This is a genomic window from Pseudomonas sp. MBLB4136 (assembly GCF_051904765.1).
Classification (GTDB): domain Bacteria; phylum Pseudomonadota; class Gammaproteobacteria; order Pseudomonadales; family Pseudomonadaceae; genus Aquipseudomonas.
In genome coordinates, this window is the sequence record NZ_CP196713.1 from 1,512,385 (window position 1) to 1,566,907 (window position 54,523).

General features: G+C 64.5%; 53 protein-coding genes and 1 tRNA gene (1 of these 54 cut by a window edge). 38 read left to right on the plus strand and 16 right to left on the minus strand.

The genetic code is table 11. The annotated features are described in order from the left end of the window. A protein-coding gene (locus ACSX1D_RS06890; RefSeq protein WP_439861549.1) for a glutaredoxin family protein crosses the window boundary here: on the plus strand, nucleotides 1–21 show its final stretch. It extends 216 nt beyond the left edge of the window; 21 of the gene's 237 nt are visible here — the last part of the coding sequence; the start codon falls outside the window, past its left edge; the stop codon is at nucleotides 19–21. Nucleotides 22–132: 111 nt separating this feature from the next. After that, entirely contained in the window at nucleotides 133–1,017 is an 885-nt protein-coding gene (locus ACSX1D_RS06895; RefSeq protein ID WP_439861550.1) for a chemotaxis protein CheV, read from the plus strand. A gap of 290 nt (nucleotides 1,018–1,307) precedes the next feature. Here the strand turns inward: ACSX1D_RS06895 and ACSX1D_RS06900 are convergent. The 3 genes from ACSX1D_RS06900 to mobA form a co-directional block, all read right to left on the minus strand. Further along, nucleotides 1,308–1,384 (minus strand) — tRNA-Pro (locus tag ACSX1D_RS06900). Between the two features lie 138 nt (nucleotides 1,385–1,522). Continuing rightward, complete coding sequence (locus ACSX1D_RS06905; RefSeq protein ID WP_439861551.1) at nucleotides 1,523–1,744, minus strand: YgdI/YgdR family lipoprotein; 222 nt, start codon at nucleotides 1,742–1,744, stop codon at nucleotides 1,523–1,525. A gap of 85 nt (nucleotides 1,745–1,829) precedes the next feature. Beyond that, nucleotides 1,830–2,414, minus strand: a complete 585-nt coding sequence (mobA, locus tag ACSX1D_RS06910) for a molybdenum cofactor guanylyltransferase MobA (protein ID WP_439861552.1) — start codon at nucleotides 2,412–2,414, stop codon at nucleotides 1,830–1,832. 68 nt (nucleotides 2,415–2,482) lie between these two features. Here mobA and moaB point away from each other — a divergent pair, with 68 nt between their 5' ends. Then, on the plus strand, nucleotides 2,483–3,022 hold the full coding sequence (moaB, locus tag ACSX1D_RS06915; RefSeq protein ID WP_439861553.1) for a molybdenum cofactor biosynthesis protein B: 540 nt from the start codon (nucleotides 2,483–2,485) through the stop codon (nucleotides 3,020–3,022). Further along, on the plus strand, nucleotides 3,019–4,233 hold the full coding sequence (locus ACSX1D_RS06920; protein WP_439861554.1) for a molybdopterin molybdotransferase MoeA: 1,215 nt from the start codon (nucleotides 3,019–3,021) through the stop codon (nucleotides 4,231–4,233). Before moaB ends, ACSX1D_RS06920 begins: the two co-directional genes overlap by 4 nt. Before the next feature lie 8 nt (nucleotides 4,234–4,241). On the opposite strand, the gene gliR is transcribed toward ACSX1D_RS06920, so the two are convergent. Next, the gene (gliR, locus tag ACSX1D_RS06925) at nucleotides 4,242–5,267 is read right to left on the minus strand and encodes an AraC family transcriptional regulator GliR (protein ID WP_439861555.1); all 1,026 of its coding nucleotides are present in this window, start codon (nucleotides 5,265–5,267) and stop codon (nucleotides 4,242–4,244) included. Nucleotides 5,268–5,393: 126 nt separating this feature from the next. On the opposite strand from gliR, the gene ACSX1D_RS06930 reads away from it, so the two are divergent. The 7 genes from ACSX1D_RS06930 to ACSX1D_RS06960 all read left to right on the plus strand — a co-directional run bounded on the left by ACSX1D_RS06930 (nucleotide 5,394) and on the right by ACSX1D_RS06960 (nucleotide 13,847). Then, nucleotides 5,394–6,989 (plus strand): FAD-binding oxidoreductase, encoded by a 1,596-nt coding sequence (locus ACSX1D_RS06930; RefSeq protein ID WP_439861556.1) that lies wholly within the window; start codon nucleotides 5,394–5,396, stop codon nucleotides 6,987–6,989. A 2-nt stretch (nucleotides 6,990–6,991) separates the two neighbouring features. Beyond that, the gene (locus ACSX1D_RS06935; protein WP_439861557.1) at nucleotides 6,992–8,602 is read left to right on the plus strand and encodes a glycerol-3-phosphate dehydrogenase/oxidase; all 1,611 of its coding nucleotides are present in this window, start codon (nucleotides 6,992–6,994) and stop codon (nucleotides 8,600–8,602) included. A gap of 15 nt (nucleotides 8,603–8,617) precedes the next feature. Continuing rightward, on the plus strand, nucleotides 8,618–10,177 hold the full coding sequence (locus ACSX1D_RS06940; RefSeq protein ID WP_439861558.1) for an FGGY-family carbohydrate kinase: 1,560 nt from the start codon (nucleotides 8,618–8,620) through the stop codon (nucleotides 10,175–10,177). Nucleotides 10,178–10,423: 246 nt separating this feature from the next. Then, on the plus strand, nucleotides 10,424–10,783 hold the full coding sequence (locus ACSX1D_RS06945; protein ID WP_439861559.1) for a response regulator: 360 nt from the start codon (nucleotides 10,424–10,426) through the stop codon (nucleotides 10,781–10,783). Further along, nucleotides 10,784–11,401 carry a hypothetical protein gene (locus ACSX1D_RS06950; protein WP_439861560.1) on the plus strand — a complete coding sequence of 206 codons (618 nt, stop codon included), beginning with the start codon at nucleotides 10,784–10,786 and terminating at the stop codon, nucleotides 11,399–11,401. A 23-nt stretch (nucleotides 11,402–11,424) separates the two neighbouring features. Continuing rightward, nucleotides 11,425–12,762: an ATP-binding protein gene (locus ACSX1D_RS06955; RefSeq protein ID WP_439861561.1), complete on the plus strand. Its 1,338-nt coding sequence runs from the start codon at nucleotides 11,425–11,427 to the stop codon at nucleotides 12,760–12,762. Between the two features lie 149 nt (nucleotides 12,763–12,911). Further along, entirely contained in the window at nucleotides 12,912–13,847 is a 936-nt protein-coding gene (locus tag ACSX1D_RS06960) for a chemotaxis protein CheV (RefSeq protein ID WP_439861562.1), read from the plus strand. Here the strand turns inward: ACSX1D_RS06960 and ACSX1D_RS06965 are convergent. Further along, nucleotides 13,844–14,329, minus strand: coding sequence for a DUF1499 domain-containing protein (locus ACSX1D_RS06965; RefSeq protein ID WP_439861563.1), 486 nt, complete (start codon nucleotides 14,327–14,329; stop codon nucleotides 13,844–13,846). The two genes, ACSX1D_RS06960 and ACSX1D_RS06965, sit on opposite strands and share 4 nt — an antisense overlap. Here ACSX1D_RS06965 and ACSX1D_RS06970 point away from each other — a divergent pair. Next, nucleotides 14,328–15,134 carry an MOSC domain-containing protein gene (locus ACSX1D_RS06970; protein WP_439861564.1) on the plus strand — a complete coding sequence of 269 codons (807 nt, stop codon included), beginning with the start codon at nucleotides 14,328–14,330 and terminating at the stop codon, nucleotides 15,132–15,134. The two genes, ACSX1D_RS06965 and ACSX1D_RS06970, sit on opposite strands and share 2 nt — an antisense overlap. Nucleotides 15,135–15,167: 33 nt before the next feature. Here ACSX1D_RS06970 and ACSX1D_RS06975 read toward each other — a convergent pair whose 3' ends face one another. Beyond that, nucleotides 15,168–17,096, minus strand: coding sequence for a transglycosylase SLT domain-containing protein (locus ACSX1D_RS06975; RefSeq protein ID WP_439861565.1), 1,929 nt, complete (start codon nucleotides 17,094–17,096; stop codon nucleotides 15,168–15,170). A gap of 314 nt (nucleotides 17,097–17,410) precedes the next feature. Between ACSX1D_RS06975 and ACSX1D_RS06980 the strand changes: the two genes are divergently transcribed. Both ACSX1D_RS06980 and ACSX1D_RS06985 read left to right on the plus strand, forming a co-directional pair. Further along, nucleotides 17,411–19,327 carry an ATP-binding cassette domain-containing protein gene (locus ACSX1D_RS06980; RefSeq protein WP_439861566.1) on the plus strand — a complete coding sequence of 639 codons (1,917 nt, stop codon included), beginning with the start codon at nucleotides 17,411–17,413 and terminating at the stop codon, nucleotides 19,325–19,327. A 63-nt stretch (nucleotides 19,328–19,390) separates the two neighbouring features. After that, the gene (locus ACSX1D_RS06985) at nucleotides 19,391–20,077 is read left to right on the plus strand and encodes a DUF6901 family protein (protein WP_439861567.1); all 687 of its coding nucleotides are present in this window, start codon (nucleotides 19,391–19,393) and stop codon (nucleotides 20,075–20,077) included. Nucleotides 20,078–20,119: 42 nt separating this feature from the next. Here ACSX1D_RS06985 and ACSX1D_RS06990 read toward each other — a convergent pair whose 3' ends face one another. Next, nucleotides 20,120–20,560 carry a universal stress protein gene (locus tag ACSX1D_RS06990; protein WP_439861568.1) on the minus strand — a complete coding sequence of 147 codons (441 nt, stop codon included), beginning with the start codon at nucleotides 20,558–20,560 and terminating at the stop codon, nucleotides 20,120–20,122. Nucleotides 20,561–20,647: 87 nt separating this feature from the next. On the opposite strand from ACSX1D_RS06990, the gene ACSX1D_RS06995 reads away from it, so the two are divergent. Then, nucleotides 20,648–21,085 (plus strand): hypothetical protein, encoded by a 438-nt coding sequence (locus ACSX1D_RS06995; RefSeq protein WP_439861569.1) that lies wholly within the window; start codon nucleotides 20,648–20,650, stop codon nucleotides 21,083–21,085. A gap of 92 nt (nucleotides 21,086–21,177) precedes the next feature. Here the strand turns inward: ACSX1D_RS06995 and ACSX1D_RS07000 are convergent, their stop codons facing one another. Next, nucleotides 21,178–21,996: a hypothetical protein gene (locus ACSX1D_RS07000; protein ID WP_439861570.1), complete on the minus strand. Its 819-nt coding sequence runs from the start codon at nucleotides 21,994–21,996 to the stop codon at nucleotides 21,178–21,180. A 482-nt stretch (nucleotides 21,997–22,478) separates the two neighbouring features. Between ACSX1D_RS07000 and fadB the strand changes: the two genes are divergently transcribed. From fadB to ACSX1D_RS07030, 6 genes are all read left to right on the plus strand, one after another. After that, the gene (gene fadB / locus ACSX1D_RS07005) at nucleotides 22,479–24,626 is read left to right on the plus strand and encodes a fatty acid oxidation complex subunit alpha FadB (RefSeq protein WP_439861571.1); all 2,148 of its coding nucleotides are present in this window, start codon (nucleotides 22,479–22,481) and stop codon (nucleotides 24,624–24,626) included. A 30-nt stretch (nucleotides 24,627–24,656) separates the two neighbouring features. After that, on the plus strand, nucleotides 24,657–25,832 hold the full coding sequence (fadA, locus tag ACSX1D_RS07010; RefSeq protein WP_208709226.1) for an acetyl-CoA C-acyltransferase FadA: 1,176 nt from the start codon (nucleotides 24,657–24,659) through the stop codon (nucleotides 25,830–25,832). Nucleotides 25,833–25,910: 78 nt separating this feature from the next. After that, nucleotides 25,911–26,147 (plus strand): DUF1653 domain-containing protein, encoded by a 237-nt coding sequence (locus ACSX1D_RS07015; protein ID WP_439861572.1) that lies wholly within the window; start codon nucleotides 25,911–25,913, stop codon nucleotides 26,145–26,147. A gap of 115 nt (nucleotides 26,148–26,262) precedes the next feature. Then, entirely contained in the window at nucleotides 26,263–28,872 is a 2,610-nt protein-coding gene (gene topA, locus ACSX1D_RS07020) for a type I DNA topoisomerase (RefSeq protein ID WP_439861573.1), read from the plus strand. A gap of 71 nt (nucleotides 28,873–28,943) precedes the next feature. Continuing rightward, on the plus strand, nucleotides 28,944–29,462 hold the full coding sequence (locus tag ACSX1D_RS07025) for a DUF6586 family protein (protein WP_439861574.1): 519 nt from the start codon (nucleotides 28,944–28,946) through the stop codon (nucleotides 29,460–29,462). 77 nt (nucleotides 29,463–29,539) lie between these two features. Next, on the plus strand, nucleotides 29,540–29,773 hold the full coding sequence (locus ACSX1D_RS07030) for a hypothetical protein (protein WP_208709235.1): 234 nt from the start codon (nucleotides 29,540–29,542) through the stop codon (nucleotides 29,771–29,773). 113 nt (nucleotides 29,774–29,886) lie between these two features. Here ACSX1D_RS07030 and sulA read toward each other — a convergent pair whose 3' ends face one another. Both sulA and lexA read right to left on the minus strand, forming a co-directional pair. Continuing rightward, on the minus strand, nucleotides 29,887–30,360 hold the full coding sequence (gene sulA / locus ACSX1D_RS07035; protein ID WP_439861575.1) for an SOS-induced cell division inhibitor SulA: 474 nt from the start codon (nucleotides 30,358–30,360) through the stop codon (nucleotides 29,887–29,889). Between the two features lie 10 nt (nucleotides 30,361–30,370). Then, a complete protein-coding gene (gene lexA / locus ACSX1D_RS07040; RefSeq protein WP_439861576.1) occupies nucleotides 30,371–30,979 on the minus strand; it encodes a transcriptional repressor LexA in 609 nt (202 codons plus the stop codon). A 271-nt stretch (nucleotides 30,980–31,250) separates the two neighbouring features. Here lexA and ACSX1D_RS07045 point away from each other — a divergent pair, with 271 nt between their 5' ends. From ACSX1D_RS07045 to ACSX1D_RS07060, 4 genes are read left to right on the plus strand one after another with little or no spacing between them, the layout of a single operon-like run. Beyond that, nucleotides 31,251–31,958, plus strand: coding sequence for a TetR family transcriptional regulator (locus ACSX1D_RS07045; RefSeq protein WP_439861577.1), 708 nt, complete (start codon nucleotides 31,251–31,253; stop codon nucleotides 31,956–31,958). Nucleotides 31,959–32,006: 48 nt separating this feature from the next. Beyond that, entirely contained in the window at nucleotides 32,007–32,531 is a 525-nt protein-coding gene (locus ACSX1D_RS07050) for a L,D-transpeptidase family protein (protein WP_439861578.1), read from the plus strand. 21 nt (nucleotides 32,532–32,552) lie between these two features. Beyond that, a complete protein-coding gene (nagZ, locus tag ACSX1D_RS07055; RefSeq protein ID WP_439861579.1) occupies nucleotides 32,553–33,551 on the plus strand; it encodes a beta-N-acetylhexosaminidase in 999 nt (332 codons plus the stop codon). Between the two features lie 10 nt (nucleotides 33,552–33,561). After that, entirely contained in the window at nucleotides 33,562–34,299 is a 738-nt protein-coding gene (locus ACSX1D_RS07060; protein ID WP_439861580.1) for an S-methyl-5'-thioinosine phosphorylase, read from the plus strand. Between the two features lie 57 nt (nucleotides 34,300–34,356). Here ACSX1D_RS07060 and ACSX1D_RS07065 read toward each other — a convergent pair whose 3' ends face one another. Continuing rightward, on the minus strand, nucleotides 34,357–34,893 hold the full coding sequence (locus ACSX1D_RS07065; protein WP_439861581.1) for a CsiV family protein: 537 nt from the start codon (nucleotides 34,891–34,893) through the stop codon (nucleotides 34,357–34,359). A gap of 10 nt (nucleotides 34,894–34,903) precedes the next feature. Further along, entirely contained in the window at nucleotides 34,904–38,341 is a 3,438-nt protein-coding gene (mfd, locus tag ACSX1D_RS07070; RefSeq protein ID WP_439862277.1) for a transcription-repair coupling factor, read from the minus strand. 146 nt (nucleotides 38,342–38,487) lie between these two features. Between mfd and ACSX1D_RS07075 the strand changes: the two genes are divergently transcribed. Further along, entirely contained in the window at nucleotides 38,488–39,954 is a 1,467-nt protein-coding gene (locus ACSX1D_RS07075; protein WP_439861582.1) for a glyceraldehyde-3-phosphate dehydrogenase, read from the plus strand. A 43-nt stretch (nucleotides 39,955–39,997) separates the two neighbouring features. On the opposite strand, the gene ACSX1D_RS07080 is transcribed toward ACSX1D_RS07075, so the two are convergent. Continuing rightward, nucleotides 39,998–40,567, minus strand: coding sequence for a chalcone isomerase family protein (locus tag ACSX1D_RS07080; protein WP_439861583.1), 570 nt, complete (start codon nucleotides 40,565–40,567; stop codon nucleotides 39,998–40,000). Between the two features lie 273 nt (nucleotides 40,568–40,840). On the opposite strand from ACSX1D_RS07080, the gene ACSX1D_RS07085 reads away from it, so the two are divergent. From ACSX1D_RS07085 to sthA, 9 genes are all read left to right on the plus strand, one after another. After that, on the plus strand, nucleotides 40,841–42,178 hold the full coding sequence (locus ACSX1D_RS07085; protein WP_208709256.1) for a Na(+)-translocating NADH-quinone reductase subunit A: 1,338 nt from the start codon (nucleotides 40,841–40,843) through the stop codon (nucleotides 42,176–42,178). 3 nt (nucleotides 42,179–42,181) lie between these two features. Beyond that, nucleotides 42,182–43,393 (plus strand): NADH:ubiquinone reductase (Na(+)-transporting) subunit B, encoded by a 1,212-nt coding sequence (locus ACSX1D_RS07090; protein ID WP_208709258.1) that lies wholly within the window; start codon nucleotides 42,182–42,184, stop codon nucleotides 43,391–43,393. Next, nucleotides 43,386–44,174 (plus strand): Na(+)-translocating NADH-quinone reductase subunit C, encoded by a 789-nt coding sequence (locus ACSX1D_RS07095; protein ID WP_439861584.1) that lies wholly within the window; start codon nucleotides 43,386–43,388, stop codon nucleotides 44,172–44,174. Before ACSX1D_RS07090 ends, ACSX1D_RS07095 begins: the two co-directional genes overlap by 8 nt. Then, nucleotides 44,171–44,845 carry an NADH:ubiquinone reductase (Na(+)-transporting) subunit D gene (locus ACSX1D_RS07100; RefSeq protein ID WP_208709262.1) on the plus strand — a complete coding sequence of 225 codons (675 nt, stop codon included), beginning with the start codon at nucleotides 44,171–44,173 and terminating at the stop codon, nucleotides 44,843–44,845. The genes ACSX1D_RS07095 and ACSX1D_RS07100 overlap by 4 nt, the downstream gene beginning before the upstream one ends. Further along, nucleotides 44,845–45,453, plus strand: a complete 609-nt coding sequence (nqrE, locus tag ACSX1D_RS07105) for an NADH:ubiquinone reductase (Na(+)-transporting) subunit E (RefSeq protein ID WP_025167392.1) — start codon at nucleotides 44,845–44,847, stop codon at nucleotides 45,451–45,453. Before ACSX1D_RS07100 ends, nqrE begins: the two co-directional genes overlap by 1 nt. A 15-nt stretch (nucleotides 45,454–45,468) precedes the next feature. Continuing rightward, nucleotides 45,469–46,695 (plus strand): NADH:ubiquinone reductase (Na(+)-transporting) subunit F, encoded by a 1,227-nt coding sequence (nqrF, locus tag ACSX1D_RS07110; protein ID WP_439861585.1) that lies wholly within the window; start codon nucleotides 45,469–45,471, stop codon nucleotides 46,693–46,695. Between the two features lie 2 nt (nucleotides 46,696–46,697). Next, entirely contained in the window at nucleotides 46,698–47,723 is a 1,026-nt protein-coding gene (locus ACSX1D_RS07115) for an FAD:protein FMN transferase (RefSeq protein ID WP_439861586.1), read from the plus strand. Beyond that, nucleotides 47,720–47,947, plus strand: coding sequence for a (Na+)-NQR maturation NqrM (gene nqrM, locus ACSX1D_RS07120; protein WP_208709268.1), 228 nt, complete (start codon nucleotides 47,720–47,722; stop codon nucleotides 47,945–47,947). Before ACSX1D_RS07115 ends, nqrM begins: the two co-directional genes overlap by 4 nt. 107 nt (nucleotides 47,948–48,054) lie before the next feature. Beyond that, a complete protein-coding gene (sthA, locus tag ACSX1D_RS07125; RefSeq protein ID WP_208709270.1) occupies nucleotides 48,055–49,449 on the plus strand; it encodes a Si-specific NAD(P)(+) transhydrogenase in 1,395 nt (464 codons plus the stop codon). Nucleotides 49,450–49,609: 160 nt separating this feature from the next. Here sthA and ACSX1D_RS07130 read toward each other — a convergent pair whose 3' ends face one another. The 3 genes from ACSX1D_RS07130 to ACSX1D_RS07140 are packed head-to-tail and all read right to left on the minus strand — an operon-like array spanning nucleotide 49,610 to nucleotide 51,217. Further along, entirely contained in the window at nucleotides 49,610–50,329 is a 720-nt protein-coding gene (locus tag ACSX1D_RS07130) for a glycerophosphodiester phosphodiesterase (RefSeq protein WP_208709272.1), read from the minus strand. 2 nt (nucleotides 50,330–50,331) lie between these two features. Continuing rightward, a complete protein-coding gene (locus tag ACSX1D_RS07135; RefSeq protein WP_439861587.1) occupies nucleotides 50,332–50,625 on the minus strand; it encodes a phosphodiesterase in 294 nt (97 codons plus the stop codon). 19 nt (nucleotides 50,626–50,644) lie between these two features. Continuing rightward, nucleotides 50,645–51,217: a PilZ domain-containing protein gene (locus ACSX1D_RS07140; protein ID WP_208709275.1), complete on the minus strand. Its 573-nt coding sequence runs from the start codon at nucleotides 51,215–51,217 to the stop codon at nucleotides 50,645–50,647. Nucleotides 51,218–51,313: 96 nt separating this feature from the next. Here ACSX1D_RS07140 and ACSX1D_RS07145 point away from each other — a divergent pair, with 96 nt between their 5' ends. From ACSX1D_RS07145 to ACSX1D_RS07155, 3 genes are read left to right on the plus strand one after another with little or no spacing between them, the layout of a single operon-like run. Further along, nucleotides 51,314–52,564 carry a lipoprotein-releasing ABC transporter permease subunit gene (locus ACSX1D_RS07145; protein ID WP_439861588.1) on the plus strand — a complete coding sequence of 417 codons (1,251 nt, stop codon included), beginning with the start codon at nucleotides 51,314–51,316 and terminating at the stop codon, nucleotides 52,562–52,564. 22 nt (nucleotides 52,565–52,586) lie between these two features. After that, nucleotides 52,587–53,270, plus strand: a complete 684-nt coding sequence (lolD, locus tag ACSX1D_RS07150) for a lipoprotein-releasing ABC transporter ATP-binding protein LolD (protein WP_208710202.1) — start codon at nucleotides 52,587–52,589, stop codon at nucleotides 53,268–53,270. Beyond that, nucleotides 53,270–54,514: a lipoprotein-releasing ABC transporter permease subunit gene (locus ACSX1D_RS07155; RefSeq protein WP_439861589.1), complete on the plus strand. Its 1,245-nt coding sequence runs from the start codon at nucleotides 53,270–53,272 to the stop codon at nucleotides 54,512–54,514. Before lolD ends, ACSX1D_RS07155 begins: the two co-directional genes overlap by 1 nt. Nucleotides 54,515–54,523: the final 9 nt, after the last annotated feature.

A 54,523-nucleotide genomic window follows, 5' to 3' on the forward strand; every position in this document is an offset into this window, starting at 1 on the left:
GTCGTGGCTTTTCTGCGCTGAAGGCCTGCCGCTAAGGGTCGCTCGTGAGCTCGGCGCAAGAGGTGAGTCAGGTGCCGGGCTGCTTACCCAGTCCGGCCTGAAGACAGCTATTGAAAGGGGGTAGATTCGCTAATGAGTGAGGTGATGGGGGACGCGTTTTCGTTGCTGTTGTTCCGCCTGCACAGCGGCCGGCTGCTGGGGATCAACCTGCTGAAGGTCAATGAGATCGTCGAGTGCCCGGCGCTGACCAAGCTGCCTAATCGTCATCCCCATGTGCTCGGGATTGCGACATTGCGTGGCGCGGCGCTGAACGTCATCGACCTGGCGCGAGCGATCGGCGAGGCGGGGCATGGCGACAGTCGGGACGGCTGCTTGATCGTCACCGAACTCAGTCGCTCCCGCCAGGGCCTGCATGTGCAGCGTGTCGAGAGCATCGTCCAGTGTTCGACTCGCGATGTGCGCCCGCCGCCGGCAGGTACCGGCGCTAAAGCCTTTATCACCGGAGTCACCCAGATCGACGGGGCCATCGTGCAGATTCTCGATGTCGAAAAGGTGCTGCACGAACTCGCTCCCGCGATGCCGGTGGAGATCGATGGTCAGTTGCTGTCTGATGCCGAACGCCAATCGTTGGCTGGTCGCCGGGTGCTGGTGGTGGATGACTCCCAGGTCGCCTTGCAACAGACCTTGGTTACCCTGCGCAAGCTCGATCTCGACTGCCAGGCGGTACGCAGCGCGGCTGCGGCGATGGACCTGTTGCTGACTCAGCAACATGCCGGAGAGCCGATAGAAGTGCTGGTTTCCGATATCGAAATGCCGGAGATGGATGGCTATAGCCTGGTGCGGGAAATTCGCCGGAACGCCATCATTGGCCAGACCTATGTGCTGCTGCATACCTCGTTGGACAGCACCATGAACACCGAGAAAGCACGCGCGGTCGGTGCCAATGATGTGCTCACCAAGTTCTCCGCTGTCGATTTGAGCAAAGCGCTGTTGCGCGCCTTCCAGCAGCTGGCCTGACTATTCGGGCCGGCAGTTGGACAGGTCGCGGAAGGCACGTCCTATCGCTCAGGGGGCTCCGCATCAGCAACGCATCGTGGGGCATGGGCGGGCCGAATAAGCTCGACCGAGGGGCATCAGTCAGCGGCCGGCGCCCCTTTGCTCTTCCGACTACTCGTTTCACAGCCCGGGTTCGAACTCTTCCGGACAAGGGCGGCGGGATGAGCAGGCTGCAGAAACAAGAAAGCCCGCACAGGGCGGGCTTCTTGGGGTGTTTCGTAGACAGCTTGAGACTGCTAGAAACTGGGATTTGGTCGGAGAGACAGGATTCGAACCTGCGACCTTCTCGTCCCGAACGAGACGCGCTACCAAGCTGCGCTACACTCCGATAGGGCGAAATTGTACTGAAAAACATTTGCTGCACAAGGGGTTAGGCTAAATTTTTTTGCCGGACGAGACGAAAGGATCGGTGCTTTTGTCCCGTCAGGCGTCGGCCCGGGACCAGTCGGCCGAGCGCAGCGACTGCTCAGAACTCGTGGATGGTGCTGACCTGGTCCTTGTTCACTTTGGCGCGCGTGCCGTCGAGTTGCTCGAATTCGTAGAAGCCCGATGCCGCATCGTAGTGTGGCTGGTCCCGAGTCTGCAGTTCGCGGCCATCGTTCAGGGTGATCACCGAGGGCGAGGTGCATCCGGCCAGCGTTGCCAGGCCCAGGGCCAGTAGGATTGCCGGGAAGGTCCGTCGACTCATGGGTGTGCTCCTTGGATGAAATGGCTACCCAGCCTCAGACGAAAGAATGTCGCCAAGGTTCCTTGCTGCAGGATCGTCGGCGCGATCAACCGACACTGTGCACGAGCATGTCCGGCGTATTGAGATTGGCCAGGCGCGGGTCCACGAGTGGGCAGTCGACCGCCACCGGGGCGTGCTCGCGCAGCCAGCGCTGGGGACTGCGCTCGCCGGCCTGCCAGGCGTGCTCCAGCGAGGCGCTCAGGCGGGTCGGGATCAGGCAGAACAACGGTTCCCAGTAATCACCCTGGCGGACGATCACCGGATGCTCGCCGGCCTTGCTCAGCAAGGCCTCGAGCAGGGCCTGGTCGAGGCGCGGGGCGTCGCAGGGCAGAACCAGTAGATGCGCATGCCGGGCCACCTTGAGGCCGGCGCGAATGCCGGCCAGGGGGCCCTGAAAGTCCTGCTGCTCGTCCTGCACCAGATGATCCGCGAACTGGGCGTAGCGCCCGGCGTTGCGGTTGCAGGAGATGATCAGGTCGTCGGTCAGCGGTCTAACCAGGTCGTGCAGCCAGGCGATCAGCGGGCGACCCTGCCACTCGAGCAGGCCCTTGTCGCGCCCGCCCATGCGATGTCCACGGCCCCCGGCGAGCAGCAGCACGGAACAGGGCGGCAGGGCAGTAACGGCGGGCATGGCGAAGCCTCCTGGGACGGGCCTGTGATATAACTTCCGGCATTATCCCCGATAACTGGAAACCTGCCATGAATCACAAGGCCGAGGCGGTATTCGTGCCGCTGAATATCGCCGTGCTGACCGTCAGCGATACGCGCAATCTGGACACCGATACCTCCGGTCAACTGTTCGTCGACCGCCTGCAGGAGGCCGGCCATCGGCTGGCCGCGCGCCAGTTGCTGAAGGACGATCTGTACAAGATCCGCGCCCAGGTCGCCACCTGGATCGCCGCCGACGACGTGCAGGTGGTGCTGATCACCGGTGGTACCGGCTTCACCGGCCGGGACAGTACCCCGGAGGCGGTCAGCTGCCTGCTGGACAAGCAGGTGGATGGCTTCGGCGAGCTGTTCCGGCAGATTTCTGTGGCCGACATCGGTACCTCCACGATGCAGTCCCGCGCCCTGGCCGGCATGGCCAATCGCACCCTGGTGTGCTGCCTGCCGGGCTCGACCAATGCCTGCCGCACCGCCTGGGACGGCATCCTCGCCGAGCAGCTGGATGCGCGCCACCGTCCGTGCAACTTCGTCGCTCACCTGAAGCAGGCGGATGCCTGCGAGAGCCGTGGATGATGTCCAGCGAAAAGCCCGGCCTGTTGCCGGTCGAGGAGGCACTGGCCAAGTTGATGGCGCTGGCCGAGGCGGCGCCGATCACTGAAGTCGAGCGCGTCGCCCTGGCCGAGGCGGATGGCCGGGTGCTGGCCGCGCCGCTGATCGCCGGATTGGACCTGCCTCCCTGGGCCAACAGCGCCATGGACGGATACGCCCTGCGTTTGGCCGACTGGAACGGCGAGCCGCTGCCGGTCAGTCAGCGTATTCAGGCCGGCAATGCGCCGGGGCCGCTGCAGCCGGGCAGCTGTGCGCGCATCTTCACCGGCGCGCCGCTGCCGGCCGGCGCCGATACCGTGGAGATGCAGGAGAATGTCGAGGTCGAAGGCGATGGCCGGGTGCGCTTTTGTGAGCCGCTGAGGCTCGCTCAGAACGTCCGTCCGCAGGGCCAGGAGACCCGGGTCGGTGACCACGTGCTGCCGGCCGGTACGCGCCTGGGGCCGATCGAGCTGGGCCTGGCGGCCTCCCTCGGCGTGGCCGAGCTGGAAGTCCTGCGCCGCCCGCGGGTGGCGGTTGTCTCCACCGGCGATGAACTGGTCGAGCCGGGTTTGCCGCTGGGGCCGGGGCAGATCTACAACAGCAATCGCCGGTTGTTGATCGCCTGGCTGCAACGCCTGGGCTGTGCGGTGGTGGATGGCGGCATCCTCGCCGATGACCTGCAGCAGACTCGCGAGGCCCTGGCCGCGCTGAACGCCGTCGACCTGATCCTGTCCACCGGCGGGGTGTCGGTGGGCGAGGCGGATTTCCTCGGCGTGGCCCTGCGCGAGGAGGGCGAACTGACCCTGTGGAAACTGGCGATCAAGCCGGGCAAGCCGCTCACCTTCGGGCGCTTTCGCGGCGTCCCGGTGCTTGGCCTTCCCGGCAATCCGGCGTCCACCCTGGTCACCTTCGGTCTGTTGGCGCGGCCCTATCTGTTGCGTCGTCTCGGCGTGCGGCGAGTCGAGCCGCTGGGTTTCGCCATGCCGGCCGGTTTCGCCTGGAGCAAGCCGGGCAAGCGCCGCGAGTACCTGCGCGCACGCCTGGAAGGCGGCCGGGTGGTGCCTTATCCGAACCAGAGCTCGGGGGTGCTGCGCAGCGCCGCCTGGGCCGAAGGCATCGCCGAAGTGCTGGAAGGGACCACGCTGGCCGAGGGCGACAGCCTGCGCTTCATTCCGCTGAGCGAGATTCTCGGCTAGCCCGGGAGCTAGGTGTCCGTGCGCCGGCTTTCGCGGAATTCCCCTGGCGTCTGCCCGGTCCAGCTCTTGAAGCTGCGATGGAAGGAGCGTGACTCGGTGAAGCCCAGGTAGCTGGCGATATCCTGGATCGCCAGGTCGCTGCGCAGCAGGTAGTGCTCGGCCAGCTCCTGGCGCAGCTGGTCGAGTATCTGCTGGTAGCTGGTGCCGGCCAGTTGCAGATGGCGCTGCAGGGTACGGACCGTCATGTGGAACTTTTCCGCTACCCGCTCCTTGCGCGGCAGGCCGTCCTTGAGCAGCAGGCGCAGGGCACTCTTGACCCGCTGCGGCAGCGGTTCGTCATCGTCCAGCCCGGCCATCAGGGTCAGCGCGTGTTCCTCCAGGGTGCGCAGCAGGTTGGCGTCAGCCTGGCGCAGGGGCACATCGAGGTACTGCCGCGGCACCACCAGCGCGTTGCACGGTTGGGCAAAGCGCACCGGGCAGCCGAACAGCGCCTGGTATTCGGCCAGGGGGGCGGCGGCCGGCAGGGCATGCTCGAACCAGACCTCGTGCGGCGAGTGATCGGCATCGGCGATCCAGCGTGCGTACAACAGCCAGGAGGCCAGCACGTTCTCCACCATGTGCCGGCGGATCTCCGGGCTCTGGTGGCGGCAGCTCCAGATCAGGCGCACGTGATCCTGCGCCGCCTCGAGGCGACTCACGCCCATGTCACCCACCAGCTTCTCGTAGGGCACGATGCGGCCCATGGCTTCGCCGAGGGTGGCGCAGTTCATGGCGATATAGCCGAGCACGCTCCAGGAACCGGGTTGCACGAAGCGCGCCGAGCGCAGGCCGAACAGTGGGTCGCCCGACAGTTGCAGCAGCTGTGCCAGCAAGCGTTCATGGGTTTCCCCCGGCAGGCGCTTGCCGTTATCGCGCAGCTGCTCGGCGCACAGGCCCACCGCCGCCAGCGCCGGTTCGGTGTCCAGCTCAAGGTGTTCGGCATAGCGCAGGTACTTGAGCAGGGCGGGGACCGAGGTGTAGCCGAGGTTTTCCATGGCGCTTGTGCTTCCGACTGTCTCGATTGGCGATAGGTACTGTCCCGATTCGACAGTGACCCCGGGCGGCGGCTGGCTAGTATAGGCAGCCAACCATACTGATCGGAACATCCACGGGAGAGGCGCATGCGACGTTGGAACGGCTGGGGCGAGGAAACGACCGAGGTGGAGCTGCCGGCCCATGGCCAGGACTTTCTTGGCGAGTTGGTGGGGCCGGGTCAGAGGCTCGCCGATGCCAGCCTCGAGCAGGTGCTGGCCCAGGTGCCGGCCAGCCGCCTGCCGGCGCATCCGCTGATCAGCCTGGACCCCGAGGAGCGCCTGCGCCACGCCCGTGGCCAGAGCCTGCCGGACTGGCTGGCGATGCGTTCCGGCGCGTTCGGCGTGTTCCCCGATGGCGTCGCCTACCCGGAAAGCGCCGAGCAGGTTCGCGAGCTGTTGGCCTGGGCCCGCCAGCAGGATGCGTTGCTGATTCCCTATGGCGGCGGCACCTCGGTGGCCGGTCATATCAACCCGCAGGCCAGCGCCAGGCCGGTGCTGACCCTGTCGCTGGAGCGCATGAACCGCCTGCTGGAAATAGACGAGGAAAGCCTGATCGCCACCTTCGGTCCCGGCGCCAACGGCCCCCAGGTCGAGAGTCAGTTGCGCGCCCGCGGCTACACCCTCGGTCACTTTCCCCAATCCTGGGAGTTGTCGACCCTCGGCGGCTGGGTGGCTAGCCGTTCAAGTGGCCAGCAGTCGCTGCGCTACGGGCGCATCGAGCAATTGTTCGCCGGCGGTCGTCTCGAGACCTTCGCCGGCACCCTGGAAATCCCCTGTTTTCCCGCCTCGGCCGCCGGCCCCGACCTGCGGGAGATGGTCATGGGCTCGGAGGGGCGTTTCGGCATCATCTCCGAGGTCAAGGTGCGCATCAGTCGCCTGGCCGAGCAGGAGCGGTTCTACGCGGTGTTCATGCCCGACTGGCCGCGGGCCCTGGCGGCCATCCGCACCCTCACCCAGGCGCGCGTGCCGCTGTCCATGCTGCGCTTGTCCAACGCTATCGAGACTCGCACCCAACTGGCCCTGGCCGGCCATCCGCGGCAGATCGCCTGGCTGGAGAAGTACCTGGCCCTGCGCGGTGCCGGCGAGGGCAAGTGCATGCTGACCTTTGGCGTGACCGGCAGTCGCGCGCAGAACGCCGCCTCGTTGAAGCAGGCGAAGAAGCTGTTGAAGGGCTTCGGCGGGGTCTTCACCGGCACCCTGCTGGGGCGGAAGTGGGCGCAGAACCGCTTCCGCTTCCCCTACCTGCGCCACGGCCTGTGGGGCGCAGGCTACGCGGTGGACACCCTGGAAACCGCCACCGACTGGAGCAACGTCGACACCCTGCTGAACAAGGTCGAAGCCAGCCTGCGCGACGGCCTGGTCGAGGAGGGCGAACGGGTGCACGTGTTCACCCACCTGTCCCACGTCTACGGCGAGGGCTCGAGCATCTATACCACCTATGTGTTCCGCCCCGGCGCCAGCTACGAGCAGGCCATGGCCCGCTGGCAGCGACTCAAGCAGGCCGCCAGCCAGACCATCGTCGAGAACCGCGGCACCATCAGCCACCAGCATGGTGTCGGCCGCGACCACGCGCCCTACCTGGCCGCCGAGAAGGGCGAACTGGGCATGGCGGCGCTGCAGGCGCTGTCCGCCCACTTCGACCCGGAGCGCCGCCTGGCGCCCGGCGTGCTGCTCGAGGAATGACCATGCCAGCCTGGAATGCCGCCTGGCGCGAGCGCGCGTTGCCCGAGTTGGCGGCCCGTGACTGGGATCTGATTGTGGTCGGCGGCGGCATCTGCGGCGCCGGCATCCTCCATGAGGCGGCGCGGCGCGGCTGGACGTGCCTGCTGCTGGAGCAGCGCGACTTCGCCTGGGGCACTTCCAGCCGCTCGTCGAAGATGGTCCACGGCGGCTTGCGCTACATCGCCAAGGGCCAGCTCGCGTTGACCCGCGATTCGGTGCGCGAGCGTCAGCGCCTGCTGCGCGAGGCGCCCGGGCTGGTCGAGCCACTGAGTTTCCTGATGGCCCATTATCGCGGCGAGTTCCCGGGCCCCAGGCTGTTTGGCGGGTTGCTGGCGCTCTACGACGCGATGGCCGGCAAGCGCAACCACCTGTATTACCCGTTGCAGCAGTTGCGCTATCTGGCGCCGGGCCTCAAGGAAGCGGGTCTGCTCGGAGGCACGCGTTTCTTCGATGCGGTGACCGACGATGCCCGCCTGGTCATGCGCGTGCTCGGTGAGGCGCGCGGCGAAGGCGGTGAGGCGCTCAATGGCGTGCGGGTGATCGAGTTGCTGCGCGAGCAGGGGCGGGTGGTCGGCCTGCGTGCCGAGGATCGGGAAACCGGCCGGCGCTTCGACTTTCATGGCCGCGCCGTGGCCCTGGCCACCGGCGCCTGGGCCGAACGCCTGCGCAGCCCGCGCGGGCAGGAGCACGTGCGCCCGCTGCGCGGCAGTCACCTGCTGCTGCCGGCCTGGCGTTTGCCGGTGGCCCATGCCTTCAGCTTCATGCACGCAGCGGATCGCCGGCCGGTGTTCGTCTTCCCCTGGGAGGGCGCCACCGTGGTCGGCACCACCGACCTGGATCATCGCCAGTCGCTGGATCAGGAGGCGCGGATCAGTGGCGAGGAACTGGACTACCTGCTGGCCGCCTGCGCCCAGCAGTTTCCCGCGGCACGCATCACCGGCGCCGATGTGTTGTCCACCTGGGCCGGGGTGCGGCCGGTGGTCGGCGACGGCGAGTCCGGCCGCAGGCCCTCCGACGAGACGCGCGAACATGTGCTCTGGGTCGAGCCCGGCTGCGTGACCCTGGCCGGCGGCAAGCTCACCACCTTCCGCCTGCTGGCCCTGGAGGTGCTGCGCGCCTGTGCCGACTTCGTCGGCCGGCCCCTGGTGGAAGACGATGGCGCGCTGTTCGGGCCCTGCGTCGCGCCGGCGCTGGCGCAGTTGAGTCCGGCGCTGCAGAGACGCCTGAGTGGCCGCTACGGTCGCGAGCTGCCGGGCTTGCTGGAGGTGCTGGCGGAAGTCGGCTGCGAGTGCCTGCCCGGTACCCAGACCCTCTGGGCCGAGCTGGCCTGGGCGGCGCAAGGCGAGCTGGTGCTGCATCTCGACGATCTGCTGCTGCGCCGCACGCGCATCGGGCTGTTGCTGCCGGGCGGCGCCGGCGCGCAGCTGCCGCGTATCCGCCAGCTGTGCCAGGCGCGCCTTGGCTGGGATGACGCCCGCTGGGGGCAGGAGGAGCGCGACTACCTGGCGCTCTGGCGTGCCTGTTATAGCCTGCCGGAGCCGATTGCGGCGCCGGCTCCGATCATCAACCCATAACCTGGGGACTGCACCTTGAGCGAGCAAAGCTACCTGCTGGCCATCGATAACGGCACCCAGAGCGTGCGTGCCCTGCTGTTCGACCTGCAGGGCAACCTGGTCGGCAAGGGCAAGGTGGAACTGCAGGCCTACTATTCGACGGAGCCGGGCTGGGCCGAGCAGGACCCGGAGTACTACTGGGCCAGCCTGGGGGAGGCCTGCCAGCGCCTGTGGCAGCAGGTGGACATCGACCGCAGTCGGATCAGGGGCGTGGCGCTGACCACCCAGCGTGGCACCCTGATCAATGTCGACGAGGCCGGGCAGCCCCTGCGCCCGGCCATCCTCTGGCTCGACCAGCGCCGCGCCGAGGTGCGGGGCCGGATCAAGGGACTGTGGGGCTGGCTGCTCAAGCTGGCCCGGGCCGAGGACGCGGTGGCGCACTTTCGCGCCCAGGCCGAGGTCAACTGGATCGCCCAGCAGCAGCCAGAGATCTGGGCCAGGACCCACAAGGTACTGCTGCTGTCCGGTTTTCTCAGCCACCGGCTCTGCGGTCGTTTCGTCGATTCGCTGGCCTGCTGCGTTGCCTACCTGCCGTTCGACTACAAGCACCTGCGCTGGGCCGCGCCCAGCGACTGGAAATGGCAGGCGATGCCGGTGCGCCGCGAGCAATTGCCGGAGCTCTACGAACCGGGCCAGCAGTTGGGCCACATCAGCGCCGAAGCCAGCCGCCATACCGGAATTCCCGAGGGCTTGCCGCTGATCGCCGCCGGCGCCGACAAGGCCTGCGAGGTCCTCGGTGCCGGCGGGGTCGAGCCGCATATCGCCTGCCTGTCCTATGGCACCACTGCGACCATCAACACCACCCGGCGCGAGTACCTGGAAACCACACCGCTGATTCCGCCCTATCCCTCGGCGATTCCCGGCCACTTCAACACCGAGGTGATGATCTACCGCGGCTTCTGGATGGTCAGCTGGTTCAAGCGGGAGTTCGGCCTGCATGAACTGCAGCGGGCCGGGGCGGCGGGCGTGGAGCCCGAGGTGCTGTTCGACGAGCTGGTCAACTCGGTGCCGCCCGGCTCCATGGGGCTGATGCTGCAGCCCTACTGGTCGCCGGGCATACGCGAGCCGGGGCTGGAGGCCAAGGGCTCGATCATCGGCTTCGGCGATGTGCACACCCGGGCGCACCTCTATCGTGCCATCCTCGAGGGGCTGGCCTACGCCCTGCGCCAGGGCAAGGAGCGCATCGAAAGCCGCTCGGGGAGCAAGATCACCCGCCTGCGTGTGTCCGGGGGCGGCTCGCAGAGCGATGCGGCGATGCAGCTGACGGCCGATATCTTCGGGCTGCCGGCCGAGCGGCCGCACACCTACGAGACCTCCGGGCTGGGAGCGGCCATCGATTGCGCGGTGGGGCTCGGCCTGTATCCCGACTTTCCCACGGCGATCCAGGCGATGACCCGGGTGGGGCGGGTTTTCCAGCCCGATCCGTCGGCTCGTCGCCTCTATGAGCGTCTTTATCTGGAGGTTTACCTGCAGATGTACAAGCAGCTCAGGCCGTTGTACCTTCGCATCCGTGCCATTACCGGTTATCCGGCCTAGTCGTCCAGGCCCCTCGCGCAGGCGCCGCGGGCCAGCAATGCCCTGCCGGCGGTCGCCCATCTATCCTGCAGTACACGGAAGTGTGCCGCCGGGCAAACCTAGGCCTGCCCGGCACGAGCTGGCGTGGCGAACGAGGGCGGCTCGACTAAGGTAGTACGGGAAGGTGATGCGCAAAGCTGCGTACGATCAAAAGCAACGCGCTTAGAACGCCAGCAACAATAAAAAGAGATCGAAAGGAAGGCCCGCTTGAAAGTACTGATAGTCGACGACTCGGCCATGTCGAGAAAACTGGTGATGAAGGCATTGCCTGACGAGTTGAAGGCGGAGGTGACCCAGGCCGCCAACGGTCAGGAGGCGCTGGACGCCTACCATGCCGGGCACGCGGAGGTGATCTTCCTCGATCTGACGATGCCGGTCATGGACGGCTTCCACACCCTCGAGCAGCTCAAGTGCGAAGACGCTAACGCGGTGGTCATTGTCATCAGCGCGGATATTCAGCCGCAGGCCCAGCAGCGTGTGCGTGAGCTCGGCGCGGCGGCCTTCGTCAAGAAGCCGATCACGCCCGAAGCCATGCAGGTGGCGCTGCGCCAGATAGGGTTGATCTAGATGAACAGTCGATTGACAGGTCTGAGCGAAGATCAGCGCGATGCCTTGCAGGAGCTGATGAACGTGGCGATGGGGCAGGGCGCCGACCGCCTGGCGCGCCTGACCGAGACCTTCGTCACCTTGTCCGTGCCGCGGATTCATCCGGTCGGCGTGGCCAATTCGGCATTGCTGGAGCAGCTGATGCTCGCCAGCCAGCCGGTGATCATTACCCGCCAGTCCTTTCTCGGCCGCCTGCGTGGCGAAGTGATCGTGTGTTTCGGCGAGAATGGCGCCGACCAGCTGGCCGGCCTGATGGGCTATGAAGCCGGCGACAAGGGCGCTGTTCGAGATGAGCTGGTACTGGACGTCACCAATATCCTCACCGGTGCCTGTATCAATGGACTGGCGCAGCAGGTTGAGATGAAGGTCAGCTACGGCTCGCCTTCGCTGTTCTCCCGCGGTCGCTCACTGCAGGAGGTCCTGGGTAGCCAGGAGTTCCAGGATCACCAGGCATTGGTGCTTGAGATTCACTTCGAGGTCGCAACTCACAGCTTCTATTGCGATTTGCTGGTGTGCATCACCGAGGACTCGGTAGACACCGTCATCGGGCTGATCGACCAGCTGCTCAGCGACATCTGAAGGCAAGCAGGAACGAATTTGTGATGAGCATCGTGACTGAGGAATTGCAGCAGTCGGATCTGCGGGCAGTGCTGCAGAACATCAACCTCGGCGTGTTATTGCTCGACAGTGATTGCCGGGTGGTGTTCTGGAACGACTTCATGGTGCTGAACAGTGGCCAGGACGGCGCCGATGTGGTTGGCCAGTTGCTGTTCGACGTCTGTCCCGAGTTGCCGCGGCTGTGGTTGCAGAAGAAGGTCGATGCCGTATTCGCCTTGCAGAACCTGGCATTCACCTCCTGGCAGCAGCGCCCCTACCTGTTCAGCTTCTCCGGCAGCCGGCCGATCACCGGCCAGGCCGAGGCGATGTACCAGAACTGCACCTTTTCCCCGGTGCTGGATGCCGAGGGCAGCGTCAAGTTCGTCTGCCTGACGATTGCCGACGCTACCGAAACCGCCACCCAGCATCTGCAATTGGAGCGCCTCAATCAGTTGCTGCAGGCGGAGAAGGACGAGCAGGCTCGGCTGATTCGCAAGCTCGAAGATACCCAGGCGCAGTTGCTGCAGTCGGAGAAGATGGCCGCCATCGGTCAGCTGGCAGCCGGCGTCGCGCATGAGATCAACAACCCGGTCGGCTATGTGTATTCCAACTTCAGCAGCCTGCAGGGCTATGTCGGTGACCTGTTCGCTCTGATCGACGCCTATCAGCAGGCGGCCCAGCAACAGGATGCCGCTTTCCGCGCGGTGCTGGAGGAGATCAACCGCAAGCTCGACTACGAGTTCGTGCGCGAGGACATGGCGGATCTGGTGAAGGAATCGCGCCAAGGCCTGGAACGGGTCAAGCAGATCGTGCAGGACCTGCGTGATTTCTCCCATATCGATTCGGGGGACTGGCAACCCGCCGACCTGCACAAGGGGCTCGACAGTACGCTCAATGTGATCTGGAACGAGATCAAGTTCAAGGCCGAAGTGATCAAGTCCTATGGCGAGTTGCCGATGATCGAGTGTCTCGGCTCCCAGCTCAATCAGGTGTTCATGAACCTGATCGTCAATGCCGCCCACGCCATCGAGAAGCAGGGCACCATCTGGCTGGAGACTGGATGCCAGGACGACTGGGCCTTCGTGCGGGTGCGCGACAACGGCGTCGGCATCGCACCGCAGCATGTCAGTCGGCTGTTCGAGCCGTTCTTTACCACCAAGCCGGTGGGCCAGGGCACCGGGCTTGGCCTGTCCGTTTCCTACAGCATCGTTGACAAGCACCACGGCCGGCTGGAGGTCGCAAGCGAGCTGGGCCAGGGCTCTACGTTCACCGTCTGGCTGCCAGTGCGCCAGCCTCAGCCTCAGCCGCAGGGCGGCGGCGACAGCCCTGTATCCGAGCGGTGACTCGCTGGCGATTCCGGGCACTGTCCGGGGAGCCTGGCTGAACTCGGCAGGACCCGGTAGGGGGCGATGCACCTGAGGTGGCTTCAGTTGCGCCTTGTCCGGCCGATACCCCAGCAGTAGCCTCGCTCGACAAATCTTAGGAGTACGCAATGGCCGGCATTCTCGACACGGTCGATCAACGCACCCAGCTGGTGGGTGAGAATCGCCTGGAAATCCTGATGTTCCGGCTGTCGGGTCGGCAGATGTTCGCGATCAACGTGTTCAAGGTGCAGGAAGTCCTGCAGATGCCCAGGTTGACGCTGATGCCGCATCGTCACCGCTGCGTCTGTGGTGTGATCAGTTTGCGTGGCCAGACCTTGCCGGTGATCGACTTGTCGCAAGCCATCGGCATGCGCCCGCTGCTCCCGGATGAGCGCAGCACCATCATCGTCACCGAATACAACCGCTCGGTGCAGGCGTTTCTGGTGGGTGGGGTCGACCGCATCATCAACCTGAACTGGGAAGCCATCCTGCCGCCCCCCGGCGGCGCCGGGCGCCAGCACTACCTGACGGCCATCACCAAGGTCGAGGAGCAGCTGGTGGAGATCATCGATGTCGAGAAGGTGCTCGCCGAAATCGTCCCCTACAGCGCGAAGATATCCAGCGAGCGCCTGAGCGATCCGTTACTGGCGCGGGCCCGCGGCCGCGAGGTGCTGCTGGTGGATGATTCCAGTGTGGCGGTGGCTCAGCTGCGCGATACCCTGTCGCAACTCGGGATGAAGATGCACGTGGCGACCGACGGCCTGAAGGGGCTGCGCCTGCTTCAGCAGTGGGCGGATGCCGGGCAGGTGCTGAGCGACAAACTGCTGATGGTATTCACCGATGCGGAGATGCCGGAGATGGACGGCTATCGCTTGACCACGGAGATCAGAAAGGATTCGCGCCTGAAGGATCTGTATGTGGTGCTGCACACCTCGCTGTCCGGCAGCTTCAACGAGGCCATGGTGAAGAAGGTCGGCTGCGACAACTTTCTCTCCAAGTTCCAGCCGGACAAGTTGGTCGAGGTGATCCGCGAGCGCCTGCTGCGTGACCAGCCGGACGCCTAGGGCTGTCGCTCGAGGCCTTGGCGCAGCCGTTCGACGCGTTGCCGGTTGACGCCGAAATCGGTATGGCCGAGGCGAGACGCCGAGCGCACATCGACCTTCTGCTCGCCGACCAGGAACTCCACGTCGTCGATGAAACGCAGCAAGCGGCTGCGGAACTCGGCGCGCAGGTAGCCGTCGCGCTGTTCCACCAGGCGTGCCCGCGGCTCCTGATCGAGCAGTGTGACCAGGCGTTCCTGAGTCTGTCTCGGGTTACCCCGCAGGGGCAGGGGCTCGACTCGCCACTGCCCCTCGGGCGCCTGGCTGCTGACACAGTTGGGCGAATCGGGGCAGGGCGCCAGGCGGCCATCGCCTGCGCCGAGCTGGGCCGGCGTGCCGGCGCTGCAGGCGGCGAGCTGAACCAGCGCTGCCAGGCAGGCCGCGGGCTTGTAGGTGCGCCGGCATGCTCGTATAAGGGCGTTTTGCCGAAGGGAAAGCTGGCTCATGCTACGTCTCACTGGGTTGTACCGTTATCCGCTCAAGTCGGCGATTGCCGAGTCCCTGCTTGAGGCTCGAGTGGATGCCCTGGGGATTCTGGGGGATCGTCGCTGGATGGTAGTCGATGCGGCCGGCGGACGCTTCCTGACCCAGCGCTTGCTGCCGCAGATGACTCAGCTGAATGCCCGCTGGCAGGGCCAGGCGCACTTGCTGCTCAGCGCGCCGGGGATGGCCGACCTGCTGGTTGCATTGCCCGGTAAGCAGGCCGAACTGCGGGGCGTGACCATCTGGCGCGACAGCCTGCAGGTGCCGGATGCCGGCGACGCCGCGGCGCGCTGGCTGAGTCGGCTGCTGGGGCGCGCCTGCCGCCTGGTGCAGATTCCCGAAGCGCGTGCTCGGCAGGTCGATGCCGCCTATGCCGAGGTCGGCGACAAGGTGGCGTTCGCCGATGGTTTCCCGCTGTTGTTGATCGGTCAGGGTTCGCTGGATGACCTGTCCGCGCGGGTGGGTCGTGCGCTGGAGATGCTGCGCTTTCGACCCAACCTGGTGGTCGAGGGCGCGGCGCCCTATGCCGAAGACGACTGGAAACGCATTCGCATAGGCAGCCTGGAGTTTCGCGTGGTCAAGGCCTGCTCGCGTTGCATCATGACCACCCTCGACCCGCGCAGCGGCGAGCGCAGCGCCGATCGCGAGCCGCTGGCCACCTTGCAGCGCTATCGCGAGCGCGATGGAGAGGTGTATTTCGGCCAGAACCTGATTGCCGGCGGCAGCGGCGCGCTGACGCTGGGCATGCCGATCGAGGTCCTCGAGTAGGTCTGGGGCGCGCGCCAGCCCCGGAGCTGCCGCTTATTGATCGTCGAAGTAGCGCTCGTGCCAGCCGATCAGCGGCTGCGGTGCGTTGAGCTTCTCACCGTAGATCACCGAGTACGACAGCACGTTCTGCACGTATTGGCGGGTTTCGTCGAAGGGGATGTTCTCGATCCACACGTCGTAGGCCAGGTGGTCGGCGCCGCGCAGCCACTGGCGAACGCGCCCCGGGCCGGCATTGTAGGCGGCGGAGGCGAGCACCCGGTTGCCCTTGAACTGACCGTAGATCTGGCTCAGGTAGGCGGCGCCGAGCTGGATATTGACCTCCGGGCGGTAGGCCAGCTGGGGCGAAGACAGCGGAATGCCGAAGCGCTTGGCGGTTTCCTTGGCCGTGGCCGGCATCAACTGCATCAGCCCCATGGCGCCGACCGGTGATCGGGCATCGGCCATGAACGCGCTTTCCTGGCGGGTGATGGCGAACACCCAGCTGGAGTGCAGGCCGCGCTTCTTCGCCTCGCCGGTCATTTCGGCGCGGTGGGCCATGGGGAAGCGCACTTCGAGGTCGTCCCAGTACTGCGCCTGGCTGATGGTGCGGATGGCCGGGAAGTACCAGCCCCGGTCGTAGGCCAGGCGTGCCTGGGCGACCAGCTCTTCACGGCTGAACAGGCGGCTGACGTGGTACCACTCGCGGCGGCCGTCGACGATCTGGCCGCGGGCGTGGAATTCCAGGGCGCGACGGATGCCGGCGGCGTTGCGCACTCTTTCCAGGGTTTTGCTGTCGAGGGCCAGGGGCTTGTTGTTCAGGTGGTAGGGCGCCTTGACCTGATCGGCGGCCATGAAGCCGTAGAAGTCGCGCTCCTTGGCCAGTCCCTGATAGAGCGCCAGGGGCTCTTTGTTGTTGGGTTGGGCCAGCTGCAGGCTGCGCGCCTGCCAGTAGCGCCAGCGGCTGGTCTGTGCCAGGTCGGCGGGCATCTGCCGGGTCAGCTGGTGCGCGTCGCTCCAGCGGCCCAGGCGCAACAGCAGGCGAGCGCGCCACTCGCTGACGGTATTGTCGCGCAGCTGCGGGTCGTATTTGGCCATCACCTCGAGGGCGCGAGCGTCGAAGCGCTTCGCCAGGGTCAGGCCGATCTCCCTAGCTATCGCCACCTTTTCCTCGTTGGAGAAGTGCATGCGCTGGGCGTAGCCGTCGAGCAGGCTCAGCGCCTTCTCCGGGTCCTGGCGAGCCAGGCGGCGCAGGCCCAGGCCGACCACGTCGGCCATGGCCCAGTCGGCTGGTGCGAAACGGCCTGACTGGCTGAGCAGCTGTGGCTTCTGCGCCACCTCGACCAGCAACTCACCGTGCTTGGCCAGCTTCGGCAAGGACTTGCTCAGGTACTTGGCCAGGCCATAGTTGCGCGCTTCGGCGGCGAGCTTGGCCCGCTGCCAGCGCTTCTTTTCGGTGAGCTGGCCGGCGGCCTCCCAGCGGGCGAACAGGCGGTCACAGGCTTCGGGCTGGGATTTGCCGACCAGCCAGAGCTGTTCCGCGGTGGCATAGCCGGCCTCGGTCAGGCCGTGGCCGAGTTGGTACTGGCCGTAGAGGCAGTCCAGTTCGGTGAAGTTAAGCGTTGGGTCGTAGTGCTTGATGAAGGTCTGCCATTCGCCGCGTTCGGCCAGCCAGCGCAGCCAGCGCAGCTTCATCCAGCTGGCCTGGGGCAGGTCGCCGTGCTCGATGAGGAATTTCTCGATCTCCTGGTTGCTGGCCGATTTCAGCCGGGCGGTCAGCTCGTCGTAGGCCAGGTAGGGCTCCAGTGGGTAGTCGCGCAGGGCGCTGGCGTAGCGTCGATAGGGCTCGCTGTTGCCCTTGGCCAGTGCGCGCTTGGCCTCGTCGTAGTACTGGCGCTGCTGCTCCAGGCTGGCGGCTTGGGCCGAGGCGAGTGTGGCGACGGAGAGGCTGAAACAGGACAGCAAGAGAAGCAGGCGACCGCGCATGACACTTCCGGGATGGCTATGTGGGTGGGCGCCGGTAATGTCGACGCTGAACGCCGTTAGCTTAGCCTTTTGCTCGGTGGCGAAGAAAGGGCGACCGCCGACTGGCGGGCGAATCGAAATTGCCCGCAACCCTCGGGTGTATCTCGGTTAGAATGCGCGCCCAGTTTTTGTCGGAGTCCAACGCTTCGACAAGTCAGTTTTGTGCTGATAATGGGCGCAAAAGTCTGGAATTGACGCATAAGTCGACCTGCGGTCGTGGCGCTTCCGGATGCATAGCCGCCCGTACAGCACCAGTCGTATCGTCGAGGCGTGCCATGACCCTGCTCAAGTTCACCGATGTTTCCTTGGCCTATGGCGCCATGCCGCTGCTGGACAAGGTGTCCTGGCAGATCGGCCGTGGTGAGCGGGTGTGCATCATTGGCCGTAACGGTACCGGCAAGTCCAGCCTGCTGCGTCTGGTCAAGGGCGATCAGCATGCCGATGACGGCGAGATCTGGCGCGCGCCGGGGCTGAAGATCGGCGAGTTGCCGCAAGAGCTGCCGCGTGCCGACGAGCGCAGCGTATTCGATGTGGTCGCCGAAGGCCTCGACGGCGTCGGCGCCTTGCTTGCCGAGTACCACCATCTGAGCCAGAACATCCGCAGCGACGCCGACCTGGACAAGCTGATGCACGTCCAGCAGGACCTCGAGGCGCGTGATGGCTGGCGCTTGCAGCAGCTGGTCGAGAGCACCCTGAGCCGCCTGCAGCTGCCGGCCGACAAGACCCTGGCCGAGCTGTCCGGTGGCTGGCGCCGCCGCGTGCTCTTGGCCCAGGCGCTGGTATCCGAGCCGGACCTGCTGCTGCTGGACGAGCCGACCAACCACCTGGACATCGGTGCCATCGCCTGGCTGGAGGAGGCGCTGCTCGGTTTCAACGGCGCAGTGCTGTTCATCACCCACGACCGTGCCTTCCTGCAGAACCTGGCCACGCGCATCCTCGAGCTGGATCGCGGCGGCCTGATCGACTGGAACGGCGACTACGCCAGCTTCCTGGTGCACAAGGAGCAGCAATTGGCCGCCGAGGAAACCGCCAACGCGCTGTTCGACAAGCGCCTGGCCCAGGAAGAGGTGTGGATTCGTCAGGGCATCAAGGCGCGGCGCACCCGCAACGAGGGTCGGGTGCGGGCGCTCAAGGCGATGCGCGCCGAGCGCAGCGAGCGGCGTGAGCGTCAGGGCAAGGCGAATATCCAGCTGGATGTCGCGGAAAAGTCCGGCAAGCAGGTGATGGTGGTCGAGCACGTCAGCTTCGCCCATCCGGACGGGCCCAAGCTGATCGATGATTTCTCCATGGTCCTGCAGCGCTCCGACCGTATCGGTCTGCTGGGCGCCAACGGCACCGGCAAGACCACGCTGCTGAAGTTGCTGCTGGGCGACCTGCAGCCCACTGCAGGCAAGATCGAGGTCGGTACCCGCCTGGAGGTGGCCTATTTCGATCAGCTACGTCATCAGCTGGAACCGGAAAAGACGGTGATCGACAACGTCGCCGAAGGCCGCGACTTCATTACCATCGATGGCCAGAATCGCCATGTGTTGAGCTACCTGGGCGACTTCCTGTTCAGCCCGCAGCGCGCGCGGACGCCGGTCAAGGCGCTTTCCGGCGGCGAGCGGGCGCGTCTGCTGCTGGCCAAGCTGTTCAGCAAGCCGGCCAACCTGCTGGTGCTGGACGAACCGACCAACGACCTCGATGTGGAGACCCTGGAACTGCTGGAAGAGGTGCTGCTGACTTTCCCGGGCACCGTGCTGATGGTCAGTCACGATCGGGCCTTCCTCGACAACGTGGTAACCAGCACCCTGGTGTTCGAAGGCGAAGGGCGCGTGCGCGAGTACGTCGGCGGCTATCAGGACTGGCTGCGCCAGGGCGGTTCGGCGCGCCTGCTCGGGGTGGGCGAGAGCAAGGCTGGCAAGGCCGAGCTGGCCTCGGCGGTGGTCGCGCCTGCGCCGGCCGCGGCGGAGCCAGACGCGCCGGTGGCCGCGAAGAAGAAGCTCAGCTACAAGCTACAGCGTGAGCTGGAGGCGATTCCCGGGCAGATCGATGCGCTGGAGATGCAGATCGCCACGTTGCAGGAGCGTGTGGGCGATCCGGCCTTCTACCAGAAGCCGGCGGAGGAAACCGCCGCGGCCCTGGCTCAGTTGCAGGCGTTGCAAGATGAACTGGATCAGGTTTTGGAGCGATGGGCCGAACTGGAAGGCTAAAAACGTCGACAATGCGACCGAAATCCCTCAAACAGAACCTTTAGAAGTCTGGCGGAGCAAGGCATGGCCATCGAGTACCGGATCACTCTCGACGACAATCACGAGTTCAGCTATCGCATCGAGCTGGAGCGCGCCTATGAACCCGAGCAGGCCCAGGCCGCGCCGGGCTGGACGCGCCTGGGGCATCAGCAGTGCAGCAACTGTCCGCTGAGTCGCGAGACTTTCAGCCATTGCCCGGCGGCAGTGGACCTGTACCGGGTGATCGAGGATTTTCAGGGCCTGCCGGCCTTCAAGAAAGCCACGGTCTGGGTGCGCACGCCAGAGCGCGAGTACACCAAGCACGCGGGTCTGGAGGAAGGCCTGCGGGCGCTGCTCGGGGTGATCATGGCAACCAGTGCCTGTCCGGTGCTGGGCAAGCTGCGGCCGATGGCGCAGAACCACCTGCCATTTGCCAGTAACCAGGAGTTCATCCTGCGCGCCTTCTCGCTGTACCTGGCGCGACAGTACTTCAACTTCCGTGAGGGCCGTCATGCCGACTGGGAGCTCAAGGGGCTGGTGCGCATGTTCCAGCAGTTGCAGCTGGTCAATCAGGCGTTCTGGCAGCGAATTCACGACACCTGCAAGGGCGACTCGAATCTGAAGGCCTTCCTGACCTTCTTCTCCATGTCCTCGAGCATGACCTATTCGCTGGAAACCCAGTTGCAGAAAATTCGCCCGCAGGTGATGAGCGCCGGCGACAGTTTCGAGTAAGGGGCGGATGACGCGGCTGGTGTCATCCGCCTGCGGCTGCGTTTATTCGGCCTTCTTCAGGCGCACGGCGAGCACGTCGCAGGGGGCACCATGCAGTACGTCGTTGGCGGTGGAGCCCAGCAAGAGCGCCAAGCCGTGACGACCATGGCTGCCGACCATGATCAGGTCGCAGCCTTGCTCTTCGGCCAGGCGATGGATCTCCTGGCGCGGCTGGCCGTAGGCCAGGTGGCGCTGGTCGGTGCCGAGCTTCGGGTATTTGCCGGCGAAGCTGTCCAGGCGTTCACGTGCTTGGTCGAACTGCTGCTGTTGCAGCATGGACAGGTCCATCGGCACATCACCGCCAAAGGCCATGGCCATGGGTTCGACGACATGCACCACGGACAGCTTGGCGTGGCTGCTGGCGGCCAGCGTCTGTGCACGTTGCATGACCGGGTCGCATTCCTCGGTCAGATCGACGGCGACCAGGATGTGCTGGTAGGGCATGGGGTGACTCCTTAGAGGTCAGGCGATGAAAGTAAGTATGACTGCATTGGAAACGGATGACAGGCTTTTGCCTGCGAGATAGACCTTATGTCCCTGTGGATAGCGTTGTTGCTCCTCGCCTGTGTGCTGAGTCCGCTGACCTGGCTGATTCCATCGCGGCTTCAGCGCGGGCAGATGGATGTGCGCCTGCAGGCGCGCCGGATGGGGCTGGCGATGCAGTTGTCGCGCCAGCAATGGCCGCACTGGCTGGCGACGGAGCCGCCGGGCGCCTGTGCCCAGTATCATCTGGGGCGCCGCCGCGGGCAGCGAGACAGTTGGTGCTACTGGCAGGCCGAGCCGGGGCAGTGGCTGAACCAGTGGCGCGAGCCTTGTGCTGAAGAGGCCCTGGCCGAGCAGCTCGCCAGGTTGCCGGCAGATGTCTTCAAGGCCGAGGCCACGCCACAGATGGTCGCGCTGTGTTGGGGCGAGCGGGGGCAGGGCGATGCGCTGCAGAAAGTCTTCGACTTCCTGCAGGCGCGCGCCTGACGGATAAAGAAAAGCCCGGCGCAAGCACCGGGCTGGGAAAGTGGCCAGGCAGGCCGGAAAGATCGAATGCGGCACTCCGGGGGCTGCCCGAGCTAGGACTGGCTGGCCGCGTATTCGGCCGAGACGCGCTCCAGTCCCTCGATGATGCTGTCTGAGTATTTATTGACTAGGAAGGGCACGCTGTTCTCGTTGTAGTTCATCAGCGAGCGCTCGATATAGCGCCATTTGGTGCTGATCCCGCTCAGGGTCTGCTTGATCTGCGTGCTGTTCTGCGCGGTCTGCTCCATCACTGCCAGCTGCGCGGCGAACTGAGTGACCATCTCCTCGATAGGACGCACTTCGCCACCGCCCATGAAGGTTGCTCCCACCGAGGCGCTGCGCAAGGCGTAATCCACCGCAATCTCCTGCATCAGCAGGCTCTGCTCACGGCTCTGCTGGGTCAGGGCGGCGACCTGCTGGCCGCTCTCCTGCTGAATCTTGTTGTACAGCTCCAGGCACAGGGCCATCAGTTGTCGATTCTCCGCGGCCAGGTCGGCCACCGGCTGCAGGTCGGTATAGCCCTGTGTCCTCAGCGTGCCGACCAGTCGTTCGAGGTCGCCTTGGTAGTCGGTCCATTGCTGGGTGAGCTGCGCGCGCAAGGCCTTGGAACCTTCGCCTGGCATATCGCTCAGCGCCTCGAGGCGTGTATTGGCCTCGTTCAGCGACTGGCCGATCATGCGCGCGTAACGCTGATCGCCTTCCATACCGTTGTACATGTAGAAGTCGCCCAGGGTTTTCTGCGCGGCCAGTCTCAGCTGATGCAGGTCAAGCAGGCTGCGGGCGGCGTCGGTGGCGTGGCCAGGTGGGCTGAACAGGGCAATGCTGGTGGCGAGCAGGGCGCTCAGGGAAATGGCAAGCAGGCGGCTCGACATAGGGGCTCCGTGTGTCCCCTCAATCGGGGTACCTATTATTTTTGTTGTGGTTACGCCTGTTCTGGAGGCGGCGTATCGGGCCGACTGTACCCGGAGCAAATTAATTTTGCTAGGCGTGCGCTGGGTCACGCTTGCGGGGCTGAGCCGAGCAAAAGGACGTGAATCTATATCGATGATCGCCCTGCTGTCGCGTGGCGCGCAGCCTGCCGCGGCACTCTGCGAGCGTGCACCGCTGCGCGGAAAAGCCCAGTGTGCGCCACCGATTGACAATCCAGGGTTTTTCCACGATGGTGTGCATACCCAAATCAAACGGGCGTATGAATTGAGTGTTTGCCTGAAGGGGCAGCGCCTTTACAGTCCGAATATCGCGTCGGTGGGTGTGCCAGATTCCTTGGGGTTATGCTCGGCAAATGTGCCGTGGGGTAGCTCGCTGGTTGGCTCCGATGTGTACAGTTCAGCTTCCATACCGTGGAGATCAGTTGATGATTTACGAAGGTAAAGCCATCACGGTTAAGGCTCTTGAGAGTGGCATCGTCGAACTGAAATTCGACCTCAAGGGTGAATCCGTCAACAAGTTCAACCGTCTGACCCTGAACGAATTGCGTCAGTCGGTTGATGCGATCAAGGCCGATGGGTCGATCAAGGGCGTGATTGTCACCAGTGGCAAAGACGTATTCATCGTCGGCGCCGATATCACCGAGTTCGTCGACAACTTCAAGTTGCCTGACGAAGAGCTGGTGGCTGGCAACCTCGAAGCCAACAAGATCTTCAGCGACTTCGAAGACCTCGGCGTACCGACCGTCGCGGTGATCAATGGCATCGCCCTGGGCGGTGGCTTCGAGATGTGCCTGGCGGCTGATTACCGCGTAATGGCTGAGCGTGCCAAGGTGGGTCTGCCGGAAGTCAAGCTGGGCATCTATCCGGGCTTCGGCGGTACCGTCCGTCTGCCGCGCCTGATCGGTACCGACAACGCGGTTGAGTGGATCGCCGCCGGCAAGGAAAACGCTGCCGCCGATGCCCTGAAAGTGGGCGCCGTCGATGTCGTGGTCAGTGCCGACAAGCTTCAGGCCGCTGCCCTGGACCTGGTCAAGCGCGCCATCGCCGGCGAACTGGACTACAAGGCCAAGCGTCAGCCTAAGCTGGAGAAGCTCAAGCTCAATGCCATCGAGCAGATGATGTGCTTCGAGACCGCCAAGGGTTTCGTCGCCGGCCAGGCCGGTCCGAACTACCCGGCGCCGGTCGAGGCCATCAAGACCATCCAGAAGGCCGCCAACTTCACCCGTGACAAGGCGCTGGAAGTCGAGGCCGCCGGCTTCGTCAAGCTGGCCAAGACCTCGGTCGCCGAGAGCCTGATCGGTCTGTTCCTGAATGACCAGGAGCTGAAGAAGAAGGCCAAGCACCATGATGAAATCGCCCAGGACGTGAAACTGGCCGCCGTGCTCGGTGCCGGCATCATGGGCGGCGGCATCGCCTACCAGTCGGCGGTCAAAGGCACGCCGATCCTGATGAAGGATATCCGCGAAGAGGGTATCCAGATGGGCCTGAACGAGGCCTCCAAGCTGCTCGGCAAGCGCGTCGAGAAGGGTCGCCTGACTCCGGCGAAGATGGCCGAGGCACTCAACGCCATCCGTCCGACCATGTCCTATGGCGACTTCGGTAACGTCGATATCGTCGTCGAAGCCGTGGTTGAGAACCCGAAGGTCAAACAGGCCGTGCTGGCCGAAGTGGAAGCAGCAGTCGGTGAGGGTGCGATTCTCGCGTCCAACACCTCGACCATCTCCATCAGCCTGCTGGCCAAGGCGCTCAAGCGTCCGGAAAACTTCGTCGGCATGCACTTCTTCAACCCGGTGCACATGATGCCGCTGGTCGAAGTCATCCGTGGCGAGAAGTCCAGTGAAGTGGCCGTGGCCACCACCGTCGCCTACGCCAAGAAGATGGGCAAGACGCCGGTCGTGGTCAATGACTGCCCGGGCTTCCTGGTCAACCGTGTGCTGTTCCCGTACTTCGGCGGCTTCTCCAAGCTGCTCGAGCTGGGTGTCGACTTCGTGCGCATCGACAAGGTCATGGAGAAGTTCGGCTGGCCCATGGGCCCGGCCTACCTGTCCGACGTGGTCGGCATCGACACCGGCCACCATGGCCGTGACGTCATGGCCGAGGGCTTCCCGGATCGCATGGCGGTCGAGGGACGCACCGCGGTCGACGTGATGTACGAAGCCAACCGCCTGGGCCAGAAGAACGGCAAGGGCTTCTATGTCTACGAAACCGACAAGCGCGGCAAGCCGAAGAAGGTCGTCGACCCGCAGGCTTACGAGCTGCTCAAGTCCATCGTCCGCGAGCAGCGTGAAGTGACCGATGAGGACATCATCAACTTCATGATGATCCCGCTGTGCATGGAAACCGTTCGCTGCCTGGAAGACGGCATCGTCGATACCGCCGCCGAAGCGGATATGGGCCTGATCTACGGCATCGGCTTCCCGCCCTTCCGCGGTGGTGCGCTGCGCTACATCGATAGCGTCGGTGTTGCCGAGTTCGTAGCCCTGGCCGACAAGTACGCCGATCTGGGCACGCTGTACCACCCGACCGCCAAGCTTCGCGAAATGGCTGCCAACGGCCAGAAGTTCTTCGGTTAATCGCGGACAGACTAGAGCGAGAGTGAATTTATGAGCCTGAATCCGAGAGATGCAGTCATTGTCGACTTCGGTCGCACCCCGATGGGGCGTTCCAAGGGTGGCATGCACCGCAACACCCGCGCCGAGACCATGTCGGCCAACCTCATCAGCGGCTTGCTGGCACGCAACACCAAGGTCGATCCGGCCGAAGTGGAAGACGTGATCTGGGGCTGCGTCAACCAGACCCTGGAGCAGGGCTGGAACATCGCGCGCATGGCGTCGTTGATGACTCAGATCCCGCACACCAGCGCCGGGCAGACCGTCAGCCGCCTGTGCGGCTCGTCCATGAGCGCCCTGCACACCGCCGTGCAGGCGATCCAGACCGGCAACGGCGACGTCTTCGTCGTCGGCGGCGTGGAGCACATGGGTCACGTCGGCATGATGCACGGCGTCGACCCGAACCCGCACCTGTCCCTGTACGCCGCCAAGGCGTCGGGCATGATGGGCCTGACCGCGGAAATGCTCGGCAAGATGCACGGCATCGGCCGCGAGCAACAGGACGCCTTCGGTGAGCGCTCGCACCGCCTGGCACACAAGGCCACCGTCGAAGGCAAGTTCAAGGATGAAATCATCCCGATGCAGGGCTACGACGAGAACGGCTTCCTCAAGGTGTTCGACTACGACGAAACCATTCGTCCGGAGACCACCTTGGAGAGCCTGGCGAGCCTCAAGCCGGCATTCAATCCGAAAGGCGGCACCGTGACCGCGGGGACGTCCTCGCAGATCACCGACGGTGCCTCCTGCATGATCGTGATGTCGGCGCAGCGTGCCCAGGACCTGGGTATCCAGCCGATGGCCGTGGTTCGCGCCATGGCCGTGGCCGGTGTCGATCCGGCGATCATGGGTTACGGTCCGGTGCCGTCCACCCAGAAGGCGCTCAAGCGCGCCGGTCTGAGCATGGCCGACATCGATTTCGTCGAGCTCAACGAAGCCTTCGCCGCCCAGGCCCTGCCGGTGCTGAAGGACCTCAAGCTGCTCGACAAGATGGAAGAGAAGGTCAACCTGCACGGTGGCGCCATTGCCCTGGGGCACCCGTTCGGTTGTTCCGGTGCGCGTATCTCCGGTACCCTGCTGAACGTCATGAAGCAGAACGGTGGTACCTTGGGCGTGTCCACCATGTGTGTGGGCCTCGGCCAGGGCATCACCACCGTATTCGAACGCATCTAAGCGTTGGCGGATAGAAAACCGGGGCCTAGTGCCCCGGTTTTTGTTTGTCGACGATAAGTTTTTTCAAGGAATTCTGCGATGCAGTTACAGGCGGGAATCTATCGTCATTATAAGGGGCCCGAATACCGGGTGTTCGGGGTCGCCCGACACTCGGAGACCGAGCAGCAGATGGTGGTCTACCAGGCGCTGTACGGCGATTACGGGTTGTGGGTGCGGCCGCTGGAGATGTTCCGCGAGGACGTGGTGGTCAAGGGGGAAACGGTTCCGCGTTTTGCCCTGGTGCGGGCCGAAACGCCGTCAATCGGCGTGGTCTGAGCCAATCTCGCGGCACGCCTGCGCTTGACCTCACCTTTAGCGCCACTATATATAGCGGTGCCGCGTCGGGCGCCTGCCGCCCTTCAATATTAAGAATTCAGGAATTTTCTGATCCATGGGTAAATCGCTGGTCATCGTGGAATCCCCGGCCAAGGCCAAGACCATCAACAAGTACTTGGGTAGCCAGTACGTGGTGAAGTCGAGCATCGGCCACATCCGTGACCTGCCTACCAGTGGCTCGGCGAGTGCCGCCAAAGAGCCGGCCAAACGTGGCAAGGCAGCGGCCGGCGAGGTGCCGGCCCTGTCGCCCAAGGAGAAGGCCAAGCGCCAGCTGTTCGCGCGCATGGGGGTCGACCCCGAACAGGGCTGGAAAGCCAAGTACGAGATTCTGCCGGGCAAGGAGAAGGTCGTCGAAGAACTGCGGCGCCTGGCCAAGGAAGCCGACACCATCTACCTCGCGACCGACTTGGATCGCGAGGGGGAAGCCATCGCCTGGCACCTGCGCGAGTCCATCGGCGGCGATGACAGCCGCTACAAGCGCGTGGTGTTCAACGAGATCACTAAGAAGGCGATTCAGGAAGCGTTTTCCCAGCCGGGCGAGCTCGACATCAATCGGGTCAATGCCCAGCAGGCGCGGCGCTTTCTCGATCGCGTGGTCGGCTATATGGTCTCGCCGCTGCTGTGGGCGAAGATCGCTCGTGGCCTGTCCGCCGGCCGTGTGCAGTCGGTGGCGGTGAAGCTGGTGGTCGAGCGGGAGAAGGAGATCCGTGCCTTTGTCCCGGAAGAGTACTGGGAAGTGCACGCCGACCTCGGCACCGGCAAGGGCGCCACCGTGCGCTTCGAGGTGGCCCGCGAGAACGGCTCCGCCTTCAAGCCGCTGAACGAAGCGCAGGCCATGGCCGCCCTGGCGACGCTGAAAGCCTCCAGTTACAGCATCGCCAAGCGCGAAGACAAGCCCACCAGCAGCAAGCCATCGGCGCCCTTCATTACCTCCACTCTGCAGCAGGCCGCTAGCAACCGCCTGGGCTTCGGGGTGAAGAAGACCATGATGATGGCCCAGCGTCTCTATGAGGCCGGCTATATCACCTACATGCGTACCGACTCGACCAACCTCTCGGCGGATGCCGTGAGCATGGTGCGTGACTTCATCGAGAATGAGTACGGGCAGAAGTACCTGCCGGCCAAGGCCAACGTCTACAGCAGCAAGGAAGGCGCCCAAGAGGCTCACGAGGCGATTCGCCCCTCCGACGTCAACCTCAAACCGACCCAGTTGTCCGGTATGGAGCGCGACGCCGAGCGTCTCTATGAGCTGATCTGGCGTCAGTTCGTCGCCTGCCAGATGCCGCCGGCCGAGTACCTGTCGACCACGGTCACCGTGACCGCGGCCCAGTTCGAGCTGCGTGCCAAGGGCCGTATCCTCAAGTTCGACGGCTATACCCGCGCGTTGCCGCAGCAAAGCAAGCCGGGTGATGACGACGTGCTGCCGGAGATGAGCGAAGGCGAAGTGCTCAATTTGCTCAAGCTCGACCCCAGCCAGCATTTCACCAAGCCGCCGCCGCGCTACTCCGAGGCCAGCCTGGTCAAGGAGATGGAGAAGCGCGGGATCGGTCGGCCTTCGACCTATGCGGCGATCATCTCGACCATTCAGGACCGCGGCTACGTCGCCCTGCATAACCGCCGTTTCTATTCCGAGAAGATGGGCGAGATCGTTACCGAGCGCCTGTCCGAGAGCTTCGCCAACCTGATGGACTACGGCTTTACCGCCGGCATGGAGGAGCACCTGGACGATGTCGCCCAGGGCGAGCGCGAGTGGAAGCACCTGCTCGACGAATTCTATGGCGACTTCAAGGGCAAGCTCGAGGTGGCCGAGGCCGGCGAGAACGGCATGCGCGCCAACCTGCCGACGCCGACCGACATCGCCTGCCGCGAATGCGGCCGGCCGATGATGATTCGTACAGCCTCCACCGGGGTGTTCCTCGGTTGCTCCGGCTACAGCCTGCCGCCGAAGGAGCGCTGCAAGTCGACCATCAACCTGATCCCGGGGGACGAGATCGCCGCGGACGACGAGGGCGAGTCGGAGTCTCTGGTATTGCTGGGCAAGCACCGCTGTCAGAAATGCGGTACCGCCATGGATGCCTACCTGCTGGACGAGACACGCAAGCTGCATGTGTGCGGCAACAACCCGGACTGCTCCGGCTATGAGGTCGAGCAGGGCCAATACCGCATCAAGGGTTACGAGGGGCCGAGCCTGGAGTGCGACAAGTGCGGCAGCCAGATGCAACTCAAGACCGGCCGTTTCGGCAAGTTCTTCGGCTGTACCAACAGCGAGTGCAAGAACACCCGCAAGCTGCTCAAGAGCGGTGAGCCGGCGCCGCCGAAGATGGACGCGGTGAAGATGCCGGAGCTCAAGTGCGAAAAGGTCAACGACACCTACGTGTTGCGTGACGGCGCATCCGGCCTGTTCCTCGCCGCCAGCCAGTTCCCGAAGAACCGCGAGACCCGCGCGCCATTGGTGCTGGAGCTGCTGCCGCACAAGGACGAGATCGATCCCAAGTATCACTTCCTCCTCGAGGCCCCCGCCAAGGACCCCGAGGGCCGCCCGGCGGTGATTCGCTACAGTCGCAAGACCAAGGAGCAGTACGTGCAGTCCGAGGTCGAGGGCAAGCCCAGCGGCTGGCGGGCGTTCTATGATGGCGGCAAGTGGAAGGTCGAAGACAAGCGCTAACCCCGCAGATCGCGCGCCCGTCCTGAACGGGCGCGCGTATAGTGATTTGATCCGCAGAGGAGGGTGCTGCCATGGCCAATGAACTCTATACCCGCACCAATCAGAAGATTTTCTATGCCGGCCTGGCGCTGGAGTCCTGGCGCAAGGCGGAAGAGGGGCGGGCGATGAACGCCCAGGGCCTGATCCAGGCCGAGCGCGAGGCCGCCCTGTTTCACCTGTACGGGGCGCTGCTCGGGTTATGCCATGAAATAGCCGGCTACTACCGCTTGCCGGAACGCGACGCGCCGCGCGCCGAGCAATTGTTGAGCAGGGCGTCGCTGGAGGCGGCACCGAGTCCCGAGTTGGCCGAGCTGGTGGAGCTTGCGCAGAAGCCGGAGACCTGGCTGGCGCAGCTGTTGCAGGCCTATGCCGAGCTGTTTCTGCCGCCCCGGGAGGAAAGGAAGGCCAAGGCCGACGTACTCACGCCCTTGATCGAGGCGGTCAGCCTGGATCAGGAGGTGGCACCCTTGTCGCGGGAGACCTTGGAGGCGTGGCGGCAGCAGCTAAAGGCGCTGGCGCAGCGTTTTCGCGAGTCGCTCACCGAGTGGTGAATCGGCTCGGGATGGGCGGGCTAGGGTGAAGCCTGGTCGGCTGTTACAATGACGGCCTTTCGTGGAGAGTCGAACCAATGCCTACATCCTTCCTGGAAATTGTCGAGTTGCCCGATGGGCGCATAGCCCTGCGTCGCGCTGAGGATGAGGAGGCGCTGGTGGTGCTGGATTTCTCTTCCGATGCCAAGGCCTTCCTGCAAGGCCAGCATATCGAAGTCGCCAAGGCCATGCTGAACGTCGGCGTGCAGATGGCTGGGCGGCTGGCCGAGGGCGACTTTCAGCATGAGGAGCAGGCGCGCGTCCTGCATTGAGCGGGTAGCGCCGGGTCGACGCAAATGTCGACCGTCAGGTTGGTTCCGTTGGTCTCTTCAATCCCTTCTTGACCGGCATGCCCCATGCGCGGTTTGCGCGCCACTTCGCTGGCCTAACCCAGGCTGATATTCAGGCTCTGCGCCTGTCCCTGGCGTGCGGCTTGTTCCAAGCGTTGCCGAGCGGCGTGCCCGAGTGGGTGCAACCAGCTGATTACGGTATGACTGCGTCCCAGCCTCAATGCTTCCTCGGCCAATTGCAGGGGGCTCTGCCGCTCGCCCGGCTGCAGCAGCAGGATGCGTTCGCGGTTCAGGCCCGCATCGCGTAACCAGTTGGCGGTCAGCGATGCCGGCGGCGCAATCAGGGTTAGCCAGCGCGCGTCACTGGTTTCGCTCAGCTCGCGGAGGATAGGCGCGAGCAAACTCAGGCAGTGCCCGGCAGCGCCGCGCAGAGACAGCTCGCTGAACGCCTCTGGCTCATCCAGCCAGGGCGACTGTGCGGCTTCGGCCATGAGCGCGGGTGCTGGCGAGGCCAGGAATGCATCGAACAGCGGCAGTTGCGTGCGGTTCAGCGGCTGCGGGGACTGCATAGATCCTCCTTTATCGGCGAATGACGCCGACGCTCAGGCCTTCGATAACCAGATCCTGTTCTTCCAGGTTCACCTCGATTGGCGCGAACTCTGGATTCTCGGCGAGCAGCCAGACCTTGTTGCCGTCACGCTTGAAGCGTTTGACCGTTACCTCGTCATCGATGCGGGCCACCACCACTTGCCCGTTGTGCGCTTCCCGGGTGGTGTGCACGGCAAGCAGGTCGCCATCGAAGATGCCGATGTCCTTCATACTCATGCCGCGCACGCGCAACAGGTAGTCGGCGCGAGGGTGGAAGAACTCCGGGTTGATACGGCAGGATTCTTCCACGTGCTGCTGCGCCAGAACTGGCGCGCCGGCAGCTACGCGGCCGATAACCGGCAGGCCTTCTTCCTCGTTGCTCGGTTCGAAGCCGGGAATGCGAATGCCGCGAGAGGCACCTGGAGTCATCTCAATGGCACCCTTGCGGGCCAGGGCCTTCAAGTGTTCTTCAGCTGCATTGGGTGACTTGAAGCCAAGCGCTTGGGCGATCTCAGCCCGTGTCGGTGGGTAGCCGTTATCTTCCAGGCACTGCTTGATGAAGGCGAGAATCTCTGTTTGACGCGGCGTGAGCTTAAGCATGGTTGGGCTCTGTTTTTATATACAGTGACTGGGATTATATACAGTGAAGGCTGCTTGGCAATCCACCTTTTGCTGCGTCCTGGCCGGTTTTCCCCTTGCACTTTGTTGGTGGCTGCGTGTTACTTGGCCGGCTTTGCGCGCGTCTTGCTCTGCTGCGCTCGCTCACAACTGTGAAATTGTGACTGGTCAGCCGAAAGACGTCTGACGCGGCTTGACAAGAAGCAGGGCTGAAACGTATGTTTCAAACAAGTGTTTGTCAGGTGTAAAGGTCATGGCTCAATCGGAAACCGTTGAACGCATCCTCGATGCTGCGGAGCAGCTGTTCGCGGAGAAGGGGTTCGCCGAGACTTCCCTGCGGTTGATCACCAGCAAGGCCGGGGTCAACCTGGCAGCGGTGAATTACCATTTCGGTTCGAAGAAGGCGCTGATCCAGGCGGTCTTCTCGCGCTTTCTCGGGCCGTTCTGCGCCAGTCTCGAGCGTGAGCTCGACCGCCGCCAGGCCAAGCCTGAGGGCAAGGCCAGTCTCGAGGAACTGCTCGAGTTACTGGTCGAGCAGGCCCTGGCGGTGAAGCCGCGCAGTGGCAACGACCTGTCGATCTTCATGCGCCTGCTGGGCTTGGCCTTCAGTCAGAGCCAGGGCCACCTGCGCAAGTACTTGGAAGAGGTCTACGGCAAGGTTTTCCGGCGCTACATGCTGCTGGTGCATGAGGCGGCGCCACGTATTCCGCCGCTGGAGCTGTTCTGGCGAGTGCACTTCATGTTGGGTGCCGCGGCGTTCAGCATGTCCGGGATCAAGGCCCTGCGGGCCATGGCCGAGACCGATTTCGGGGTCAATACCTCGATTGAGCAGGTGATGCGCCTGATGGTGCCGTTTCTGGCGGCGGGCATGCGGGCGGAGTCCGGTCTGGCCGATGAAGCGCTGGCGGCTGCCCAGCACAGGGCGCGCGTCAAGAGCCCGGTCGTCTCCGCCAAGGTGTAACGGTGAGCGGGTGGGCTTGGCGGGCATGATCCGCTAAGCTAGCCGCCCATGCGCGATCTCGACCTTCTGCATATTTCGCTTGCTGATCAGTGCCTGTACGGCTTCGTCGACGGGCAGTTGCTGCTGCGCCTGCCGGTTTCCACGGCGCTCAATGGTCCCGGTGAGCTCAATGGCTCCGGCTGTACGCCGCGGGGCTTGCATCGAGTGCGGGCGAAGATCGGTGAGGGGCTGCCGGTTGGCGCGGTGCTGCGCGGGCGGCGCTGGACCGGCGAGCAGTGGTCTGCCGAACTGGCCACGCAGTTTCCCGAGCGGGACTGGATCCTTTCGCGGATTCTCTGGCTTAGCGGCTGCGAGCCGGGACGCAACCGGCTCGGCAACGTGGACACCTTTCGCCGCTACATCTACCTGCACGGTACCCCGGACACCGAGCCGATGGGGGAGCCGCGCTCCCATGGCTGCATACGCCTGCGCAATGAAGATCTGATCGCCCTGTTCCCCCGTGTTCCCCTGAAGTGCGCAGTGCGCATCGAAGAAGCGTCCTGCCCGGGCTGGGCAGCGATGCCCCTCAATTAAGGATTTCGAGTGAGTTCAAGCATGCAAGGTTCGCTGATGCTGGATATCGACGGTACCTGGCTGACCGCCGAGGACCGCCGGTTGCTGAGGCAGCCGGAGGTGGGTGGGTTGATTCTGTTCGCACGCAATATCGAGGACCCGCGGCAGGTGCGCGAGCTGTGCGCGGCGATTCGCGCCGTGCGCCCCGAACTGCTGCTGGCCGTGGATCAGGAAGGTGGCCGTGTGCAGCGTCTGCGCAATGGTTTCGTGCGCCTGCCGGCCATGCGCGCGGTGGCGGACAATCAGAATGCCGAGGCGCTGGCCGAGTACTGCGGCTGGATCATGGCCACCGAGGTGTTGGCGGCCGGTTTGGACCTGAGTTTCGCTCCGGTGCTGGACCTCGACCACCAGCGCAGCGCGGTGGTCGGCAGTCGCGCCTTCGAGGGCGATGCGCAGCGGGCAGCGGTGCTGGCCGGGGCCTTCATTCGAGGCATGGGCGCGGCAGGGATGGCGGCCACCGGCAAGCATTTTCCCGGCCATGGCTGGGCCGAGGCCGACTCCCATGTGGCCATACCGGTGGACGAGCGCAGCTTGGAACAGATTCGCGCCAGCGACCTGCAGCCGTTTGTGCGGCTCAGCGGTGAGCTGGCCGCGGTGATGCCGGCCCACGTCATCTATTCCCAGGTCGACAGTCAGCCCGCGGGTTTCTCGCGCCGTTGGCTGCAGGAAATCCTGCGCGGCGAGCTGGGGTTCACCGGGGTGATCTTCAGCGATGACCTGTCCATGGCCGGCGCTCATGTGGCCGGCGACGCCGCCGGGCGCATCGAGGCGGCCCTCACGGCGGGTTGTGACATGGGCCTGGTGTGCAATGATCGTGCGGCGGCGGAGTTGGCCCTGAGTGCCTTGCAGTGCCTCAAGGTCAGTGTGCCGGCTGGCTTAGCCAAGATGCGCCGTCGGGCTTTTCCAGGCGTCGAGTATCGACAGGATCCGCGTTGGCTGCACGCCATGACTGCCCTGCGCGCCGCCCAACTGATTGATTGAGGAACGTTTGATGACTGTTTACGCCATTATCGGTGGTACCGGCCTGACCCAGCTGGAGGGCCTGACCATCAATTCGGCCTTGAATCTCGAATCGCCCTACGGTCCGCCTTCGGCGCCGGTGCTGCGCGGCGACTACGCCGGGCGCGAGGTGCTGTTCCTCGCGCGGCATGGCCACCCGCACCGTATTCCGCCGCATCAGGTGAACTACCGCGCCAATCTCTGGGCGCTGAAAGAGGCCGGCGCCCAGGCAGTCATCGCGGTGAACGCCGTGGGCGGCATCCATGCGGCCATGGGCACCGGGCATTTCTGCGTGCCGCACCAGATCATCGACTACACCTCGGGGCGCGCGCACACCTTCTACGAAGGCGAGCTGGAACATGTCACCCATGTCGATTTCAGCCACCCCTACGACGGGGCGTTGCGCGACAAGCTGTGTGCCGCCCTGGCGGCCGAAGGCTGCGCCTTCAGCGGCCATGGCGTCTATGGCTGTACCCAGGGGCCGCGACTGGAGACGGTGGCGGAGATCGCCCGGCTGGAGCGCGACGGCTGCGATATCGTCGGCATGACCGGGATGCCCGAAGCGGTGCTGGCGCGTGAGCTGTCGCTGCCCTATGCCTGTCTGTCGCTGGTGGTCAACCCGGCGGCCGGCAAGTCCACGGCCTTGATCACCATGGCGGAGATCGAGCGTGCGCTGGATGAGGGGATGGGCCAGGTCAAGGCGGTGCTGGCGCGCGTGCTGGCCGGGTAAACCGGCGACTGGATGAAATAAGGGCCGCATCGCGCGGCCCTTTTTCGTGGTATCGAGTTACAGCGGCTTGACGCGAATCAGCAGCCCCAGGCTGCCATGGTCCAGGTAGGTCAGTTCACCGCTCTTCAGGCGGCTGTCCTGCTTGAGGCGCTCGCTGCCCTGCAGCAGGCCGCTGGCGTCGAACTGGTTGACCCAGAGGTCGGCCTCGACGTCGATGAAGCGCGCCAGCCTGAGACTCAGGGTGCCCTCCACGGGAAAGTGACCGAACTGCTCGCCGCCGCTGCTCAGTGCCACGCGGCTGGGGGAGCCGGACAGGCTCTGCGACCAGGCCTTGTGCAGCAGCACCTGGTAGCCGTTGGCGGCGGTGAGCTTGGCGGCTTCGCTGTTCAGCGCGGTGCCGCGCTCGCTGCCCAGGTCAATGGAGGGAGCGCCCTGGGCCCAGTCGTCCGGCGCCGGCTGGCTGGCCGGGACCGGCTCGCCGGCCTGGCGGAAGACGATGACCTCGACCTGAAAAAGGCCGTCGGCGACAGCCGGCGTGGCGAGCAGCATGAGCAGGGTGAGCGGCAGCAGGGCCAGGGTGCGGAATGCGCGCATGGTTGAGTCCTTAAGCGGCGGGGATCAGGCGCTCGAAGAGCGCTTCCAGGGTATTGAATCGTTGCTCCGGGCGCTCCATCGGCACCTGGAACTTGAACAGGGTGGCACCTTCGAACTTGTAACGATTGGGCTGGCTCTGGATCAGCTTGATCAAGGTCAGCGGATCGACACAGGTATCGGCGGCGAACTCGACGCGCCCGCCCTGGGGGCCGGCATCGACCTTCTTGATGCCCAGGCGTTCGGCCTGCAGTTTCAGCAGGGTCAGGCGCACCAGGTTTTTGGTCGGCTCGGGGAGCAGGCCGAAACGGTCGATCATCTCCACCTGCAACTCCTTCAGGCCGTCCTCGTCGGTAGCCGAGGCGATGCGCTTGTAGAGAATCAGGCGCGCGTGCACATCCGGCAGGTAGTCCTCGGGGATCAGCGCCGGCAGCCGCAGGTTGATTTCCGGGCCGCCGCCCAGGGGCTGCTCGAGGTTCGGTTGCTCGCCCTTGCGGATCGCCTTCACCGCGCGCTCGAGCATCTCCATGTAGAGGGTGAAGCCGACGGCCTGGATCTGCCCGCTCTGGCCGTCGCCGAGCAGTTCGCCGGCGCCGCGGATTTCCAGGTCGTGGGTGGCGAGAACGAAGCCGGCGCCCAGGTCCTGGGCATTGGCGATGGCCTCCAGGCGCTTCTGTGCGTCGTCGGTGACCTGTTTGCGTGGCGGCGTCAGCAGGTAGGCGTAGGCCTGGTGGTGGCTGCGGCCGACGCGGCCGCGCAACTGGTGCAGCTGGGCCAGGCCGAACTTGTCGGCGCGCTCGATGATGATGGTGTTGGCGCTCGGCACGTCGATGCCGGTCTCGATGATGGTCGAGGCGATCAGCACGTTGAAGCGCTTGTGATAGAAGTCGCTCATCACCTGCTCCAGGTCGCGCTCGCGCATCTGCCCGTGGCCGATGCCGATGCGCGCCTCCGGGACCAGGGCGGCCAGGTCGGCAGCGCACTTCTCGATGGTCTTCACGTCGTTGTGCAGGTAGTAGACCTGGCCGCCGCGCAGCAGCTCGCGCAGCAGGGCTTCCTTGATCACGCCGTTCTGCTGCTCCATGACGAAGGTGCGCACCGACAGGCGGCGTGCCGGCGGCGTGGCGATGATCGACAGGTCGCGCATGCCCGCCACGGCCATGTTCAGGGTGCGCGGAATCGGCGTGGCGGTCAGGGTGAGGATGTCTACCTCGCTGCGCAGGGCCTTGAGCTGCTCCTTCTGGCGCACGCCGAAACGGTGCTCCTCGTCGATGATCACCAGACCCAGGTTGTTGAACTTGACGTCGTCCTGCAGCAGCTTGTGGGTGCCGATGACGATGTCCACCTTGCCCTCGGCCAGCTGCTGCATGGCCTCGCCGACCTCCTTGGCGCTCTTGAAGCGGCTCATCACCTCGACCTTGACCGGCCAGTCGGCGAAGCGGTCGCGGAAGCTGTTGTAGTGCTGCTGGGCGAGCAGAGTGGTGGGCACCAGCACGGCTACCTGGCGGCCGCTGTGCACGGCGATAAAGGCGGCGCGCATGGCCACTTCGGTCTTGCCGAAGCCGACGTCGCCGCAGACCAGGCGGTCCATCGGCTTGGCCGCCAGCATGTCCTCGCGCACCGCGTCGATGGCGGCCTGCTGGTCGGGGGTCTCCTCGAAGGGGAAGCCGGCGCTGAAGGTGGCGTAGTCGAGCTGCGGGTCGGCGAACGCATAGCCCTCGCGGGCGGCCCGCCGGGCGTAGATGTCGAGCAGCTCGGCGGCGACATCGCGCACCTGTTCGGCAGCCTTGCGCTTGGCCTTCTGCCAGGTTTCCGAGCCCAGGCGGTGCAGCGGCGCCAGGGCGTCGTCGCTGCCGGTGTAGCGGGCGATCAGGTGCAGGCTGGCCACCGGCACGTAGAGCTTGGCCTCCTCGGCATACTGCAGGGCGAGGAACTCGGCGCTCTGGCCGTCGATTTCCAGGGTGATCAGGCCTTGGTAGCGGCCGACACCGTGGTCGATATGCACCACCGGCGCGCCTTCGCGCAGCTCGGTGAGGTTCTTGATCACGTTGTCGCCGCCGTCGCGGGTCTTCTCGCGGCGGCGGCGCTGCATCACCCGCTGGCCGAACAGCGGGCTCTCGGCGATCAGCGCCAGCTCGTCGAGCAGCAGGCCCTCGTCGAGCGGCGCGATGCAGATGGCCAGGCGTTCGCCGCTGGTGCTGAACTCGTCCCAGCCCTCGACTTCCCGCGGCTTGAGCTTGAGGCGGGCGAGCAGTTCCAGCAGCACCTCGCGGCGCCCCGCCGATTCGGCGCAGAAGAGGATGCGTCCTGGGTGCGTCTCGATGAAGCGGCGCAGCGCGGCCAGCGGCTCGTTGGCCTTGGCCTCGATGGCCAGGTCCGGCAGGGGCTGGGCGTTGAAGCGCTGGCGGCCGACGCCCGGTTCGATGTCTTCCTGGCTGATCACCACCCGCGGCCAGTTCTTCAGGCGGGCGAAGCAGTCTTCCACCGGCAGGAAGATGTCGGCTGGCGGCAGCAGCGGGCGCTCGGGGTCGACGCGGCGCTCCTCGTAGCGACTGCGCGCGTCGGACCAGAAATGCTCGGCGGCCTTCTCCACCCCCGGCAGGGAAAACACCTGGGTGTCCGCGGGCAGGTAGTCGAACAGGGTCGCGGTTTCCTCGAAGAACAGCGGCAGGTAGTACTCGATGCCGGCCGGGGTGATGCCGGTGGCCAGGTCCTGATAGATCGGGCAGCGGCGGAAGTCGACGTCGAAGCGTTCGCGAAAGCGCCCGCGGAAATCGGTGACGGCCTTCTTCTCCAGGGGAAATTCCCGTGCTGGCAACAGCTTGATCGACTCCACCTTGTCGATCGAGCGCTGGGTCTCCGGATCGAAGGTGCGCAGGGTCTCGATCTCGTCGTCGAACAGATCGATGCGGTATGGCTGCTCGCTGCCCATCGGGAACAGGTCGATCAACGCGCCGCGCACGGCGAACTCGCCGTGCTCGTACACGGTGTCGACGCAGCGGTAGCCCGCTGCCTCCAGGCGCAGGCGCATCTCTTCGACGTCGAGCTTCTGGCCGACATCCAGTACCAGGCTGCTGCCTAGCAGGAAGCGGGTCGGTGCCAGGCGGTGTAGGGCGGTGGTGATCGGCACTACCAGCACGCCGTGCTTGAGCTCCGGCAGGCGGTAGAGCGCGGCGATACGCTGGGAAATGATGTCCTGGTGCGGCGAAAACAGATCGTAGGGCAGGGTTTCCCAGTCGGGGAAATGCAGCACCGGCAGCGACGGCGCGAAGAAGGCCAGCTCCTGCTCCAGGCGCTCGGCGCTCTGGCTGTCGGCGGTCAGTAGCAGGGTGAAGCGCTGGACGGCGCTGGCCGCCTCGGCAACGGCTAGGCTCAGGGCGGCGCCGGGCAGGTTGCCCCAGTGTTGTTTCCCGGCAGTGGCGGGCAGGGGCGGCAGGCGCAGTACGGACACGGTCGGTAAAGGCACGGGCGGCTCACGGTCGTGGTACAAGGCCGGCGATTGTAGCGGGCGAGGGCGCAAGCTGTCAGTTGCGACAGCTGCGCATTGCTCATGCATGCGCGCGCCGTCATAATGTAGCCCCTTTTTTCAGCCCCTACATGTGGAAGGTACTGCCCGTGACTCAGAAGCCCGACCAGTGTCTCGGTGAGTGGATCGATCGAGAAGCCCTTGCGGAAGCGATGATTCCGATGATTGGCCAACTCTATCGCAACAACAACGTGGTCACCTCGATCTACGGTCGTAGCCTGATCAACCGCTCCGTCATCCAGATTCTCAAGGCCCACCGCTATGCGCGTCATCGCCTGGATGGCGATGCCGAGCTGTCGGTGCACGACACGTTCCCGATGCTCAAGACCATGAGCGAGCTCAAGTTGGGCGCCGCCTCGGTGGACCTGGGGCGGATGATGGCCAAGTTCCTCCAGGAGGCCAACGGCCGCAGCATCGAGGAGTTCGTGCGCGATGAGCTGGCGCCGGTTGCCGGCCAGCAGAATGCCGTGGCACGCAAGGGTACTGACGTGGTGCTCTACGGCTTCGGCCGTATCGGCCGCTTGCTGGCGCGCATCCTGATCGAGAAGATCGGTGGTGGCGACGGCCTGCGCCTGCGCGCCATCGTCGTGCGCAAGGGCGCGGACAACGACCTGGTCAAGCGCGCCAGCCTGCTGCGCCGCGACTCCGTGCATGGGCCGTTCGATGGCACCATCACCATCGACGAGGAAAACAACACCCTGACCGCCAACGGCAACCTGATCCAGATCATCTACTCCAACGATCCGGCGTCCATCGACTACACCCAGTACGGCATCCAGGATGCCCTGCTGGTTGATAACACCGGCAAGTGGCGTGACGCCGAAGGCCTGGGCCAGCACCTCAAGTGCCCGGGTATCGACCGCGTGGTGCTCACCGCGCCGGGCAAGGGTGCGCTGAAGAACATCGTGCATGGCATCAACCATGCCGAGATCACCGCCGACGACAAGATCGTCTCCGCCGCCTCCTGCACCACCAACGCCATCGTGCCGGTGCTCAAGGCGATGAACGACAAGTACGGCATCGTCAACGGCCATGTCGAAACCGTGCACTCCTACACCAACGACCAGAACCTGATCGACAACTTCCACAAGGGCAGTCGTCGTGGTCGCAGCGCGGCGCTGAACATGGTGATCACCGAAACCGGCGCGGCTACCGCGGCGGCCAAGGCCTTGCCGGTGCTCAAGGGCAAGTTGACCGGCAACGCGATTCGCGTGCCGACGCCCAACGTGTCGATGGCGATCCTCAATCTCAATCTGGAGAAGTCGGTCAGTCGCGAAGACGTCAATGAGTACCTGCGCTACATGGCGCTGCACTCGGACCTGCACAAGCAGATCGATTTCGTCAATTCCCAGGAAGTGGTGTCGACCGATTTCGTCGGTTCGCGCCATGCCGGGGTAGTGGATGCCGATGCGACCATCGCCAATGACAACCGGGTCGTGCTGTATGTGTGGTACGACAACGAGTTCGGCTACAGCTGCCAGGTGGTCCGCGTGATGGAAGACATGGTTGGGGTCAACCCGCCGGCCTTCCCGGGCTAAGCCCTAGGCGGTCACACGAAACGGGAGCTACGGCTCCCGTTTTTTATTGCGGCGATTCTGCCAGCAGGTTGTCGCGCAGGCGCGCCGACAGGCCGTCGGGCGCCAGCCAGATACCCAGATAGGCGTTGGCCAGTTCGCTGTTGCGGCTGAAGAAGGCGGTCTCGCCGTTGCGCTCCAGGCTCAGGCCGCTGCCGGCGGCATAGTTGAGGGCGTAGCGATCGCCGGGGCGGATGTCGCGAAAGCTGGCGTGCAGCGCATCCAGTTCCTCGCGCAGGCGTCCGAGGGTGGCGGTGTCGCGCTGTCTGCGCAGCGTGACCCAGGCGGCCTCTATCACGTCTTCGCGGTCGATATCGCGGAAGTAGTACAGCTCCAGGCGTTTGCTGTGCCGTGCGTCGAGCGCCTGGCGTACGCTCACCTGGGGAGCGGCATAGAGCGCGGCGGCGTAGACATCCGCCCACAGGTAGCGGAGCACGCTCTGGTTCTTCAGTTCCAGGTCGACCTGATCGAGCAGATACAGTCTTGAAAAGTTCGCCTCGCGCAGGCGCTCGTCGCTGCCGGCCTGCAGGGGGGAGTTCAAGAGGAAAAACGTGACTAGTGCAAGTATTCGGGTCATGGTGAGTTCCGTATTCGGACAATGGTTCTATTTCACCCCTCGGGGCGCTTGCGTCAAGTTGTCGCTGCTCCGCCTACTTGACTGAAAACTTAAAAAAAGCAAGCGCTTGGGTGGTCAGTCGGTGGGCGCGAATCTATAATCGAACGGATTTTTTACCCGCGTTCGACACTCCTGTTCTCTCCGATTGCTGGCTCAGCCTGGTTTTCGAAATGAGCCGCGCAGGATGTCGGTCGTATTCAAAAAAAGCTTATAAATCAGTGGTTAGGCAAACCTATGATCAAGATAAAAAATGGGCTTGATTTGCCCATAACAGGCGCGCCGGCGCAACGCATAGAGGCCGCCAGGCCGGTGCGTAGCGTCGCCGTCATAGGCTTCGATTATCACGGTATGAAGCCTACGATGGAGGTTCAGGTCGGTGATCGGGTCAAGCTCGGTCAGGTGCTGTTCTCCGACAAGAAGACTCCGGGGGTTACCTATACCGCACCGGGCACCGGCGTGGTCAGCGCGATTCATCGCGGCGAGAAGCGTGTGCTGCAGTCGGTGGTGATCGACCTCGACGGCGACGAGCAGCTGAGCTTCGCCCAGTATCCGGCCACCCAGCTGGACAGCCTGAGCGATGCCCAGGTGCGCGAGAACCTGCAGCAGTCCGGCCTTTGGACCGCACTGCGTAGCCGTCCGTTCAGCAAGGTGCCGGCTGTAGATGCGGTGCCCAGCTCGATCTTCGTCACCGCCATCGACACGCATCCACTGGCGGCCGATCCGACCGTGGTGATCGGCGAGTACGCCAGCGACTTCGAGAACGGTCTCAAGGTACTGAGCCGCCTGGGCAAGGTGTTCCTGTGCAAGGCCGAGGGCACGAGCCTTCCGGGCGAGCAGCAGGCCAATGTGCAGGCCGCCGCTTTCTCCGGTCCGCACCCGGCCGGTCTGCCCGGCACCCATATCCACTTCCTCGATCCGGTCAACGCCAGCAAGAGCGTCTGGTCGATCAACTACCAGGACGTGATCGCGGTTGGCAAGCTGTTCACCAGCGGCCAGCTGTGGGTCGAGCGCGTGGTCGCCCTGGCCGGCCCAGTGGTCGAACAGCCGCGTCTGCTGCGCACCCGCCTGGGCGCCAACCTGGAAGAGCTGACCGCAGGTCAGCTGCAGTCCGGCTACAACCGGGTGATTTCCGGTTCGGTGTTGGGTGGTCGTACCGCCCAGGGCGCATTTGCCTTCCTGGGTCGCTACCACCTGCAGGTGTCGTGCCTGGCCGAAGGGGCCGATCGTGAGCTGATGCACTACCTGCGTGCCGGGGTGAACAAGCATTCGGTGCTGAATATCTTCGTCTCCAAGCTGATGGGCGCGAAGAAGTTCCCCTTCTCCACCACCACCAACGGCAGCCCTCGGGCGATGGTGCCGGTGGGCAACTACGAAGCGGTGATGCCGCTGGACATCCTGCCAACCCAACTGCTGCGCTACCTGATCGTCGGCGACACCGAGATGGCCCAGAAACTGGGTTGTCTGGAACTCGACGAAGAAGACCTGGCGCTGTGCACCTACGTGTGCGCCGGCAAGTATGAATACGGCCCGATCCTGCGGGATAACCTCGCCCGTATCGAGAAGGAGGGTTAAGCCATGGGTATTCGCGATTTTCTCGACAAGATCGAGCACAACTTCGAAAAGGGCGGCAAGTACGAGAATTGGTATGCCTTGTACGAAGCCATCGACACCTTCTTCTATCGTCCGGGCAGCGTGACCAAGACCACCGCCCACGTGCGCGACGGCATCGACCTCAAGCGCATGATGATCACCGTCTGGCTGTGCACCTTCCCGGCGATGTTCTTCGGCATGTGGAACGCCGGCTATCAGGCCAACCTGATCTTCGCCAACAGCCCTGAGCTGCTGGCGGCCCAGGAGGGCTGGCGCTTCTCTCTGATCGGTTCCCTGGCCGGGTTCGACCCGAACAGCCTGTGGGACAACTTCATCCAGGGCGCGGCCTGGTTCCTGCCCGTCTATGCGGTTACCTTCATCGTCGGCGGCTTCTGGGAAGTGCTGTTCGCCTCGATCCGCAAGCATGAGGTCAACGAAGGCTTCTTCGTCACCTCGGTGCTGTTCGCCTTGATACTGCCGCCGAGCATCCCGCTGTGGCAGGTGGCGCTGGGCATCAGCTTCGGCGTGGTGATCGGCAAGGAAGTGTTCGGCGGTACGGGCAAGAACTTCCTCAACCCGGCCCTGACCGGTCGCGCCTTCCTGTTCTTCGCCTACCCGGCGCAGATGTCCGGCGATGCGGTATGGACCGCGGTCGACGGTTTCGCCGGCGCTACGGCGCTGAGCCTGGCGGCCTCCGGCGGTATCGAGAACGTAGTCAATCAGGGCATCAGCTGGATGGACGCCTTCGTCGGCACCATTCACGGTTCCCTGGGCGAGACCAGCACCCTGGCCATCCTCATCGGCGGCGGCGTGCTGGTGCTGACCAAGATCGCCTCCTGGCGTATCGTCGCCGGCGTGATGCTGGGCATGGTCGGCCTGAGCCTGCTGTTCAACGCCATCGGTTCGGAAACCAACCCGATGTTCGCCATGCCCTGGCACTGGCACCTGGTGGTTGGCGGTTTCGCCTTCGGCATGCTGTTCATGGCCACCGACCCGGTGTCGGCTTCCATGACCAATACCGGCAAGTGGATCTTCGGTGCCCTGATCGGCGTGATGGTGGTGTTGATCCGCGTGGTCAACCCGGCGTTCCCGGAAGGCATGATGCTGGCGATTCTGTTCGCCAACCTGTTTGCACCGCTGATCGACCACTTCGTCGTTCAAGCCAATATCAAGCGGAGGCTGGCACGCAATGTCTAGTCAAAAAGAATCCACCGCTCGCACCCTGACGGTGGCCCTGTTGGTGTGCCTGGTGTGCTCGGTGTTCGTCGCCGGCGCGGCCATCGCACTGAAGCCGACTCAGGTGGACAACCGTCTGCTGGACAAGCAGCGCAGCATCCTGGCGATCGCCGGCCTCGGCGATGCCTCGATGAGCGGCAAGCAGGTCAAGGAGCTGTTCACCAGCACCATCACGGCCAAGCTGGTCGACCTGGAAACCGGTACCTTCTCCGATGCCCATGACCCGATCACCTTCGATCCACTCAAGGCGTCCAAGGACCCGAAGCTGTCCAGCAGCCTGCCGGCCGGTAAGGACATCGCCGGGATCAAGCGCCAGGAGCGTTACTCCACCGTGTATATGGTGGAGCAGGACGGCCAGGTGCAGACCCTGATCCTGCCGGTGCGCGGTTACGGCCTGTGGTCGACCCTGCACGGCTTCATCGCCGTCAAGGGTGACCTCAATACCGTGGTCGGCATGGGCTTCTATCAGCACGGCGAGACGCCGGGGCTGGGCGGCGAAGTGGACAATCCGAAGTGGAAGGGCCAGTGGCCGGGCAAGACCCTGTTCGATGACAGCGGCAAGCTGTCCGTGGAGATCGTCAAGGGCGGCGTCGATCCGCAGAGTCCGCAGGCCGAGCACCAGGTCGACGGCCTGGCCGGCGCCACCCTGACCAGCGTCGGGGTGGACAACCTGCTCAAGTTCTGGCTGGGCCAGAACGGCTTCGGTCCGTTTATCGCTAACCTGCGCGCAGGGGAGGCTTGATCATGTCGCAGCCGACTATTAAAGAAGTCCTGCTCAATCCGATCTTCAACAACAACCCCATCGGCCTGCAGATCCTCGGGATCTGCTCGGCCCTGGCGGTGACCTCGAACCTGCAGACCGCGCTGGTGATGTCCGCGGCGCTGACCCTGGTGACCGGTTTCTCCAACCTGTTCATCTCGATGATCCGCAGCCAGATCCCCAGCTCGATCCGCATGATCGTGCAGATGGTGATCATCGCCTCGCTGGTGATCGTGGTGGACCAGGTGCTCAAGGCCTATGCCTTCAGCCTGTCCAAGCAGCTGTCGGTGTTCGTCGGCCTGATCATCACCAACTGCATCGTGATGGGGCGTGCCGAGGCCTTCGCCATGCAGAACCCGCCGGTGCTGTCGTTCTTCGACGGTATCGGCAACGGTCTGGGCTACAGCGCCTTCCTCATCGCCCTGGGCATCATTCGCGAGCTGTTCGGCGCGGGCAAGCTGATGGGCTACGAGATCATTCCGGTGGTCAACGACGGTGGCTGGTACCAGCCCAACGGCATGCTGCTGCTGCCGCCTTCGGCGTTCTTCCTGATCGGCCTGTTCATCTGGGCGATCCGCAGCTGGAAGACCGAGCAGGTCGAGAGCAACGCCTACAAGATGGCCCCGCAGGTCTCGAATAAGGAGGCTTACTAATGGAGCACTACATCAGCCTGTTCGTCCGTGCGGTGTTCGTCGAGAACATGGCGCTGGCGTTCTTCCTCGGCATGTGCACCTTCATCGCCATCTCCAAGAAAGTGGAGACGGCGATCGGCCTGGGTATCGCCGTGGTGGTGGTGCTGGGCATCACCATGCCGGTCAACAACCTGATCTACACCAATATCCTCAAGGATGGTGCGCTGGCCTGGGCCGGTCTGCCGGAAGTCGACCTGAGCTTCCTTGGCCTGCTGACCTTCATCGGCGTCATCGCGGCGATCGTGCAGATCCTCGAGATGACCCTGGATAAGTATGTGCCGGCGCTGTACAACGCCCTCGGCGTGTTCCTGCCTCTGATCACGGTGAACTGCGCGATCATGGGCGGCTCGCTGTTCATGGTCGAGCGCGACTACAACCTGGCCGAGAGCACTGTCTATGGTATCGGCGCCGGCGTGTCCTGGGCCCTGGCGATTGCCGCGCTGGCGGGCATTCGCGAGAAGCTCAAGTACAGCGACGTACCGGCCGGCCTGCAGGGTTTGGGCATCACCTTCATCACCATCGGCCTGATGTCTCTGGGCTTCATGTCCTTCTCTGGCGTGCAGCTGTAAGGAAAGGATGAGCAGATGATTAATTTCGAGATTTTCCTAGCGATCGGCATGTTCACCGCCATTGTCTTGGCGTTGGTGCTGATCATTCTCGCGGCGCGCGCCAAGCTGGTTTCCAGCGGTGACGTGAGCATCGAGATCAACGGAGAGAAGACCATCGTCGTGCCGGCAGGCGGCAAGCTGCTGCAGACCCTGGCCGAGAACGACATCTTCCTGTCCTCGGCCTGTGGTGGCGGCGGCACCTGCGCCCAGTGCAAGTGCATCGTCGAGTCCGGTGGCGGTGAGATGCTCTCCACCGAGGAGTCGCACTTCACTCGTCGCGAGGCCAAGGAGGGCTGGCGCCTGTCCTGCCAGACCGCGGTCAAGCAGGACATGAAGATCGAGGTGCCGGAAGAAGTATTCGGCGTGAAGAAGTGGGAGTGCACCGTTGAGTCCAACCCCAACGTGGCGACCTTCATCAAGGAACTGACGCTCAAGCTGCCCGAGGGCGAGAACGTCGACTTCCGCGCCGGCGGCTATGTGCAGCTCGAGTGCCCGCCGCACACCGTGTACTACAAGGATTTCGACATCCAGGAGGAGTATCGCGGCGACTGGGACAAGTTCAACCAGTGGAAGTACGTGTCCAAGGTCGAGGAGACCGTGATTCGTGCCTACTCCATGGCCAACTACCCGGAAGAGCGCGGCCTGGTCAAGTTCAACATCCGTATCGCCTCGCCGCCGCCGGGCAAGGACGACCTGCCGCCGGGCAAGATGTCCTCCTACGTGTTCAGCCTCAAGCCGGGTGACAAGATCACGGTGTACGGACCCTTCGGCGAGTTCTTCGCCAAGGACACCGATGCCGAGATGATCTTCATCGGTGGTGGTGCCGGCATGGCGCCGATGCGCTCGCACATCTTCGACCAGCTCAAGCGCCTCAAATCCAAGCGCAAGATCAGCTTCTGGTACGGTGCGCGCTCCATGCGCGAGGCCTTCTACAACGAAGAGTACGATCAGCTGCAGGCGGAGAACCCGAACTTCCAGTGGCATCTGGCGCTGTCCGATCCGCAGCCGGAAGACAACTGGACCGGCCTCAAGGGCTTCATCCACAACGTGCTGTACGAGAACTACCTGAAGGACCACCCGGCTCCTGAGGATTGCGAGTTCTACATGTGCGGCCCACCCATGATGAACGCCGCCGTGATCAAGATGCTGGTCGACCTGGGTGTGGAGCAGGAAAACATTCTGCTCGACGACTTCGGCGGCTAAGTATGCTGCACGCTGTACTCCAGCCCGTTATCGCGGTCGCCCTGGCGGCCGCCTTAACGGGCTGCTGGTTTTCCGAGCGGGTCGAGGAGTTCGGCGGCCCGACCATGGGCAGCACCTACCGGGTCAAGTACGTGCGTACCGAGGGTGCGCCGCCTGTCGAGGCGCTGCAGGCCGAGACCGAGGCGATCCTCGCCGAGGTCGATCGGCAGATGTCCACCTACCGCGACGACTCGCTCATCTCCCAGTTCAATCGCGCCCCGGCCGGCAGTTGCCTGGCCATGCCGGAGGAGCTGTTGCAGCTGGTGGAAGCCGGCCAGGCCCTGGCTCAGGAGAGTGGCGGGGCCTTCGACCTGACCCTGGAGCCGCTGCTCAACCTGTGGGGCTTTGGCCCCCAGGCGCGCATGGAAAAGGTGCCGACGGCGCAGCAACTGGCCGAGGCGCGTGGCCGCACCGGTCACCGGCACTTGCGCGTCGAGGCTGGGCAATTGTGCAAGGACGTCGACCTGCAACTGGACCTGAACAGCATCGCCGCCGGCTACACGGTTGAGCGGATCGTCAGCCGCCTCGACGAGCTGGGCGTCGGTCGTTACCTGGTGGATGTCACCGGGGAGTTGAAGGCGGCCGGGCGCAAGCCCAGTGGCGAGCCCTGGCGCATCGCCATCGAGGCCCCGCGGGATGATGAGCGGGTGGCGCAGCGAATCCTGGCGCTGGATGGCTACGGCATCTCCACCTCCGGCGACTATCGCAATTATTTCGAGGAGAACGGCATACGCTACTCCCATACGCTGGACCCACAGACCGGCGCGCCCATCACCCACAAGCTGGCGGCGGTGACCGTGGCCGACCGATCGACCTTACGCGCCGATGGCTTGTCTACCCTATTGATGGTGCTGGGACCCGAGCGAGGCTTGGCCTACGCTGAGCAGGCCGGTATCGCAGCGTTTTTCGTGATCCGTGACGGCACAGATTTCGTCACCCAGACTACCGCGGCGTTCGAACAGCTGTTCGCCGCAGGAGAAGAGCAATGATTTTCGTAGTGGTTTTCCTGGCAATGCTACTGGTGGTTGGCCTGATGGCGGTCGGCGTGATCATGGGCCGCAAGCCCATCGCCGGTTCCTGCGGCGGTATCGCCAATCTGGGCATCGAGAAGGAATGCTCGATTTGCGGAGGCAGTCGCGAGAAGTGCGAAGAGGTCAATCGCACTTCCGATGAGGCGGCCAGCGATCTGGCCTACGACGCGACCAAGCGTTAGTCGCCAGCCGGCACATAGGCGGTGAGTTGATTGTCGGCGCGCCTGAGCGCTGCCGGCCCTGCCGAGGGCGCGATACAAGCGCCCCGGTGTGATCTGAAGGAGTAAACATGGCGGTCTACAACTATGACGTAGTGGTGCTGGGCTCCGGTCCTGCGGGGGAAGGTGCGGCGATGAACGCCGCCAAGGCCGGGCGCAAGGTAGCGGTGGTCGATACCCGCCGTGAGGTCGGCGGCAACTGCACCCACCTGGGCACTATTCCGTCCAAGGCGCTGCGTCACTCGGTGCGCCAGATCATGCAGTTCAACACCAATCCGATGTTCCGCCAGATCGGCGAGCCGCGCTGGTTCTCCTTTCCGGACGTATTGAAGAGCGCCGAGCGGGTGATCGGCAAGCAGGTGGCCTCGCGCACCGGCTACTACGCGCGCAATCGCATCGACCTGTTCTATGGCACCGGCAGCTTCTCCGACGAACAGACCATCGAAGTGGTCTGCCCCAATGGCGTGGTGGAAACCCTGGTGGCCAAGCAGATCGTCATCGCTACCGGCTCGCGCCCCTATCGCCCGGCGGATGTCGACTTCCGTCATCCGCGGGTCTACGACAGCGACACCATCCTGACCCTCAGCCACACGCCGCGCCGGCTGATCATCTACGGAGCCGGGGTCATCGGTTGCGAGTACGCCTCGATCTTCAGCGGCCTGGGGGTGCTGGTCGACCTGATCGACAACCGCGACCAGCTGCTCAGCTTCCTCGATGCGGAGATCTCCGATGCGCTGAGCTATCACCTGCGCACCAACAACGTACTGATTCGCCACAACGAGGAGTACGAGCGTATCGAGGGGGTGGACAACGGGGTGATCCTGCACCTGAAGTCCGGCAAGAAGATCAAGGCCGACGCCCTGCTCTGGTGCAACGGCCGTACCGGCAATACCGACAAGCTGGGCCTGGAGAACATCGGCATCCAGGTCAACAGCCGCGGCCAGATCGAGGTCGACCAGAACTATCGCACCGAGATCAGCAACATCTTCGCCGCCGGCGACGTGATCGGCTGGCCGAGCCTGGCCAGCGCGGCCTATGACCAGGGCCGTTCGGCCTCGGGCAACATCGTCGAGAACGACAGCTGGCGCTTCGTCGACGATGTGCCGACCGGGATCTACACCATTCCGGAGATCAGCTCGATCGGCAAGAACGAGCGCGAGCTGACCCAGGCCAAGGTGCCCTATGAAGTGGGCAAGGCGTTCTTCAAGAGCATGGCGCGGGCGCAGATTTCCAATGAGCCGGTGGGCATGCTGAAGATCCTCTTCCACCGTGAGACCCTCGAGGTGCTCGGCGTGCACTGCTTCGGCTACCAGGCCTCGGAGATCGTGCACATCGGCCAGGCGATCATGAACCAGAAGGGCGAGGCGAACAGCATCAAGTATTTCGTCAACACCACCTTCAACTACCCGACCATGGCCGAGGCCTATCGTGTGGCGGCGTTCGATGGTCTCAACCGGCTTTTTTGAGCGGCTCCGACCGGTGGCCTGAGCCGGTCGGAGAGGATGCGTTCAGCGACTCCCCGTCCTGGCAGTGGCCGAACCGGGAGAGTTTCTGACCAGGCAGCAAGAAAAAACCGGCCCTGGTGGCCGGTTTTCTTTTGTCGCGATTGGCGTCGGCGCCACAGGCTCAGGGCGTCAGTGTCGCCACGGCCAGCCCGGGGAAGTCGGTGATCAGGCTGTCCACGCCGAAATCGGCGAGGCGGCGCATCAGTGCGGCGTCATTGACCGTCCACACCGAGACATGCAGGCCGGCCTTCTGCGCCTTGCTCAGGCGCTCCGGGCTGCACAGCGTCCAGTCCAGGGCGAGCAGGTCGCAGCCGTAATGCTGAGCCACTTTCAGCGGGTCGAGCCAGGCGTGTTCGGCGACCAGGCCACGGGAAATCTCCGGATGCAGCTGCTGCATGGCGCGCAGCACCTCGCGTGAGCTGGAGGTCACGGTGATCTTGTCGGTCAGGCCATGGCGCTTGGCCAGTTCGGCAATCCCCTCGGCCATGCGCGCCGAACGCACCTTCGAGGCGCTCTTGACCTCCAGTTGCCAGTGCTCGAAGTCGCACTGCTCGAAAAGTTCGGCCAGGCGCGGAATAGGGCAGGGCGTGCGCCACTCGGGGCCGCACTGGCGCGCGTCATAGCCAACCAGTTCGGCGGCATCATGCTCCACCACCTTGCCGCGGCGACCGGTGGTGCGCTTGAGGGTCGGATCGTGGATGACCATCAGCTCGCCGTCGCGAGACATGTGCAGGTCCAGTTCGCAGCGGCGTACGCCGTGGTCCAGGCAGGTCTGGAAACTGGCGAGGGTGTTTTCCGGTGCTTCGCCCTTGGCGCCGCGGTGGCCGTAAATCAGGGTCACGATTACTCCTTGCTAGGGGCGGTGCGTGGCTGGTGGTGGCGCACGCTGTTGATCACATGGTCATACTCGAAATACACGCTGAACTCGCGATAGTCCCAGCGGGTGATCGGCGGCTTGCCGACTGGGGCATGCTCCTCGTCGGCCAGACCGAAACGCTCGAGTACCGAGCGTTGTGATGCGCCACGCTGCGGCAGGTCGATGCTCGAGGCGCCTTGTTGGCCGAGCGGAATTTCCAGGGTTTCGGCCAGGGCGGATAACGGCAGCAGCAGGGCGAGCAGGGCTAGAAGACGGGGCATGGGCTACTCAACTTTCTGGTCATGACTGTTCGCGGGCCTGGCGGCGTTCCCAGGCCTGCTTCTGCAGGATATGCCGGGCGAGCAACTGGCGCTGTGCGTCGGTCAACGCTTCGAACTCGGTGCCGATGTCGAACTGGCCGTCCTCCCGCTCGCGGCAGTGGATGACCCTGGCGCGCAACAGCAGGCCGAGGGCCTGGGGCATCAGCACCATCTTGATCGCCAGGTGGCTGTCGCAGGCTACCGGTTTGCCGTGATTGAAGCTGACGCCGCCCTCGGACAGGCAGACTTGCTTGGGCGCGCCGATATCGCGCAGCAGGGTCTGGGCCACGGCCTGGCCGAGCAGGTCGATGCGCTTGTTGATCACCTTGAGGTAGTTGGCCAGGGTACGGTCGCGCTCGCTGATATGGCGCAGCAGGTGCTGCGACTCGAAATCCATCAGGTGCAGGTCGCTGAGCAGGTTGAACAGCGGCGAACTGTCGTGCAGTGCGTCGCTCGCCTGGGCCTCGGCGCCGGACAGCAGGGTGAAATCCAGTGCGATCGTGTCGTCGATACGATAGTATTCGCGGCGATCTTTTTCATCTTGAGACGGCATGGCGAACCCATGGCAGCAGTAGTGGTCTGAGTGTAAAGCTGCTCGCCAAGACCCGCCACAAGGACGTTTCTCTTTCCCCCCGAATCAGCCTCCGACATGTTCAGACCCCTGTTCGTATTCATCGGTACGCGCTACACGCGCGCCAAACGTCGCAGCCATTTCGTTTCCTTCATATCCCTGACCTCGATGATCGGCCTGGCGCTCGGCGTGCTGGTGATGATCCTGGTGCTGTCGGTGATGAATGGTTTCGACCATGAGATGCGCACCCGCGTGCTCGGCATGGTGCCGCACGCCACGATCGAGAGCCCGACGCCGCTGGCCGACTGGCGCGAACTCGCCGACGGCGCGATGAAGCATCCGCAAGTGCTGGCCGCGGCGCCCTTCAGCCAGATGCAGGGCCTGCTGAGCAATGACGGCAAGGTGCAGAAGGTGCTGATCAATGCGGTCGATCCGCAGGAGGAGGGCAAGGTCTCGATCATCGGCGACTTCTTCCGTCAGGGGCGCCTGGAGGACCTGGCTGCGGGCGAGTTCGGCATGGTCATCGGCGACAAGGCGGCGGCCAAGCTGGGCGTGACGCTCGGCGACAAAGTGACCTTCGTCGCGCCCGAAGTGACGGTAACCCCGGCCGGGATGTTTCCCCGGCTCAAGCGCTTCACCGTGGTCGGCATCTTCCATGTCGGCGCCGGCGAGATCGACGGCCACCTGGCCCTGGCCCACGTTCAGGACCTGGGGCGCCTGCAACGCTGGCCAGCCGGTCAGGTGCAGGGCGTGCGCCTCAAGTTCGCCGACCTGTTCCAGGCGCCGCGTACCGCCTGGGAGCTGGCCCAGACGCTGGGCAAGGGCGACTACTATGCCCGCGACTGGACGCGCACCCACGGCAACCTGTACCAGGCGATCCGCATGGAGAAGGCGATCATCGGCCTGCTGCTGCTGCTGATCGTCGCGGTGGCCGCCTTCAATATCATCTCGACCCTGGTCATGGTGGTGACCGACAAGAAAGGCGACATCGCCATCCTGCGTACCCTGGGCTCCACGCCGGGGCAGATCATGGCGATCTTCATGGTCCAGGGCACGGTGATCGGTGTGTTCGGCACGGCCATCGGCGCGCTGTTGGGAATCTGGGCCGCGCTCAATGTCAGCGCCGGCGTCGCGGCCCTGGAGGGCCTGCTGGGAATCAAGTTCCTCAGCGCCGACGTGTACTTCATCGACTACCTGCCGTCGCAGCTGATGTGGGCGGATGTGTCGCTGGTGTGCGGCGCGGCGCTGGTGCTGAGTTTTCTCGCGACCCTGTATCCGGCCTGGCGCGCGGCGCGCACCCAGCCGGCGGAGGCGCTGCGTTATGAATAATCAACTGATGGGTGACCGCGTCATGCAAGATCAGGCCGTGCTGAGCTGCCGCAATCTGGGCAAGAGCTATGAGGAGGGCCCGCAGTCGGTGGTGGTGCTCGATGGCCTGGCCCTCGAGCTGCATCCGGGCGAGCGGGTGGCGATCGTCGGCAGTTCGGGCTCGGGCAAGAGTACCCTGCTGAACATGCTCGGCGGCCTCGACACGCCCAGCACGGGCAGCGTCTGGCTGGCCGGTGAAGAGCTGTCGGCGCTCAACGAGAAGGAGCGCGGCCTGCTGCGCAACCGCGCCCTGGGCTTCGTCTACCAGTTCCATCACCTGTTGCCCGAGTTCACCGCCCTGGAAAACGTCTGCATGCCGCTGCTGATCGGCCGTACCGCGATCAGCGAGGCGCGCCAGCGGGCCACCGCACTGCTCGAGCGGGTCGGCCTGGGCCATCGCCTGGCACACAAACCGGCCGAACTGTCCGGCGGCGAGCGCCAGCGGGTGGCGATCGCCCGGGCCCTGGTCAACCGGCCCGGCCTGGTGCTGCTCGACGAGCCGACCGGCAACCTCGATCACCACACCGCCCAGGGCATCCAGGAGCTGATGAAGGAGCTGAGCGCCTCGTCGCAGACCGCCTTCCTGGTGGTGACCCATGACATGCAGCTGGCTCTGCAGATGGACCGGGTGCTGCGCCTGGAAGACGGCAAGCTGGTGGCTGCCTGATGTTCCGCCCGCTGAGTGTCTTCATTGGCAGTCGCTATACCCGGGCCAAGCGGCGCAATCACTTCATATCCTTCATTTCCCTGACCTCGATGATCGGCCTGGCCCTGGGTGTGCTGGCGATGATCGTGGTGCTGTCGGTGATGAACGGCTTCCAGAAGGAAATGAGCTCGCGGATTCTCGGCATGGTGCCCCATGCCAGCATCGCCGGCGCCCAGGCCCTGGACGATTGGCAGACGGTTGCCGCAGCCGCCGGCCGGCACCCGCAGGTGGTGGCGGCCGCGCCCTTCGCCGAGCTGGAGGGCATGCTGTCGCACCGCGGGGCAATGCAGCCGATCCAGCTGCAGGGGATCGATCCGCAGTTCGAGTCGCGGGTCTCCATCCTGCCCCAGCATATGGTGCAGGGCAGCCTGGCCGATTTGCGGCCCGGTGAGTTCGGTGTGGTGATCGGCGAGATCACCGCGCGGCGCTTCCAGCTCAAGGTCGGCGACCGCCTGGCCCTGATCGTGCCCGAGCTCAGCTCCGTGCCGGGCGGCATTGTGCCGCGCATGCAGCGCATCAACGTGGTCGGCATCTTCAAGGTCGGCGCCGAGCTGGACAGCTCCCTGGCGCTGATCAACGTGGCCGATGCCGCGCAGATCCAGCGCTTCGAGCCGGGCCAGGTGCAGAGCGTGCGGCTTAAACTGAAGGACCTGTATCAGGCGCCGCGGGTCTCCGCCGAGGTCGCCGCGCAGTTGGGCGAGGGCTATCGCGCCAGCGACTGGACCCAGACCCAGGGCAGTCTGTTCAGTGCCATGAAGATGGAAAAGACCATGATCGGCCTGCTGTTGCTGCTGATCGTCGCGGTGGCCGCGTTCAACATCATCGCCACCCTGATCATGGTGGTGGCCGACAAGGGCGCCGACATCGCCATCCTGCGCACCCTCGGGGCAACGCCGCGGCAGATCATGGGCATCTTCATGGTGCAGGGCACCGTGATCGGCACGGTCGGTACGCTGATTGGCGGGGTGCTGGGCGTTCTCGCGGCCCTGAACGTCAGTCAGCTGGTGGGCTGGATCGAGCGGATGAGCGGTCAGCAGGTGCTCAGTTCCGATGTCTATTTCATCAGTAACCTGCCCTCGGAATTGCTGGTCTCCGACGTAGTGCTGATCTGCAGCGCGGCCTTGGGCCTGAGCTTTCTTGCCACGCTTTACCCCTCCTGGCGCGCCGCGCAGATCCAGCCGGCCGAGGCGCTGCGCTACGAGTGAGCTAAGCTG

Bases quoted from the DNA above. Each gene is read 5' to 3' on its own strand.
- ACSX1D_RS06895 (WP_439861550.1), top strand. From the start codon at position 133: ATGAGTGAGGTGATGGGGGACGCGTTTTCGTTGCTGTTGTTCCGCCTG.
- ACSX1D_RS06905 (WP_439861551.1), bottom strand. From the start codon at position 1,744: ATGAGTCGACGGACCTTCCCGGCAATCCTACTGGCCCTGGGCCTGGCA.
- mobA (WP_439861552.1), bottom strand. From the start codon at position 2,414: ATGCCCGCCGTTACTGCCCTGCCGCCCTGTTCCGTGCTGCTGCTCGCC.
- moaB (WP_439861553.1), top strand. From the start codon at position 2,483: ATGAATCACAAGGCCGAGGCGGTATTCGTGCCGCTGAATATCGCCGTG.
- ACSX1D_RS06920 (WP_439861554.1), top strand. From the start codon at position 3,019: ATGATGTCCAGCGAAAAGCCCGGCCTGTTGCCGGTCGAGGAGGCACTG.
- gliR (WP_439861555.1), bottom strand. From the start codon at position 5,267: ATGGAAAACCTCGGCTACACCTCGGTCCCCGCCCTGCTCAAGTACCTG.
- ACSX1D_RS06930 (WP_439861556.1), top strand. From the start codon at position 5,394: ATGCGACGTTGGAACGGCTGGGGCGAGGAAACGACCGAGGTGGAGCTG.
- ACSX1D_RS06935 (WP_439861557.1), top strand. From the start codon at position 6,992: ATGCCAGCCTGGAATGCCGCCTGGCGCGAGCGCGCGTTGCCCGAGTTG.
- ACSX1D_RS06950 (WP_439861560.1), top strand. From the start codon at position 10,784: ATGAACAGTCGATTGACAGGTCTGAGCGAAGATCAGCGCGATGCCTTG.
- ACSX1D_RS06955 (WP_439861561.1), top strand. From the start codon at position 11,425: ATGAGCATCGTGACTGAGGAATTGCAGCAGTCGGATCTGCGGGCAGTG.
- ACSX1D_RS06960 (WP_439861562.1), top strand. From the start codon at position 12,912: ATGGCCGGCATTCTCGACACGGTCGATCAACGCACCCAGCTGGTGGGT.
- ACSX1D_RS06970 (WP_439861564.1), top strand. From the start codon at position 14,328: ATGCTACGTCTCACTGGGTTGTACCGTTATCCGCTCAAGTCGGCGATT.
- ACSX1D_RS06965 (WP_439861563.1), bottom strand. From the start codon at position 14,329: ATGAGCCAGCTTTCCCTTCGGCAAAACGCCCTTATACGAGCATGCCGG.
- ACSX1D_RS06975 (WP_439861565.1), bottom strand. From the start codon at position 17,096: ATGCGCGGTCGCCTGCTTCTCTTGCTGTCCTGTTTCAGCCTCTCCGTC.
- ACSX1D_RS06980 (WP_439861566.1), top strand. From the start codon at position 17,411: ATGACCCTGCTCAAGTTCACCGATGTTTCCTTGGCCTATGGCGCCATG.
- ACSX1D_RS06985 (WP_439861567.1), top strand. From the start codon at position 19,391: ATGGCCATCGAGTACCGGATCACTCTCGACGACAATCACGAGTTCAGC.
- ACSX1D_RS06990 (WP_439861568.1), bottom strand. From the start codon at position 20,560: ATGCCCTACCAGCACATCCTGGTCGCCGTCGATCTGACCGAGGAATGC.
- ACSX1D_RS06995 (WP_439861569.1), top strand. From the start codon at position 20,648: ATGTCCCTGTGGATAGCGTTGTTGCTCCTCGCCTGTGTGCTGAGTCCG.
- ACSX1D_RS07000 (WP_439861570.1), bottom strand. From the start codon at position 21,996: ATGTCGAGCCGCCTGCTTGCCATTTCCCTGAGCGCCCTGCTCGCCACC.
- fadB (WP_439861571.1), top strand. From the start codon at position 22,479: ATGATTTACGAAGGTAAAGCCATCACGGTTAAGGCTCTTGAGAGTGGC.
- fadA (WP_208709226.1), top strand. From the start codon at position 24,657: ATGAGCCTGAATCCGAGAGATGCAGTCATTGTCGACTTCGGTCGCACC.
- ACSX1D_RS07015 (WP_439861572.1), top strand. From the start codon at position 25,911: ATGCAGTTACAGGCGGGAATCTATCGTCATTATAAGGGGCCCGAATAC.
- topA (WP_439861573.1), top strand. From the start codon at position 26,263: ATGGGTAAATCGCTGGTCATCGTGGAATCCCCGGCCAAGGCCAAGACC.
- ACSX1D_RS07025 (WP_439861574.1), top strand. From the start codon at position 28,944: ATGGCCAATGAACTCTATACCCGCACCAATCAGAAGATTTTCTATGCC.
- ACSX1D_RS07030 (WP_208709235.1), top strand. From the start codon at position 29,540: ATGCCTACATCCTTCCTGGAAATTGTCGAGTTGCCCGATGGGCGCATA.
- sulA (WP_439861575.1), bottom strand. From the start codon at position 30,360: ATGCAGTCCCCGCAGCCGCTGAACCGCACGCAACTGCCGCTGTTCGAT.
- lexA (WP_439861576.1), bottom strand. From the start codon at position 30,979: ATGCTTAAGCTCACGCCGCGTCAAACAGAGATTCTCGCCTTCATCAAG.
- ACSX1D_RS07045 (WP_439861577.1), top strand. From the start codon at position 31,251: ATGGCTCAATCGGAAACCGTTGAACGCATCCTCGATGCTGCGGAGCAG.
- ACSX1D_RS07050 (WP_439861578.1), top strand. From the start codon at position 32,007: ATGCGCGATCTCGACCTTCTGCATATTTCGCTTGCTGATCAGTGCCTG.
- nagZ (WP_439861579.1), top strand. From the start codon at position 32,553: ATGCAAGGTTCGCTGATGCTGGATATCGACGGTACCTGGCTGACCGCC.
- ACSX1D_RS07060 (WP_439861580.1), top strand. From the start codon at position 33,562: ATGACTGTTTACGCCATTATCGGTGGTACCGGCCTGACCCAGCTGGAG.
- ACSX1D_RS07065 (WP_439861581.1), bottom strand. From the start codon at position 34,893: ATGCGCGCATTCCGCACCCTGGCCCTGCTGCCGCTCACCCTGCTCATG.
- ACSX1D_RS07075 (WP_439861582.1), top strand. From the start codon at position 38,488: ATGTGGAAGGTACTGCCCGTGACTCAGAAGCCCGACCAGTGTCTCGGT.
- ACSX1D_RS07080 (WP_439861583.1), bottom strand. From the start codon at position 40,567: ATGACCCGAATACTTGCACTAGTCACGTTTTTCCTCTTGAACTCCCCC.
- ACSX1D_RS07085 (WP_208709256.1), top strand. From the start codon at position 40,841: ATGATCAAGATAAAAAATGGGCTTGATTTGCCCATAACAGGCGCGCCG.
- ACSX1D_RS07090 (WP_208709258.1), top strand. From the start codon at position 42,182: ATGGGTATTCGCGATTTTCTCGACAAGATCGAGCACAACTTCGAAAAG.
- ACSX1D_RS07095 (WP_439861584.1), top strand. From the start codon at position 43,386: ATGTCTAGTCAAAAAGAATCCACCGCTCGCACCCTGACGGTGGCCCTG.
- nqrE (WP_025167392.1), top strand. From the start codon at position 44,845: ATGGAGCACTACATCAGCCTGTTCGTCCGTGCGGTGTTCGTCGAGAAC.
- nqrF (WP_439861585.1), top strand. From the start codon at position 45,469: ATGATTAATTTCGAGATTTTCCTAGCGATCGGCATGTTCACCGCCATT.
- ACSX1D_RS07115 (WP_439861586.1), top strand. From the start codon at position 46,698: ATGCTGCACGCTGTACTCCAGCCCGTTATCGCGGTCGCCCTGGCGGCC.
- nqrM (WP_208709268.1), top strand. From the start codon at position 47,720: ATGATTTTCGTAGTGGTTTTCCTGGCAATGCTACTGGTGGTTGGCCTG.
- sthA (WP_208709270.1), top strand. From the start codon at position 48,055: ATGGCGGTCTACAACTATGACGTAGTGGTGCTGGGCTCCGGTCCTGCG.
- ACSX1D_RS07135 (WP_439861587.1), bottom strand. From the start codon at position 50,625: ATGCCCCGTCTTCTAGCCCTGCTCGCCCTGCTGCTGCCGTTATCCGCC.
- ACSX1D_RS07140 (WP_208709275.1), bottom strand. From the start codon at position 51,217: ATGCCGTCTCAAGATGAAAAAGATCGCCGCGAATACTATCGTATCGAC.
- ACSX1D_RS07145 (WP_439861588.1), top strand. From the start codon at position 51,314: ATGTTCAGACCCCTGTTCGTATTCATCGGTACGCGCTACACGCGCGCC.
- lolD (WP_208710202.1), top strand. From the start codon at position 52,587: ATGCAAGATCAGGCCGTGCTGAGCTGCCGCAATCTGGGCAAGAGCTAT.
- ACSX1D_RS07155 (WP_439861589.1), top strand. From the start codon at position 53,270: ATGTTCCGCCCGCTGAGTGTCTTCATTGGCAGTCGCTATACCCGGGCC.